Source organism: Microbacterium sp. RG1, assembly GCF_005347485.1.
Taxonomy (GTDB): domain Bacteria; phylum Actinomycetota; class Actinomycetes; order Actinomycetales; family Microbacteriaceae; genus Microbacterium; species Microbacterium binotii_A.
On the sequence record NZ_CP034121.1, the window covers coordinates 1,472,903 to 1,530,573 of the forward strand.

At 70.3% G+C, this 57,671-nt stretch carries 41 protein-coding genes (1 of these 41 cut by a window edge); 20 read left to right on the forward strand and 21 right to left on the reverse strand.

Going from position 1 to position 57,671, the window contains the following annotated elements; genetic code table 11:
- The 8 genes from EHF32_RS07125 to EHF32_RS07160 form a co-directional block, all read right to left on the reverse strand.
- A protein-coding gene (locus tag EHF32_RS07125; RefSeq protein WP_137417531.1) for an ABC transporter substrate-binding protein crosses the window boundary here: on the reverse strand, positions 1 to 307 show its start. 608 nt of this gene lie to the left of the window's left edge; the window shows 307 of its 915 coding nt (coding positions 1–307); it begins with the start codon at positions 305 to 307; its stop codon lies beyond the left edge, outside the window.
- A gap of 40 nt (positions 308 to 347) precedes the next feature.
- Positions 348 to 1,070, reverse strand: a complete 723-nt coding sequence (locus EHF32_RS07130) for an ABC transporter permease (protein ID WP_137417532.1) — start codon at positions 1,068 to 1,070, stop codon at positions 348 to 350.
- Complete coding sequence (locus EHF32_RS07135) at positions 1,067 to 1,747, reverse strand: ABC transporter permease (protein ID WP_137417533.1); 681 nt, start codon at positions 1,745 to 1,747, stop codon at positions 1,067 to 1,069. Before EHF32_RS07135 ends, EHF32_RS07130 begins: the two co-directional genes overlap by 4 nt.
- A 1-nt stretch (position 1,748) precedes the next feature.
- Entirely contained in the window at positions 1,749 to 2,570 is an 822-nt protein-coding gene (locus tag EHF32_RS07140) for an ABC transporter ATP-binding protein (protein WP_137417534.1), read from the reverse strand.
- Positions 2,571 to 2,589: 19 nt separating this feature from the next.
- The gene (locus EHF32_RS07145; protein ID WP_137417535.1) at positions 2,590 to 2,892 is read right to left on the reverse strand and encodes a DUF427 domain-containing protein; all 303 of its coding nucleotides are present in this window, start codon (positions 2,890 to 2,892) and stop codon (positions 2,590 to 2,592) included.
- Between the two features lie 118 nt (positions 2,893 to 3,010).
- Positions 3,011 to 4,318, reverse strand: a complete 1,308-nt coding sequence (locus EHF32_RS07150) for a GNAT family N-acetyltransferase (protein WP_137417536.1) — start codon at positions 4,316 to 4,318, stop codon at positions 3,011 to 3,013.
- A 28-nt stretch (positions 4,319 to 4,346) separates the two neighbouring features.
- The gene (locus EHF32_RS07155; protein WP_443189862.1) at positions 4,347 to 5,279 is read right to left on the reverse strand and encodes a 4-(cytidine 5'-diphospho)-2-C-methyl-D-erythritol kinase; all 933 of its coding nucleotides are present in this window, start codon (positions 5,277 to 5,279) and stop codon (positions 4,347 to 4,349) included.
- Positions 5,276 to 6,262: an aldo/keto reductase gene (locus EHF32_RS07160; protein ID WP_137419160.1), complete on the reverse strand. Its 987-nt coding sequence runs from the start codon at positions 6,260 to 6,262 to the stop codon at positions 5,276 to 5,278. Before EHF32_RS07160 ends, EHF32_RS07155 begins: the two co-directional genes overlap by 4 nt.
- A 159-nt stretch (positions 6,263 to 6,421) precedes the next feature.
- Between EHF32_RS07160 and EHF32_RS07165 the strand changes: the two genes are divergently transcribed.
- On the forward strand, positions 6,422 to 7,999 hold the full coding sequence (locus EHF32_RS07165; protein ID WP_137417538.1) for a stealth conserved region 3 domain-containing protein: 1,578 nt from the start codon (positions 6,422 to 6,424) through the stop codon (positions 7,997 to 7,999).
- Here EHF32_RS07165 and EHF32_RS07170 read toward each other — a convergent pair.
- The 3 genes from EHF32_RS07170 to rsmA all read right to left on the reverse strand — a co-directional run bounded on the left by EHF32_RS07170 (position 7,950) and on the right by rsmA (position 10,250).
- Complete coding sequence (locus EHF32_RS07170) at positions 7,950 to 8,867, reverse strand: phosphodiesterase (protein ID WP_137417539.1); 918 nt, start codon at positions 8,865 to 8,867, stop codon at positions 7,950 to 7,952. The genes EHF32_RS07165 and EHF32_RS07170 overlap by 50 nt on opposite strands.
- Positions 8,868 to 9,000: 133 nt before the next feature.
- Positions 9,001 to 9,408 carry an arsenate reductase ArsC gene (locus tag EHF32_RS07175; RefSeq protein WP_137417540.1) on the reverse strand — a complete coding sequence of 136 codons (408 nt, stop codon included), beginning with the start codon at positions 9,406 to 9,408 and terminating at the stop codon, positions 9,001 to 9,003.
- Positions 9,405 to 10,250 carry a 16S rRNA (adenine(1518)-N(6)/adenine(1519)-N(6))-dimethyltransferase RsmA gene (gene rsmA / locus EHF32_RS07180; protein WP_137417541.1) on the reverse strand — a complete coding sequence of 282 codons (846 nt, stop codon included), beginning with the start codon at positions 10,248 to 10,250 and terminating at the stop codon, positions 9,405 to 9,407. Before rsmA ends, EHF32_RS07175 begins: the two co-directional genes overlap by 4 nt.
- Before the next feature lie 71 nt (positions 10,251 to 10,321).
- On the opposite strand from rsmA, the gene EHF32_RS07185 reads away from it, so the two are divergent.
- The gene (locus tag EHF32_RS07185; protein WP_137417542.1) at positions 10,322 to 11,773 is read left to right on the forward strand and encodes a sugar porter family MFS transporter; all 1,452 of its coding nucleotides are present in this window, start codon (positions 10,322 to 10,324) and stop codon (positions 11,771 to 11,773) included.
- A gap of 227 nt (positions 11,774 to 12,000) precedes the next feature.
- On the opposite strand, the gene EHF32_RS07190 is transcribed toward EHF32_RS07185, so the two are convergent.
- From EHF32_RS07190 to EHF32_RS07200, 3 genes are read right to left on the reverse strand one after another with little or no spacing between them, the layout of a single operon-like run.
- A complete protein-coding gene (locus EHF32_RS07190) occupies positions 12,001 to 12,879 on the reverse strand; it encodes a TatD family hydrolase (protein WP_137417543.1) in 879 nt (292 codons plus the stop codon).
- A 4-nt stretch (positions 12,880 to 12,883) separates the two neighbouring features.
- Positions 12,884 to 14,455, reverse strand: a complete 1,572-nt coding sequence (gene metG / locus EHF32_RS07195; RefSeq protein ID WP_137417544.1) for a methionine--tRNA ligase — start codon at positions 14,453 to 14,455, stop codon at positions 12,884 to 12,886.
- Positions 14,456 to 14,507: 52 nt separating this feature from the next.
- On the reverse strand, positions 14,508 to 15,524 hold the full coding sequence (locus tag EHF32_RS07200; protein WP_137417545.1) for a LacI family DNA-binding transcriptional regulator: 1,017 nt from the start codon (positions 15,522 to 15,524) through the stop codon (positions 14,508 to 14,510).
- 181 nt (positions 15,525 to 15,705) lie between these two features.
- Between EHF32_RS07200 and EHF32_RS07205 the strand changes: the two genes are divergently transcribed.
- From EHF32_RS07205 to EHF32_RS16145, 5 genes are all read left to right on the forward strand, one after another.
- Positions 15,706 to 17,727, forward strand: a complete 2,022-nt coding sequence (locus tag EHF32_RS07205) for a beta-galactosidase (protein WP_137417546.1) — start codon at positions 15,706 to 15,708, stop codon at positions 17,725 to 17,727.
- A 121-nt stretch (positions 17,728 to 17,848) separates the two neighbouring features.
- Positions 17,849 to 19,066 carry a sugar ABC transporter substrate-binding protein gene (locus EHF32_RS07210; protein WP_137417547.1) on the forward strand — a complete coding sequence of 406 codons (1,218 nt, stop codon included), beginning with the start codon at positions 17,849 to 17,851 and terminating at the stop codon, positions 19,064 to 19,066.
- Between the two features lie 61 nt (positions 19,067 to 19,127).
- Positions 19,128 to 20,732, forward strand: coding sequence for an ABC transporter permease subunit (locus EHF32_RS07215; RefSeq protein ID WP_137417548.1), 1,605 nt, complete (start codon positions 19,128 to 19,130; stop codon positions 20,730 to 20,732).
- Positions 20,732 to 21,601, forward strand: a complete 870-nt coding sequence (locus EHF32_RS07220; protein WP_137417549.1) for a sugar ABC transporter permease — start codon at positions 20,732 to 20,734, stop codon at positions 21,599 to 21,601. The genes EHF32_RS07215 and EHF32_RS07220 overlap by 1 nt, the downstream gene beginning before the upstream one ends.
- 23 nt (positions 21,602 to 21,624) lie before the next feature.
- Entirely contained in the window at positions 21,625 to 23,970 is a 2,346-nt protein-coding gene (locus EHF32_RS16145; protein WP_137417550.1) for a glycosyl hydrolase 53 family protein, read from the forward strand.
- Positions 23,971 to 24,027: 57 nt separating this feature from the next.
- Here the strand turns inward: EHF32_RS16145 and rsmI are convergent, their stop codons facing one another.
- On the reverse strand, positions 24,028 to 24,846 hold the full coding sequence (rsmI, locus tag EHF32_RS07230) for a 16S rRNA (cytidine(1402)-2'-O)-methyltransferase (protein WP_137417551.1): 819 nt from the start codon (positions 24,844 to 24,846) through the stop codon (positions 24,028 to 24,030).
- A gap of 23 nt (positions 24,847 to 24,869) precedes the next feature.
- On the opposite strand from rsmI, the gene EHF32_RS07235 reads away from it, so the two are divergent.
- Entirely contained in the window at positions 24,870 to 26,399 is a 1,530-nt protein-coding gene (locus tag EHF32_RS07235; protein ID WP_192900705.1) for a dolichyl-phosphate-mannose--protein mannosyltransferase, read from the forward strand.
- Between the two features lies 1 nt (position 26,400).
- Here EHF32_RS07235 and EHF32_RS07240 read toward each other — a convergent pair whose 3' ends face one another.
- The 3 genes from EHF32_RS07240 to EHF32_RS07250 all read right to left on the reverse strand — a co-directional run bounded on the left by EHF32_RS07240 (position 26,401) and on the right by EHF32_RS07250 (position 29,136).
- On the reverse strand, positions 26,401 to 26,655 hold the full coding sequence (locus EHF32_RS07240) for a three-helix bundle dimerization domain-containing protein (protein WP_137417553.1): 255 nt from the start codon (positions 26,653 to 26,655) through the stop codon (positions 26,401 to 26,403).
- Positions 26,656 to 26,748: 93 nt separating this feature from the next.
- Positions 26,749 to 27,267 (reverse strand): MarR family winged helix-turn-helix transcriptional regulator, encoded by a 519-nt coding sequence (locus EHF32_RS07245; RefSeq protein ID WP_137417554.1) that lies wholly within the window; start codon positions 27,265 to 27,267, stop codon positions 26,749 to 26,751.
- Between the two features lie 21 nt (positions 27,268 to 27,288).
- Positions 27,289 to 29,136 (reverse strand): thioredoxin domain-containing protein, encoded by a 1,848-nt coding sequence (locus tag EHF32_RS07250; RefSeq protein WP_137417555.1) that lies wholly within the window; start codon positions 29,134 to 29,136, stop codon positions 27,289 to 27,291.
- Positions 29,137 to 29,249: 113 nt separating this feature from the next.
- On the opposite strand from EHF32_RS07250, the gene EHF32_RS07255 reads away from it, so the two are divergent.
- The 12 genes from EHF32_RS07255 to EHF32_RS07310 all read left to right on the forward strand — a co-directional run bounded on the left by EHF32_RS07255 (position 29,250) and on the right by EHF32_RS07310 (position 53,589).
- Positions 29,250 to 30,389, forward strand: a complete 1,140-nt coding sequence (locus tag EHF32_RS07255) for a serine/threonine-protein kinase (protein WP_238343823.1) — start codon at positions 29,250 to 29,252, stop codon at positions 30,387 to 30,389.
- 1 nt (position 30,390) lies between these two features.
- Entirely contained in the window at positions 30,391 to 36,402 is a 6,012-nt protein-coding gene (locus tag EHF32_RS07260; protein WP_137417557.1) for an Ig-like domain-containing protein, read from the forward strand.
- Between the two features lie 4 nt (positions 36,403 to 36,406).
- Positions 36,407 to 37,372, forward strand: coding sequence for an AAA family ATPase (locus EHF32_RS07265; RefSeq protein WP_137417558.1), 966 nt, complete (start codon positions 36,407 to 36,409; stop codon positions 37,370 to 37,372).
- Positions 37,369 to 38,733 carry a DUF58 domain-containing protein gene (locus EHF32_RS07270; RefSeq protein ID WP_137417559.1) on the forward strand — a complete coding sequence of 455 codons (1,365 nt, stop codon included), beginning with the start codon at positions 37,369 to 37,371 and terminating at the stop codon, positions 38,731 to 38,733. Before EHF32_RS07265 ends, EHF32_RS07270 begins: the two co-directional genes overlap by 4 nt.
- Positions 38,730 to 41,231: a transglutaminase domain-containing protein gene (locus tag EHF32_RS07275; protein ID WP_137417560.1), complete on the forward strand. Its 2,502-nt coding sequence runs from the start codon at positions 38,730 to 38,732 to the stop codon at positions 41,229 to 41,231. The genes EHF32_RS07270 and EHF32_RS07275 overlap by 4 nt, the downstream gene beginning before the upstream one ends.
- Complete coding sequence (locus EHF32_RS07280; RefSeq protein ID WP_137417561.1) at positions 41,228 to 42,067, forward strand: PP2C family protein-serine/threonine phosphatase; 840 nt, start codon at positions 41,228 to 41,230, stop codon at positions 42,065 to 42,067. Before EHF32_RS07275 ends, EHF32_RS07280 begins: the two co-directional genes overlap by 4 nt.
- Positions 42,060 to 43,007: a hypothetical protein gene (locus EHF32_RS07285; protein WP_137417562.1), complete on the forward strand. Its 948-nt coding sequence runs from the start codon at positions 42,060 to 42,062 to the stop codon at positions 43,005 to 43,007. Before EHF32_RS07280 ends, EHF32_RS07285 begins: the two co-directional genes overlap by 8 nt.
- Positions 43,004 to 43,945 carry a hypothetical protein gene (locus EHF32_RS07290; protein WP_137417563.1) on the forward strand — a complete coding sequence of 314 codons (942 nt, stop codon included), beginning with the start codon at positions 43,004 to 43,006 and terminating at the stop codon, positions 43,943 to 43,945. Before EHF32_RS07285 ends, EHF32_RS07290 begins: the two co-directional genes overlap by 4 nt.
- A 28-nt stretch (positions 43,946 to 43,973) precedes the next feature.
- Positions 43,974 to 47,879, forward strand: a complete 3,906-nt coding sequence (gene hrpA, locus EHF32_RS07295) for an ATP-dependent RNA helicase HrpA (RefSeq protein ID WP_137417564.1) — start codon at positions 43,974 to 43,976, stop codon at positions 47,877 to 47,879.
- A gap of 265 nt (positions 47,880 to 48,144) precedes the next feature.
- Positions 48,145 to 51,042, forward strand: a complete 2,898-nt coding sequence (locus tag EHF32_RS07300; RefSeq protein ID WP_161594069.1) for an immunoglobulin-like domain-containing protein — start codon at positions 48,145 to 48,147, stop codon at positions 51,040 to 51,042.
- 98 nt (positions 51,043 to 51,140) lie between these two features.
- Positions 51,141 to 52,082, forward strand: coding sequence for a quinone oxidoreductase family protein (locus EHF32_RS07305; RefSeq protein WP_137417566.1), 942 nt, complete (start codon positions 51,141 to 51,143; stop codon positions 52,080 to 52,082).
- 70 nt (positions 52,083 to 52,152) lie between these two features.
- Positions 52,153 to 53,589: an LLM class flavin-dependent oxidoreductase gene (locus tag EHF32_RS07310; protein ID WP_137417567.1), complete on the forward strand. Its 1,437-nt coding sequence runs from the start codon at positions 52,153 to 52,155 to the stop codon at positions 53,587 to 53,589.
- A 58-nt stretch (positions 53,590 to 53,647) separates the two neighbouring features.
- Here the strand turns inward: EHF32_RS07310 and mmsB are convergent, their stop codons facing one another.
- The 3 genes from mmsB to chvE form a co-directional block, all read right to left on the reverse strand.
- Complete coding sequence (gene mmsB / locus EHF32_RS07315) at positions 53,648 to 54,865, reverse strand: multiple monosaccharide ABC transporter permease (protein ID WP_137417568.1); 1,218 nt, start codon at positions 54,863 to 54,865, stop codon at positions 53,648 to 53,650.
- 23 nt (positions 54,866 to 54,888) lie between these two features.
- Positions 54,889 to 56,418 carry a multiple monosaccharide ABC transporter ATP-binding protein gene (mmsA, locus tag EHF32_RS07320; protein WP_137417569.1) on the reverse strand — a complete coding sequence of 510 codons (1,530 nt, stop codon included), beginning with the start codon at positions 56,416 to 56,418 and terminating at the stop codon, positions 54,889 to 54,891.
- Positions 56,419 to 56,492: 74 nt separating this feature from the next.
- Entirely contained in the window at positions 56,493 to 57,620 is a 1,128-nt protein-coding gene (gene chvE / locus EHF32_RS07325; RefSeq protein WP_396653338.1) for a multiple monosaccharide ABC transporter substrate-binding protein, read from the reverse strand.
- Positions 57,621 to 57,671 lie beyond the last annotated feature (51 nt).

The window sequence follows — 57,671 nt, forward strand, 5'->3', positions numbered from 1 at the left end:
CGGTGTACTCCGGGAACAGCGTGATGGCGCCGCTCTCGAGTTCCGGCAGGTACGCGTCGCGCTGACCGATCGTGAAGTCGCGCTGCACCGTGAAGCCGGCGCCCTCGAGCGCCTGGGCGTAGATCTCCGCGATGATCTCGTTGGAGTAGTAGTCCTGCGAGCCGACGACGATCGTGTCGGACGGCGCCTTCGTCTGGTCGCCGTCCGAGAGCGGGTCGGAAGAGGACGCGCAGCCGGCGAGAGCCAGCGCCGAAGTGAGTGCGACGGCGCCGACGAGGGCGACGCGGCGACGGAATGCTGTGGACATGGTGTTCCTTCCTGGTGGATTCGGGACGTGTGCGGCAGGCTCAGACGGCCTGCACGGGTCGGGAGCGGAGCCGCCGCGGCGTGCGCGACGACGCCTGGACACGGATGCCGGCGGGCACGGCGGCACGCTGGGCGAGAGCGAGCAGCGCATCGAGCACGAGCGCGAGGAGGGCGACGACGATCGCCCCGCCCAGCACCTGGTCGATCCGCCGCAGAGGAATGCCCTGGATGATCGGCAGGCCGAGTCCGCCGAGGCCGACGTAGGCGGCGATCGTCACGGTGGCGACGACCTGCAGGACGGCCGAGCGGATGCCGCCGACGAGCAGCGGGAGGCCGAGCGGAATCTCCACGCGCCACAGGATCTGCCACTCGGTCATGCCCATCGCGCGGGCGGCGTCGATGACGCGCCGGTCGATCGCCTCGAGCCCGGTGTAGGCGCCGGCGAGCAGGGCAGGGATGGCGAGGACGACGAAGGTCACGACCGCCGCTTCCGGCTTGTGCAGCACTCCCATGAGCAGCACCAGCAGCACCAGCAGGCCGAAGGACGGCACAGCGCGGGCGGCGCCCGAGATGGCCACCGCGATCTCACGGCCGCGGCCGGTGTGGCCAATGGCGAGGCCCGCGGGAATCGCGATCACCCCTGCGATCGCGACGGCGACCGCCGTGTAGCCGAGCTGCTGGAGCAGCAGCACCTGCAGCGCGCTCGGACCGCTGTACTGCTCGGGCGAGAACAGCCAGACGATCGCATCCCAGAACACGTTCATGCCGCGGCCTCCGCTCGCGCGGCCACACGACGACGGGTCGGGCGGACGGTGCGGGTCCACGGCATCAGCAGGCGCCCGAGCAGTACGAGCAGGAGGTCGATGAGGAGCGCCAGGATGACGACGGCGACGACACCCGCGAAGACCTCCTCGAGGATGCGGCGCTGCAGTCCGTTCGTGAAGAGATAGCCGAGGTTGGTGACGCCGACGAGGATGCCGACCGTCGCCAGCGAGATAGTCGAGACCGCCGCGACGCGCAGGCCCGCGAGGATCACCGGCCCCGCCAACGGGAGATCGACGGCGAAGAACCGCCGGAAGCCGCCGTAGCCCATGGCCGTCGCCGCCTGGCGGATGCCCGCATCCACCGAGTCCAGGCCGTCCGTCACGGCGCGCGTGAGGATCGCGATCGCGTAGATCGTGAGTCCGACGATGAGGTTGAACTCGGTCGGGATGCGGTAGCCGAGAGCCGTCGGCAACAGGATCAGCAGCGCGAGGGACGGGATGGTGTAGAGCAGGCCTGTGACGGTGATGACCCAGCCGCGCAGCAGGCGGTACCGCCACGCCACCCACCCCAGCGGGATCGACAGGACGAACCCGACGACGATGGCGATGAGGCTCTGGCGCAGGTGGTCGAGAGCCAGCTCCGCGATCATCCCGAGGTTCGCGAGGACCCAGGTCATCTCACCCGCCGTCCTCGACGAGGGCGCCCTGCGTGCGGCCCTCGGCGTCGACGACCACCGTGCGTCCGCCCACGTCCCTCAGCCGGAGCGCGCGCTTGCCCTTGTCGGCGCCGATGAAGGCGGAGACGAAGTCGTCGGCGGGAGCCTGCATGATCTCGCTCGGGCTGCCGACCTGGAGCTTCTGCGCCCCCTTCGCGAGGATCACGACCTGGTCGCCCAGCAGGAATGCCTCGTCGATGTCGTGGGTGACGAACACCACGGTCTTGCCGAGGTCGCGCTGCAGTCGGATCAGCTCCTGCTGGAGTTCCGCGCGCACGATCGGGTCGACCGCGCCGAACGGCTCGTCCATCAAGAGGATGTTGGGGTCGGCCGCGAGTCCGCGCGCCACGCCCACCCGCTGCTGCTGCCCGCCGGAGAGCTGGCTCGGATAGCGGTCGGCGAGGGCCGTGTCGAGCCCGACGGTCTCCATGAGCTCGAGCGCCCGCCGCCGCGCATCACGGCGAGAGGTGCCGCCCAGGACCGGCACGGTGGCGATGTTGTCGGCGACGGTGAAGTGCGGCAGCAGACCGGAGTTCTGCATGACGTAGCCGATCCGCCGGCGCAGCGACACGGGCGAACCCGCCGAGACGTCCTCGCCGTCGATCTCGATGACACCTGCGGTCGGCTCGACCATGCGGTTGATCATGCGCAGCAACGTCGTCTTGCCGCATCCGGACGAGCCGACGAGCACGGTCGTCTGGCGCGACGGGATGACCAGGGAGAAGTCGTTGACCGCGCGCGTGCCGTCGGGGAACTGCTTGTCGACGCCGCGGAACTCGATCATGCCCGGTCCCGCGCCGCGGTCACTCGGTGACCTCGACTTCTTTCCAGAAGGCCACGTATCCCGAGAAGTCCGCGCCGACTTTCTCGATCGCGCCCGGATAGGGCTCGGGATACGACCATGCGCGGTCGGCGAGCTCGCGGCCGTCCGCCGTGACCGTGAAGTAGTGCGCCGCGCCCTTCCACGGACAGGTGTAGGGCGTCGGGCTGTCCACGAGCACGCCCTCGGCGATGCTCGCCGGCGGGAAGTACCAGTTGCCCTCGATGCGGATCAGATCTTCCTCCGGAGCCTCCGCGAGCACCGTGTCACCCAAAACAGCCTTCATCGCCGCCTCCCAGCCGGGCCGGATCCCCGCAGAACAGCGGAGGTGCACCTACGTTACCGACCCCCGACGACACGGGCTCCGGCGGTTGCGTCACGCGGCGTCATGTGCTGGCGTCACGTCAGTACCAGTAGCTCAGCCGCACCGGGAGGTGCCATCCGAACAGACGGGCGAGCGCCACGGGGTCCTGGGCGTCGATACGACCCGCCGCGGCCAGCGTCACCGCCGAGACCTGACCCAGGAAGATCGCGGCGAGCTCCGCGACGCCCAGGTGCGCGTCGGCGGGATCGCCGGTCTCTGTCACGGAGGCAGCTCCCCCCTCGTCGACACTCAGGCGGAACCGGCCGCCCGCGAGACCCAAGGGGTCGTGCACGTCGAGCACGACCGACCCCGCGCCCTCGTAGCGCCGCCCGCTCAGCAGCGCGGGCGTATCGAGCACGCGCAGGTAGTGGTGGTCACGGAGGGTGAGCGTGGCGGCCCGGCGGTCGGAGATCATCCACAGCAGCGGCTCGTCCACGGCCAGCTCGCTCGCGCGTACCGTGCCGATCAGATCCATCTCGATGAAGAAACGCCACAGACCCGCGTAGGCGTCCGCATCCGCCGCGGCGAGGTAGGCGATCGTGACGGTCGATCGCGTGAAGTCGTCGTGGTTCTCGTCGACGGAGTAGAGGGCGAGACCGGTGATCTCGCCGGATGCGGCCGTGTACTGCACCGCGCGGGTGTGCCCGGGCTTCTCCGCATCGGCGCGGGTGCCCGCGAAGCGGTCCCAGTGCCCGCGCGGCATCTCGACCTCACCGGGCGCGTGCGCGCGGATGCGATCGAAGAGGTCCGGGGCGAGTTCGCGCCAACGCTCCCGGGCGATGAAGTCCACGCGACCCGACGGGGAGGGTCCCGCCCACGCGGCGCGCTTGACGTCGATCTCGATGCTCGCGGCGGCCACGGCCTGCGCGAACCCGAATCGGCCGTAGAGCGTCGACTCGCTCACCGTCAGGCTCGCGACCGGCAGCCCCAGCGCCGCGGCCGTGCGCAGCTCGCCCTCCATCATCGCGCGCCAGATGCCGCGCCGGCGATGCGTGGGCGCCACGGTGACGGAGCTGATCGCGCAGGAGTCGACGACGCCGCCGGGCACGGTGAGCTCCCCCACCCACGAGGCGAGGGTCCCCACGGGCACCTCGGGCTGGGGAGCGGACTCGTCGAGCACCGCGATCATGCGGCGATGCCCGCGGAACCCGCGACCGGTCTCGCGCTGCGCATCCGTGGGCTCGTCTCCCAGGAAACCGCGGGTGACCGCGGCCTGCCAGCCGTCGAAGGCGCGATCGTCGTCGTCGGCGAGACGCACGAGCTGCAGGCCGTCGCCCGCCAGACGCGCAGCGGATGCGGCGTCGACGGGCCCCTCGTGCTGACGGGTGATGAGGTCGTGGGCAGACATGCGTGTCCTCCTGATGAGCGGCGCGCGCTCAGTCGATGATTCGGGCGCCGGGCACCGGCCCGTGCACGTGGTGGGCGACGTACCCGCTCGCGCTGAGCACGATCTGGAGCTCGATCGCGGACTCGGCGTCGGCGGCGAGGAACGCGAGCGTGGGCCCTGATCCCGAGACGAGACCCACCAGCGCCCCCTCACGCTCCCCCGCCTCCAGGACCTCGCCGAGACGGGGACGCAGGCTCAACGCCGCGACCTGCAGGTCGTTGCGGGCCGACGAGGCCAGCATGGCCGCATCTCCCGCTCGAAGCGCGTGCAGCACGTCGTTGTCGACGCGGGGTCGCCGTGCGGCCGGCGAGATGTCGAGCGCGTGCCGGGCACGATGCTCGTCCAGCGCGCGGTACACCTCGGGCGTGGACAGGCCGTCCTGGCTCGTGACGATGACCCAGTCGAACCGGCCGCGGGCGAGCGCGGGGCTGAGTTCGTCGCCCCGGCCCACGCCGACCGCGGTGCCGCCCATGAGCGCGAAGGGCACGTCGGCCCCCAGCCGCGCGGCGAGCGCCTGCAGCTGCGGCGTTCCCAGCCGGGTGTCCCAGAGGGCATCGCAGGCCAGGAGCGTCGCCGCCGCATCCGCGGATCCGCCACCCATGCCTCCCGCGACGGGGACGCCCTTGTGGATCTCGAGATGCACACCGCCGCGGTAGCCGGTCTCGGCCGCCAGGAGCCGTGCCGCGCGGACGGCGAGGTTGCGGTCGTCGAGCGGCACCCCCGCCACGTCGACGGAGCCGGTCACCTCGACGCTGATCGTGTCGGCCGGCGTCGCCCAGACGTCCTCGAACGCCGACACGGCCTGGTACGCGCTCGCGACATCGTGATAACCGTCGTCCTGCACCTGACCGACCTCGAGGAAGACGTTGATCTTCCCCGGGGCGCGCACATGGACGCGCGACGACACTCGCGAAACGCTCACAGTTTCGAGGACACCGCCCACAGGTCGACGTCGATGCCCTCCGCCAGCGCGTCGATGCGCTCCAGCTCCTCCGTGTCGAACGCGGGTCCGGCGAGAGCCGCGAGGTTCTCGTCGATCTGCTCGACGCTCGACGCTCCGATGAGCGCCGAGGCAACCGTCGGCTCGCGCAGCACCCACTGGATCGCCACCTGGGCGAGGGTCTGGCCCCGCTCCTTCGCCACCACGTTGAGGCCGCGCAGCGCCGCGATCGTCGCGTGCGAGAGGGGCTTGTCGGGCAACGAGTTGCGGGTCTGCGAGCGTTGGCCGCGGCCGTCGCCGAGGTACTTGCCGGTCAGCAGACCCTGCGCCAGCGGAGTGAACGCGATGGCCGACATCTCCTCCTGGCGCAGAACGCCGGTCAGGCCGTCCTCGACCCAGCGGTTGAGGATCGAGTACGCCGGCTGGTGGATCACGAGCGGGGTTCCGAGGCTGCGCGCGACCGCGCTGGCGACGGCGGTGCGCTCGGCGCTGTACGACGAGATGCCGACGTAGAGCGCCTTGCCCTGGCGCACCAGGGTGTCGAGTGCGCCGATGGTCTCCTCGATCGGCGTCACCGGGTCCACCCGGTGCGAGTAGAAGATGTCGACGTAGTCGAGGTTCATGCGCTTCAGGGACTGCTCCGCACCCGCGAGGATGTGCTTGCGGGAGGCGTAATCGCCGTAGGGGCCGGGCCACATGTCCCAGCCCGCCTTGGACGAGATGATCAGCTCGTCGCGGTAGCGGCCGAAGTCCTCGCGCATTATGCGTCCGAAGTTCGTCTCCGCGGCGCCGTAGGGCGGGCCGTAGTTGTCGGCGAGGTCGAAGTGCGTGATGCCGCTGTCGAAGGAGTGACGGAGGATCTCGCGCTGCTTGTCGAACGCGACGTTGTCACCGAAGTTCCACCACAGTCCGAGCGAGATCGGCGGCAGATACAGACCCGATCGCCCGACCTGGCGGTACTCCATCGCACCGTAGCGCTCGTCGGCGGCGGTGTAGGGACGGTGGATCTCGGGGACGTTCGGACGGAAACGCGGCGCAGTCACCCCTGCAGCCTATCCACGGCGGCCTCGGATCGCGGACCCTTGCGAAACTCGCCCGAAATGCGCGCGCTCTACGCTGACGAGATGGTCTCTCTGTCTGCTCTTCCCGCCGACCCCCACCCCTGGGCGGCGCTTCTGACGCGTGAGGACATCGTGCTCGAATCGGGCATGCTCCACCTCCGCCACGACGATCTCTCACCGCTCGACGCGCACCTCGCGGATCTCGCGATGATCGCGGACGCGCTGACGGATGCCGGCATCGAGCCGCTGCTGATCCGCCACGGGCTGCGCGACGAGGCGATCGTCGTGGACGTGGCCGATCAGGACCGCGCGTGGGAGGCCGTGACGCGGCTGTGCGTCGGCGAACCGGTGTACGTCAAGCCCAAGGGCTTGAGCGCGGTGCCCGCTCCCGATCACACCCCGCGACGCGGCGCACCGAGCGCCCTGCGCGTCTTCCGCCCGCGGCTGGCGGGATCGCTCCGTTACGGCGCAGCGCACGGCGTGCGCCTCGAGTTCTGGCGCTTCGGCGCCGAGACGGTCGAAGCACCGCATGCCAACGCGCTGACCCGGCGCACCATCGCCGCAGCCGACATCGAGCGTGTCAGCATCCAGCGACACGGGCGCACCTGGCAGAGCCTGCGCGGCATGTTCGACCCGCATCCGAACGAGATGGTCGACGACATCGACATGGTCTTCTCGTGGGTCGACGGCTCGTCGAGCGAGTTCCAGCGTCAGCGCGCGGCGCAGATGGCCGGTTACGTGGTGGGCGAAGGGGACGACGGACCGGCCCGCTACCGGCACGTCGACGAGCTGCGCTACGCGCTGCGCAGCGTCTACATGTACGCGCCGTGGGTGCGTCGCATCTTCATCGCCACGGACTCGCCCACACCCGCTTGGCTCGCCGACCACCCGCGGGTGACGGTCGTGCGCAGCGAGGAGTTCTTCGCCGACACCTCGGTGCTGCCGATCCACAACTCCCACGCCGTCGAGGCGCAGCTGCACCGCATCGACGGGCTCGCCGAGCACTTCCTCTACTCGAACGACGACATGTTCTTCGGCCGGAGCGTCGCGCCGGAGCTGTTCTTCTCCCCCGCCGGCATCTCGCAGTTCGTGGAGTGCGACGTGCGCATCGGGACAGGGCCGAACGCCCCGCACCGCAGCGGCCACGACAACGCACTGCGGGTGAACCGGGAGCTTCTGCGCGAGCGCTTCGGCCGCACCATCACGCACGACCTCGAGCACTGCGCGACGCCCCTTCGCCGCAGCGTGATGGCCGAGCTGGAGCAGACGTTCGCCGAGGACTTCGCGCGCACCGCCGCATCCCGGTTCCGCTCGGCCACCGACATCTCCGTGACCAACAGCCTGTACCACTATTACGCCGCCTTCACCGGGCGCGCGGTGGCGACGACGGCCCCGCGCACCCGCTACTACCAGACGACCATGGCAGAGTCGTTGCGACGCATGAGCAGGCTTGCCGAGCGCCGCGACGTCGACATGTTCTGCCTCAACGACGGCGGTTCGGCCGAGGTTCCCGAAGAGGTGCGCGTGCGCGTGGTGACCGAGCTCCTGGAGCGCATGTTCCCGGTACGCGCGCCGTGGGAGCTCCCCGCGGTCAGCGCAGGATCGGGATGGGAGCGGTCGGAGGCGTCCGCCCTGCGCTGACGTCCTGCGCGATGCCCGCCGAGTGCAGGCGGCGCTGCGCCTCGACCGGGTCGATGTACTCGAGCGGATGCGGCGCGTCGACCGTGACGACGGAGTGCACGACGGTCTCGGCGAACACGTGCACGAGGTTGTACGACTGCGCGCCGTCCTGCGGGCGCGTTCCGCCGACCGGGACCGTGAGGTCCTGGGCGTAGCAGGTCGAGGACGCGACCGAGACCGGGATGCCGGCGAACGTCGCGAAGGTCGAGTAATGCAGGTGGCCGGCGATGATCGCCCGCACGTCGCTGCCGCGCAGCACGTCGGCGAGCGCGCGCTGATCGCGCAGCTCGACGCTCGCCGCGAGCGGGAGCACACTCGGCACGGGCGGATGGTGCATGGCGAGGATCGTGCCGAGCGGTGCCGGCTGGGCCAACTGCTCCCGCAGCCAGGCGAGCTGTGCGGGGCGCAGCTCGCCATGGTGAGCACCGGGGACGGTCGTGTCGAGCGTGATCAGGCGGAGTCCGTCGATCTCGTCGACGCGGTCGAACGGGGTGGTGGCGGGGGCCGCATCCAGCAGGCGCGCGCGGAACGCTCCGCGCTCGTCGTGGTTGCCCATCACCCAGAACACCGGAGCGTCCAGGTGTCGGGCGAAGGGCTCGACGAGGTCGCGCAGGGCCGTGTACGCATCCGCCTCGCCCAGGTCGACGAGGTCGCCCGTGAACACGATGCCGTCGGGACGGATGCCGCTCGTCTCGATGCGCTCGAGCGCGCGCTCGAGCAGGCGGAGCCCGTCCACGCGGTCGAACAGCTTCGGCCCCGGCGCTCGCAGGTGGGTGTCGCTCAGGTGCAGCAGTACGCGTTCGGCCGCCGGATACTCCCCAGCACGCATGGGTCCGTCCCTTTCACGGGCCGCTCGGGCGCGGCCTTCGTTCCCGCGAATGTTACCGGCATGTTTCGTACCGGCGGCTGAACACACGGTGAATCCCTCAGTTGCAGCCGGTGACGATCCGGGGCGGGAGCGATCAGTCGGTGAGGACGCCGAGCTCGACGAGCAGTCGGCGAACGCGCGCCTCGATGTCGTCGCGTACCCCGCGGACCATGTCCGGCCCCTGTCCGGCGGGGTCGCGCAGCTCCCAGTCCTCGTAGCGCTTGCCGGGGAAGATCGGACAGGCGTCCCCGCATCCCATCGTGATCACCGCATCCGCCTGGCGGACGTCCTCGGTGGCCAAGAGCTGCGGGACGTTGCGGGTGATGTCGATTCCCCGCTCGGCCATGACCTCCACGGCGACGGGGTTGATCGCGGATGCGGGCTCGGAGCCGCCCGAGCGCACCTCGACGCCGTCGCCGCCGAGCGCGCGGGCGAAGCCGGCGGCCATCTGCGAGCGGCCGGCGTTGTGGACGCAGACGAAGAGGACGACGGGGACGCTCATGGCCGGACGCGGGCGATCCGCTGGAAGTCGTCGATCGTCAGCTGCTCGCCCCGGAGGGTCGGATCCACGCCGGCCGCCTCGAGCACGGCGCTCGCGGATGCGGCCGAGCCGCCGAACAGTCCCGACAGCGCCTGGCGCAGCATCTTGCGGCGCTGCTGGAACGCGGCGTCCACGACACGGAACGTCGCGACGCGCTCCGCCTCGTCACCGCGCGCCTGGGGGTCGCGTCGGAATCCGACGAGCACGCTGTCGACGTTCGGGACCGGCCAGAAGACCTGGCGCGACACGGTCCCCGCCAGCCGCCACGAGCCGTACCAGGCGGCCTTGACGCTCGGGGCGCCGTAGACCTTGGACCCGGGAGGGGCGGCGAGGCGCTCGCCGACCTCGGCCTGCACCATGACGACGCCGCGCTGGAGGTGATCGAAGTGCTCGAGGAAGTGCAGGAGCACCGGCACCGAGACGTTGTAGGGCAGGTTGGCCACGAGCACCGTGGGCTCGCCGGGCAGGTCCCGGATGGTGAGCGCATCCGCATCCACGACGCGCAGCATCCCGTCGCGCACCCCGTGGGCGCGTGCGGTGGCCGGCAGTCGCTCGGCGAGCCGGTGATCGATCTCCACCGCCACCACGCTCGCGCCCGTCTCGAGGATCGCGAGGGTGAGGGAGCCGAGCCCGGGCCCGACCTCCACGACGTGCTCACCGGCCGCGACGCCGGCGACCTGCACGATCTTTCGCACCGTGTTGGCATCGACGACGAAGTTCTGCCCCAGTTTCTTCGTCGGAGTGACATCGAGCTCGGCGGCCAGCGCGCGGATCTCGGCCGCGCCGAGCAGGTGCACGGTCATGTGTATAACCCTAGACAACCGTCGAGCCAAGTCCGACCCTGAGAGAACGCTGGCAGGGTTAGGGTGACGAAATGACCACCGAAGCACTCCCCACGGGGACGTTCTCGATGCGCAGTCCGTTCGGACGCCGGGCGATCGGACTCTCCGTCGCCGCGGCCGTGGGCGGGTTCCTCTTCGGGTTCGACTCCTCCGTCATCAACGGCGCCGTGAAATCCATCGAGGCGGACTACACGAAGGAGCCGATCCTCACCGGCTTCGTCGTGGCGGTCGCGCTCCTCGGCTGCGCCGTCGGTGCGATCCTCGCCGGCGCCCTCTCCGACCGTTTCGGGCGCCTGCGCGTGATGCTGCTGGGCTCGGTGCTGTTCCTCATCAGCTCGGTCGGCTCCGCGCTGACCTTCAGCGTCCCCGACCTGATCGTGTGGCGCGTGCTGGGCGGTCTCGGCATCGGCATCGCCTCGGTGGTCGCGCCGGCCTACATCGCGGAAGTCGCCCCGCGGCAGATCCGCGGGTCGCTGGCGTCGCTGCAGCAGCTGGCCATCACGCTCGGCATCTTCGCCGCGCTCCTGAGCAACGCGGTCCTGGCAGGCGCGGCGGGCGGTGCCGACGACACGCTCTGGTGGGGGCTGGAGGCCTGGCGCTGGATGTTCCTCATCGGCGTGATCCCCGCCGCCGTCTACGGCATCCTCTCGTTCACGATGCCCGAGTCCCCCCGCTACCTGCTCGCGCGGGGCCGCACCCAGGAGGCGAAGGAGATCTTCGCCCGCCTCGTTCCCGCCGCCGACCTCGACAAGACCGTCAACGAGCTGACGACCGCCATCGAGACGGACCGCAAGAACGCGAAGGCCAGCCTCGCCGGCCCCGCGCTCGGGCTGAATCCCATCGTGTGGATCGGCATCATCCTGTCGGTGTTCCAGCAGTTCGTGGGCATCAACGTGATCTTCTACTACTCGACGACGCTCTGGCAGGCGGTCGGTTTCGACGAGAGCAACGCGCTGCTGGTCAGTGTCATCACGAGCGTCACCAACGTGCTCGTGACCCTCATCGCGATCTTCCTCGTGGACCGGGTCGGACGTAAGCCCATCCTGCTGACCGGCTCCGTCCTGATGGCGCTGTCGCTGGGGGCCATGGCGCTGTCGTTCTCGTTCGCCACCGGAGAGGGCACCGACATCTCCCTGCCCGGTCCCTGGGGGCCGGTCGCCCTGGTCGCGGCGAACCTGTTCGTCGTCGGCTTCGGCGCCTCGTGGGGGCCGCTCGTCTGGGTCCTGCTCGGCGAGATCTTCCCCAGCCGCATCCGCGGCAAGGCCCTCGGCGTGGCCGCCGGCGCCCAGTGGATCGCGAACTTCCTCGTGTCGTGGACCTTCCCGGAGCTCTCGGCCTGGTCGCTGCCCCTGACCTACCTCATGTACGCGATCTTCGCGGCTCTGTCGTTCGTCTTCGTGCTCTGGAAGATCCCCGAGACCAAGGGCATGGAGCTCGAACAGACCGAGACGCTGTTCGTCAAGAAACCCCGTCAGAAGAAGTGAGAGGAGCCGACATGACCAACAACTCCAAGTCGCACGAGGAGATCCGCGAAGAGCGGGAGAAGGCGCAGAAGGAGAAGGACCGCCTCGAGGCGCAGGAGGAGAAGCGCCTCGACGACGAGGACCGCTGAGCCGCATCCCTCCATCAGGAGAAATCCCCCCTGCAGGACGATCAGAGACAGATCATCCTGCAGGGGGGATTTTTCCTGCGATGCGGATGCGGCGCGCCGTCAGTCGAAGGAGCCGTAGACGGCGAGTGTGTTGGCAGCCAGCTGCGCGGCCAGCTCGTCGGCGTCCATGTGCAGCTCCGCGGCCATGAACCGCACCGTCACCGGCACGAGGTAGGGCGCGTTGGGACGCCCTCGGTAGGGAGTGGGGGTGAGAAACGGCGCGTCGGTCTCGACGAGGATGTGCTCCAACGGCGTCACGGCGAGCGCATCGCGCAGGTTCTGCGCGTTCTTGAAGGTGATGTTGCCCGCGAAGGACAGGTGGTAGCCGCGCTCCGCCGCGATCCGCGCCATGTCGGCGTCGCCGGAGAAGCAGTGGAACACCGTGCGCTCGGGCGCACCCACGCGCTCAAGCGTCTCGAGCACCGCCTCGTGCGCGTCGCGGTCGTGGATCTGCATCGCGACGCCGTGCTTCTTCGCGAGCGCGATGTGCGCCTCGAAGCTCTCGTGCTGCGCTGCCAGCCCCTCGGACTCGGTTCGGAAGAAGTCCAGACCCGTCTCCCCGATCGCGCGCACGCGAGGCTGGGCCGCGAGCTCGTCGATCACGGCGATGGCCTCTCCGAGCCGCCCCGCCGCCGCGTAGGCGGGTGCCTCGTTCGGGTGGATCGCGACAGCGGCCAGCACCCGCGGATGCGAGGCGGCCGCCCACGCCGACCAGCGGCTCGACTCGATGTCGCCGCCGGCCTGCACCACCCCGGCGATGCCGACGGATGCGGCGCGCTCGAGCTGTTCGTCCAGCGACATCGCCTCGTCGCCGTCCTGGATCTCCAGGTGGCAGTGGTTGTCGTAGAGCGCGACGCCCAGGGGCTCCGGCGACGGCGGGTAGCTGACGTCGCGGCTGCCCTTCTCGCGCTGGCGCACGTACTGGCTGGGATCGCTCATCGGGTCACTGCTCGACGCGCGGGAACAGCGGCGAGAGGCCGTTGACGCTCGTCCCGGGTCGCAGCGCGCCCCAGACCCCGGCCTCGCGCAGCGGCTGGTCCTGCAGCCGGCCGAGCGACTCGGCCGCCCCGAGGGCGATCCACAGCTTCTCGGTCGCGACGGGCATGACCGGCGACAGCAGCACGGCGAGCGCGCGCAGTCCTTCGGCCGCCGTGTAGAGCACGGTGCCGAGGCGCCCGGCCTGCTCCGGATCCTTTGCGAGCGCCCACGGCTCGTTCTCGGTGATGTACCCGTTGAGTGCGTCGACGATCGTCCAGATGGACGTGATCGCCTCGTCGATGCGGAAGCGTTCCATCGCCGCGTCGGCGGATGCGGCCGCATCCGCCACGGTCTGCTGGATGGCCAGATCCGCGTCGGTGTACGTCGCGGCGGGCGGCACGATCGCCTCGAAGTAGCGCTCGATCATCGCGACCGTACGGGAGGCGAGGTTGCCGAAGCCGTTCGCGAGCTCGGCCTGGTAGCGCGCCGACAGGTCCTCCCAGGAAAACGAGCCGTCCTGCCCGAAGGCGATCGCGGAGAGGAAGTAGAAGCGGTAGGCGTCCGACCCGAACACGTCGGTGATCTCGGTGGGCGCGATACCGGTGAGCTTCGACTTCGACATCTTCTCGCCGCCCACGAGCAGCCAGCCGTGGGCGAAGACGCCACGCGGCACCTCGAGACCCGCGGCCATCAGCATCGCCGGCCAGATGACGGCGTGGAAGCGCAGGATGTCCTTGCCGACCACGTGGTACGCGGGCCAGCGGCGTTCGAAGTCCTCCTCGTCGACGCCGTAGCCGATGGCCGTCGCGTAGTTGAGCAGCGCGTCGACCCAGACGTAGATCACGTGCTGCGGGTCCCAGGGCACCTGGATGCCCCAGTCGAACGCCGACCGGGAGATCGAGAGGTCCTTCAGGCCCGAGCGCACGAAGGAGACGACCTCGTTGCGCGCCGACTCGGGACGGATGAAGTCGGGGTTCTCCTTGTAGAGCTTCAGCAGAGGCTCCGCGAACTCGCTCAGCTTGAAGAAGTAGTTCTTCTCCTGCAGCAGTTCGAGCGGCTTCGAGTGGATCGCGCAGACCTTGAGACCCTCGAACGCCCCCGTGCCGTCGAGGATCTCGGACTCCGGCTTGAACTCCTCGCAGCCCACGCAGTACAGCGCCTCGTACTCGCCCGCGTAGATGTACCCGCGGTCGTAGATGGCCTGCACGAAACGCTTGACGCCCTCTTCGTGGCGCTCCTGGGTCGTGCGGATGAAGTCGTCGTTCGCGACGTCGAGGCTCTCCAGCAGCGGGAACCAGGCTTCGCTCACGAGCTTGTCGACCCACTCCTGCGGCGTGACGCCGTTGGCCGCTGCCGCGCGGAGCATCTTCTGCCCGTGCTCGTCGGTGCCCGTCAGCATCCAGGTGTCGTCCCCCGACTGGCGGTGCCAGCGCGCGAGCGTGTCCACGGCGACCGTCGTGTACCCGTGACCGATGTGCGGGACATCGCTCGGGTAGTAGATCGGCGTCGTGATGTAGAAGGAACGGCCGTTGCTCACCCGTAGATTCTAGGCGGCGCCCGAGGGGCCCGCCGCCCTGTGACGGGTCTGCTCAGGCGCTGTCTCGAACGACCAGCTCGGTCGGCAGGGTGATGCTGCGCCGCGGCTCACCCTCGATCACCTCGAGCAGCAGCGTGACCATCTCGGCGCTGATGCGGTCCCAGGGCTGGCGCATCGTGGTCAGCGGGGGCTCGTGCGCGGCGGCGAGTCCGGAGTCGTCGAAGCCCGCCACCGCGACGTCCTCGGGCACGCGAAGACCGGCGCGACGCAGCGCCACGACAGCGCCGGCGGCCATCATGTCGGATGCGGCGAACACGGCGTCGATGTCGCGGGTGCGCTCGAGCAGTCGCGACATGGCGAGGGCGCCCGATTCGCGGCTGTAGTCGCCGTGCTCGACGAGGTCGGGGTCGAATGCCTCACCCAGCTCCTCCCGGAAGCCCACGAGCCGGTAGCGTCCGCCCGGGGTGTCGTCGGGACCGGCGATCATCGCGATGCGCCGGTGTCCCCGATCGAGGAGGTGGCGGGTCATCACGCGCGCGGAGCCCTCCTCGTCGACCGCGACCGCGGCGAGGTCGCCCTGGTGCCCGAGTGGGAGCCCGCACGAAACGGTGGGGACGCCCGCATCCAGGAGGGAGTCGAGCAGCGGGTCGGCCTCGTGCGAGGAGATGAGCAGGACGCCGTCGACATGCCCCGCGCTGACGAAGTGCGCCACGTTGGCACGCTCCTCCGGAGTGCCGGCGACCAGCAGCACGAGCGTCATCGACCGCTGGGAGAGGGCCTCGGCGGCGCCGCGCAGCAGCAGCGAGAAGTTGGGGTCGGCGAACAGCAGATGCTGCGGCTCGGTCAGCAGGAACGCCAGGGAGCCGGCGCGTCCGGTCGCGAGCGAGCGAGCGGCGTGGTTGGCCGTGTATCCGGTGCGCCGGATCGCCTCCTCGACGGCCGTGCGGGCGTCGGGCGACACCCAGTGCCCGCCGTTGATCACGCGGGAGACCGTGCCGCGCGAGACGCCGGCGGCGGCGGCGACGTCCCGGATGGTGGGGCGGCGCCGGGCGATGGTCGTGTCTTCCACGCGAGGACTCTATCGCCTGCTCTGCGCGTCGGTGATGCGACGTGCCGAGGAAACTGGGACCGGTCACAGTTTGATAACGAACGGGTCACGGGCTTGATCGCCCCGATCGTCGCTGCGCAGACTGTGACCGGTCCCAGTCGCACCTGACGGGGACCGACCACCCTCGACCCGACGGAGCGTCATGACCCAGAGCTCACCCTGGCCGCAGCTGGACGGAATCGCGTACGGCGGCGATTACAACCCGGAGCAATGGCCCGTCGAGATCTGGCACGAGGACGTCGCGCTCATGCGCGAGGCGGGGGTCAACCTCGTCAGCGTCGGCATCTTCTCGTGGGGTCTGATCGAGACCGCGGAGGGCGTCCTCGACTTCTCCTGGATGGACGAGCTCCTCGACCTCCTGCACGCGAACGGGATCCGCGTCGATCTGGGCACTCCCACCGCCTCCCCGCCGGCATGGTTCTTCGCGAACCACCCGGACGCGCGCGTCGTGACCCGCGAGGGCACCACGATGGGCTTCGGCTCGCGCGGGATGGCGTCGCACTCCGCCCCCGCCTACCGCGAGGCCTCGGTGCGCATCGCGACCGAGCTCGCCCGCCGGTACGCCGCACACCCCGCCGTGGTCATGTGGCACGTCCACAACGAGTACGGCGTGCCCGTCGGCGAGGACTACTCGGATCACGCGGTCGCCGCCTGGCGACTCTGGCTGCGTGAACGCTACGGCAGCCTCGACGCGCTGAACGCCGCGTGGGGAACCGCCTTCTGGGGTCAGCACTACGGCGAGTGGGAGCACGTGGGGGCGCCCGCCGCGGCGCCCTCCGTGGTGAACCCCGCGCAGCGGCTCGACTTCGCGCGCTTCACCGACCACCAGCTCCGCGCCTGCTTCATCGCCGAGCGCGACGCCATCCGCGAGTACGCCGACCAGCCGATCACGACGAACTTCATGGCGAACCAGAGCCAGACGACGGACCTGTGGGCGTGGGGGCGCGAGGTCGACATCGTCTCGGACGACCACTACCTCTGGGCGCCCGACCGCGAGGGCGAGATCGGCCTGGCGATCGCGGCGGATCTCAGCCGCTCCGTCGGCGGCGGCAAGCCGTGGATCCTCATGGAGCACTCGACGTCCGCCGTCAACTGGCAGCCGCAGAACGTCGCGAAGCGCCCGGGCGAGATGGCGCGCAACTCCCTCACCCACCTCGGACGCGGGGCGGACGCGATCCTCTTCTTCCAGTGGCGCGCCTCGCGCTCCGGCGCCGAGAAGTTCCACTCCGCGATGCTGCCGCACGCCGGCACCGACTCCCGCGTGTTCCGCGAGGTCACCGCCCTCGGCTCCGACCTCGCGGCCCTCGCCGAGGTACGCGGCTCCCGCGTGAGCGCCGATGTCGCCATCCTCTGGGACTTCGAGTCGTTCTGGGCGCAGGATCTCGAATGGCGTCCGTCGGATCTCCTCGACCACGACGAGCGGGTGCGCGCGTACTACACGCAGCTCTGGCGCGACGGCATCACGGTGGACTTCGCCCTGCCCGGCCAGGATCTCTCCTCGTACGCGCTCGTCCTCGCCCCCGCGCAGTACCTGCTCACGACGAAGGATGCAGCCAACCTCACCGCGTATGTCGCCGCCGGCGGCACGCTGCTCGTCTCCTACTTCTCCGCGGTCGTCGACGAGAACGACGCGGTCCACGAGGGCGGATACCTCGCGCCGCTGTCCGAGGCACTCGGCGTGCGAGTCGAGGAGTTCCTCCCCCTGCGCGAGGGCGACACCGCCGCGATCGATCTCGACGGCGACCGTCTGACGATCGACCAGTGGAGCGAAGACCTCCGCGTCGACGGCGCCGAGGTGCGCGCACGCTACGTCGGCGGACCCGCCGACGACGCCCCCGCCGTCACGCGGAACCCGCACGGCGCGGGCGTCGGCTGGTACGTCAGCACGAGGCCGGACGCGGCGGGGCTCGCCGCGATCCTCACGCAGGTGTACGCCGATGCCGGGCTCACCCCCGCCGTTCTCCCGGCAGGCCTGGAGACCGTGGCCCGTCACGGCGACGACGCCGACTACGTCGTGCTCGTCAACCACTCGGACAAAGCCCTCGCCGCCCCCGTCGCCGGCACGGACCTGCTCACCGGGAACGCCTCCGACCACGAGACGGTCGTCGCCGCCGGCGGCGTCGCCGTCGTTCGCACCCCTCCGACCCGCGGGGGTGGTCGCTGACCCGCGACTCCCCCGAACCTCGGCGTCCGTCAACGGACGGACGCTTCCCCATCCGGTCGTGACGATGCGACGTCGACGAAGGCGCGCATCCTCGACCACCGTTCTGAAAGGAACACGTCACATGCGCAAGATCATCGGAATCGGCGTCGCTGCCGCCGCATCCGCGCTGCTGCTGGCCGGCTGCTCCGGCGGCGGAGCCGCCGAGCAGACCGCGGACTCATCGGCGGAGCTCGTCATCTGGACCGACCAGGAGCGCGAGGCCGCCATCACGGCGGCAGCGAAGGCGTTCGAGGACGAGACCGGCGCGAAGGTCACCCTCGTGCAGAAGAACTTCGAGGACCTCCGCAACGACTTCATCTCGCAGGTGCCCACCGGCGAGGGCCCCGACATCACCGTCGGCTCCCACGACTGGCTCGGCGCGCTCGTCGCGGCGGGCGTCGTCGACACGATCGACCTCGGCGAGAAGGCGTCGGAGTTCGAGCCGGTCGCGATCGAGGCGATGACCTACGACGGTCAGCTCTACGCGCTGCCCTACTCGCTCGAGACGGTCGCGCTGGTACAGAACGTCGACCTCGTCGGCGCCGATGCCCCTGCCTCGTGGGACGAGATGATCCAGAAGGGCCTGGCCGCGGGCACCGAGCGTCCGTTCGTCATCAACACGGCCGGTGAGACCGGTGACGGCTACACGATGTACGGGTTCCAGACCTCGTTCGGCGCGCCTGTCTTCGTGCAGGACTCGAGCGGCTCGTACACGAACGAGGTCGGCATGGGCGGTGCGGCCGGCGAGGCGTTCGCCCAGTGGCTGCACGCCAACGGCTCCGCAGGCACCGGCTACCTGTCGACCACGATCGACTACGACATCAACAACGAGCTGTTCGCCTCCGGCAAGGCGCCGTACACGGTGCAGGGCCCCTGGGCGATCAGCTCCTTCCCCGACGTCAACGTCGCCGTGAACCCCATCCCCTCCGCGGGCGGCCAACCGGCAGCGCCCTTCGTGGGCGTGCAGGGCTTCTACCTGAGCTCGCAGAGCAAGAACGCGCTGCTCGCCCAGGAGTTCCTGGTCAACTACCTCGGAACCGAGGACGCGCAGCGCGCGCTCTATGAGGCCGACCCCCGCATCCCGGCGTGGAGCAGCCTCGCCGAGGAGGTCGCGAGCGACCCGATCATCGCGGGCTTCCTCGCCTCGTCGCAGAACGGCGTGCCGATGCCCTCGATCCCCGAGATGGGCTCCGTCTGGGACTTCTGGAACGCGGCCGAGTCGCAGATCATCAGCGGCGCCGACCCGTCCGGCACCTGGAACAAGATGATCACCGACCTTCAGGGCACCCTCGCGGGTTGACCGCGACGGGGCGGGCCCTGTGGCCCGCCCCGCTCGTGGCCGTCGACAGGAGACGACACACATGGCGCAGTCGCAGGTTCTCACCCCGCCCTCGAGGCCCCCGAGGGAGTCGCACGCCCGCTCGTGGCGCGGCATCGGGTGGGGGTTCATCGTCAAGCTCATCGTGATGGGCCTGATCAACGCCCTCGGGATCATGGCGATCCTCTCGGCCTTCTCGGCCCAGTCGTGGATCCTGCTCGGCGTCACGGCGGCGCTCGTGATCGCCGCCGACATCGTGTACTTCACCAAGCGCGCCCTGCCGCTGAAGTACCTCATGCCGGGACTCGTCTTCCTGCTCGTCTTCCAGGTGTTCGTCTTCGGCTACACGGCCTACATCGCCTTCACCAACTACGGCACCGGTCACGCAGGGTCGCAGGAGCAAGCCGTGGACGCCGCGCTCATCCAGGGCGAGCGGCGCATCGAGGGCTCGGAGACCTATCCGCTGTCGGTCGTCGAGCGCTTCGGCGAATACGGCCTGGCGATCAACGACGGCGGCGACGTCCGGGTCGGCAGCGCCGAGTCGCCGCTGACGGATGCCGGGACCGCCCCCGCGGGCCAGGCGCCCGCATCCGTGGACGGGTGGACGGTGATCCCCCGCACCCAGGTCATCACCGATCAGGAGCTTCAGAGCGCGATCGAGGCGCTGCGGGTCCCGTTCTCCGACGACCCCAACGACGGCTCGATCCGCACCCGCGACGGTTTCACCGGGGTGCTCTACACACCGACGATGGTGTGGGACGCGGATGCGGGCACCATCACCGACACCGTGAACGGCACGGTCTACACCGCCGACGACACGATCGGGAGCTTCATCGCCGACGACGGCACACGGCTCCCCGCGGGCTGGTACGTCAACGTGGGTTTCGACAACTTCCTGCGGGTGTTCACCGATCCCTCGCTCGCCGGCCCGCTGCTGTCGGTGACCGGCTGGACGTTCGCCTTCGCGGCCGGCTCGGTCGTCATCAGCTTCGGCCTCGGACTCGTCTTCGCCCTCGTCTTCAACGACCCGCGCGTGCGCGCCCGCAAGTACCTGCGCACGCTCATCATCCTCCCCTACGCCTTCCCCGCCTTCATGTCCGCGTTGCTGTTCCGCGGCATGTTCAACGCCGAGTTCGGCGTCATCAACGACCTGTTCTTCTTCGGAAGCCAGATCAACTGGCTGGGAGACCCCTGGCTGGCGAAAGCGGCCGTGCTGTGGGTGAACGTGTGGCTCAGCTTCCCGTACTGGTTCCTCGTGTGCACCGGCGCGCTCCAGGCGCTCCCCTCCGACACCCTCGAGGCCGCCTCGATCGACGGCGCCGGCCGGTGGCGCCAGTTCCGCTCGATCGTGCTGCCGCTGCTGCTCGTGTCGACTGCGCCGCTCGCGATCTCCTCCTTCGCGTTCAGCTTCAACAACTTCACCGTCATCTACATGTTCAACGCGGGCGGACCCGCGATACCCGGCGCGCCGTACACGCTCGGATCGACCGACATCCTGATCTCGGCGATCTACCGCGTCTCCGGTGTCGCCGGCGGCGCCGCCGACTACGGCCTGGCCAGCGCCCTCTCGATCATCGTCTTCATCGTCGTGGGCATCATCTCCGCCATCGCCTTCCGCCAGACCCGCAAGCTCGAGGAGTTCCAGTGATGTCCACGGCACGCACCCGCATCCGTCGCCGCCGCTGGTGGCTCGAGGTCGGCTGGAAGTACTTCTTCGCCGCGATCGTCGTCTTCTACGCCGTCTTCCCGCTGGTGTATGTGCTGTCTGCGGCGCTGAACCCGCGCGGGACGCTCTCCGGCTCCAACAACCTCTTCAGCGCCTTCGACCTGTCGAACTTCGCGGCTCTGGGCACGACCAGCTACTGGACCTGGGTCGGCAACACGCTGCTCGTGGGCGGCGTGTCGGCCGTGGGCGCCGTGATCATGGGGGCGTCGGCCGCCTATGCGTTCTCGCGGTTCCGTTTCCGCGGCCGGCGTGTGACTCTCACGTCGCTGCTGATCGTGCAGATGTTCCCGCAGGCCCTCGCGTTCGTCGCGATCTTCCTGATGCTCCTCGCGATCGGCGAGATCGTGCCGGCGCTCGGGCTGAACTCGAAGCTCGCACTGATCTGCGTCTACCTCGGAGGCGCGCTGGGAGCGAACACGTTCCTCATGTACGGCTTCTTCAACACGATCCCGATCGAGATCGACGAATCGGCGAAGATCGACGGCGCGACACACGCCCAGATCTTCTGGCGGCTCATCATCCCGCTCGTCACCCCGATCCTGGCGGTCGTCGCGCTCCTCGCCTTCATCACCGCTTTCGGCGACTACATCCTCGCGAAGATCGTGCTCACCAGCGAAGACAACTGGACGCTCGCCGTGGGCATGTACCAGTGGGTCTCGAACCAGCTGGCCTCCCGATGGGGCCTGTTCGCCGCCGGCGCCGTCATCGCCGCGATCCCCGTGCTCGCCCTGTTCCTCTCCCTGCAGCGCTTCATCGTGGGCGGACTCACCCAGGGCTCCGTCAAGGGCTGAGCCGCCCGAAAGAAAGGAAACCCATGCAGCGTCGCATCCGTCGTTCCCTCCTCCGACCCGCCGCCGCCGCGACCGCACTCGGCGTCGCCGTGGCGGGCGTCTTCGTCGCGACCCCCGCCGTCGCGGCGGACGAGCCGGTCGCGGCCGGCATCACGGTGCCCAGAGTCGACGACCTCTCACCCGACTTCATCAACGGCGTCGACGTGTCCTCCGTCATCGCCCTGGAGGACTCGGGCGTCGTCTTCCGCGACACCGCGGGTCAGCCCGCCGATCTGTTCGGCGTGCTCGCCGACGCCGGTGTCACCGACGTGCGCGTGCGCGTGTGGAACGACCCGTTCGACGCCGCCGGCAACGGCTACGGCGGCGGCACCGTCGACGTCGCGCGGGCCATCGAGATCGGTGAACGCGCGACGGATGCGGGACTGCGGGTGCTCGTGGACTTCCACTACTCCGACTTCTGGGCGGACCCCGCGAAGCAGAAGGCCCCGAAGGCGTGGGCGGCGTTGAGCGTCGCCGACAAGGCGGCGGCGACCCATGCATTCACCGCTGAGGCGCTCACGGCTTTCGAAGCGGCCGGAGTGGACGTGCGGATGGTGCAGATCGGCAATGAGACCACGAGCGGCGTCGCGGGCGTCAGCGGATGGGATGACATGGCGCAGATTTTCTCCGCGGGCTCCGCGGCCGTGCGCGAGGTCCTTCCGGACGCCCTCGTCGCACTGCACTTCACCAATCCTGAGAGACCCGGCAGCTACGCGAACATCGCGAAACAGCTCGACGACCGCGACGTCGACTACGACGTCTTCGCGTCGTCCTACTACCCGTTCTGGCACGGCACGCTGCAGAACCTGACGAGTGTGCTGACACAGGTCGCCGACACCTACGGCAAAGACGTGATCGTGGCGGAGACCAGCTGGGCGTACACGCTGGAGGACGGCGACGGGCACACGAATGTGATCGATCTTCCCGGCGAGGCGACGAACTACCCGGTGAGCGTGCAGGGGCAGGCGCTCGCGGTGCGCGACGTCATCCAGGCCGTCTCGGACGTCGGGGCGGCGGGCCTCGGTGTGTACTACTGGGAGCCCGCATGGCTGCCGGTGGGTCCGCCGGAGGCTGCGGCGCAGAACGCCGCTCTCTGGGAACGGGACGGCTCCGGCTGGGCGGCGAGCTACGCCGGCGAGTACGACCCGAACGATGCCGGGGTCCACTTCGGCGGCTCCGCCTGGGACAACCAGGCGTTGTTCGCCCACGACGGAACCCCGCTGGAGTCGCTGAAGGTGTTCTCGTACGCCCGCACCGGCGCCGTCGCCCAGCGCGGGGTCACCGACATCGCGTCCGTCGAGCTGACGGTGCCCGATGGCGCGGCGATCGCGTTGCCCAGCACCGTCGCGGTCTCGTACAACGACCTGACCACCGAGGAGCAGACGGTCACGTGGACGCCCGGCCCCGAGTGGGTCTCGGGCCCGGGCACCTATGTGTTCCACGGCACGACCTCGGCCGGCTTGTCGACCCGGGCGACCGTCACCGTGACCTCGGCGAACTTGCTCGCAAACCCCGGTTTCGAGGATGACGACACCTCGATGTGGCGCACATCGGGGACGGTCCTGACGGTGGGTGCGTGGGATGACCCACGGACCGGATCGCGCTCCGCGCACTTCTACTCGGCGGATCGGTTCTCCTTCGCCCTCGAGCAGTCCGTGGCGCCCGTTCCCGCCGGGACCTATCGCGCCACCGCCGCCCTCCAGGGCGGCGGCCAGCTCAGCGACACGGTGCGCCTCACGGTCTCGTCCGGGGCTCAGGAGGCATCGGTTCCGTTCGTCCTCGGCGGGTGGCGCAACTGGTCGACCCCCACGACGGACACCGTCACGGTCCCCGACGGCGCGACGATCACCGTGCGGGTCGCCGGAGACCTCGCCCCGGGGTCCTGGGGAACCATCGACGACCTGCAGCTGGAACGCGTGCTCGACGCGGCGGCAGATCTCACGCCGCTCACGGCGTTGATCGCCCGCGCCGAGGCGCTGGAGCGCTCCCTCTACACGCCCTCGACCCTCGCCGCGGTCGACGACGCCATGGAGATCGCGCGATTCCTCGGCGGCGCGCAGTCCCCCTCCCAGGAGCGCGTCGATGCGGCGACTGCGCTGCTCTCCGCGGCGCTCGACGCCTTGATGCTGCTCGAGACACCGGGGACGAACCCCTCACCCGGCGCCGCCGACCCGACGACCGCCGACCCGCAGAGCGATACGACCTCCGCTCCCGCCGCACTCGCCCGCACCGGCCGGGAGGCGCCGGTCGCGCTCTTCGTCGCGGCGACGCTCGTGTTCGCGGTCGGCCTCGCGCTGCTCACCCGGCATCGGCGCCTGCGGCGACGGTGAGCCGAGGCGCCGGCTCCCACCCGCGGTGCGGAGTCGGCGTCCGGCCGGGCGGGCGCGTCAGCCGCGAACGGCGAGCGCGGCCTGGTAGAGCTCGCGCGAGGAGTGACCCGTCGCCTCGGCGACCTCACCGGCCGCATCCTTGAGACGGACTCCGGTGCGGACGATCTCCAGCACCTGCGTGACGGCGTCGGGGAAGGCGACGCGGGCGCGCTCGGCCCCGCCTACGACGATGACGAGCTCGCCGCGCATGCCGTCTGCGGCCCAGGTCACGAGCTCGGACAGCGGGCCGCGCACGGTCTGCTCGTAGAGCTTGGTCAGCTCTCGCGAGACGGATGCGGGCCGGTCCGCACCGAACGCGTCCGCGAGATCCGCGAGGGTGTCCGCGAGGCGGGTGGGCGCTTCGAAGAACACCTGTGTGCGCTCCTCGGCCGCCAGCCGGGCGAACATCGCCCTGCGCTCCCCCTGTTTGCGCGGCACGAAGCCCTCGAAGGCGAACCGGTCGGTGGGAAGACCGGAGACCGCGAGGGCCGTCAGCACAGCGGAAGGCCCGGGCAGCGCGATCACCTCGACTCCTTGCGCCACGGCTTCCGCCACGAGCCCGTAGCCCGGGTCACTGACGGTGGGCATACCGGCGTCACTGAGCACGAGCACGTCCTCGGTCGCCGCGCGGCGCGCCAGCTCCGCGGCGCGCTGCTTCTCGTTGTGGTCGTGCAGCGCGATCAGCTGCGGGCGGTTCGCGACACCGAGCCCCGCAAGCAGCCGCTGCGTCGTGCGGGTGTCCTCCGCGGCGATCACGGTCGCCGCTTCCAGCGCCTCGACGAGCCGGCGGGTGGCGTCCCCGAGGTTTCCGATCGGAGTCGCCGCAAGGATGATCACGGCCCCAGCATAAGGTGGAGGGCGTGACCTCGAGCGCCCCGCCGATTGCGCCCCCGCCGCGCCGCTCGGCGTTCGACGCGTTCTCCGACCGCGTCCGCGGCTCCCGCGTCCTCGACCGGCGCGTACAGGTCTGGACACCCGTTCTGCTGACGCTGTTCGCCGGAATCCTGCGCTTCGCGAACCTCGGTACGCCGTCGTCGTTGGTCTTCGACGAGACGTACTACGTGAAGGACGCGTGGTCGCAGTGGCTGCTGGGCTACACGGCCAACTGGCCCGAGGGAGCCGACGCCCTGTTCGCCCAGGGCGACGTCCCCGCCCCGCTGATCACGGGGAGCTTCTCCGTGCATCCGCCGTTGGGCAAGTGGCTCATCGGGCTGGGGATGTGGCTGCTCGGCCCCGGTGATTCGGTGGGGTGGCGGGTGGCGGTGGCGACCGCGGGCACTCTCACCGTGCTCGTCGTGTATCTCATCGCCCGCACCCTGACCGGTTCGACGGCCGTCGCCGCCATCGCCGGCGGCCTGATGGCCATCGACGGTCTTGCCATCGTGCTCAGCCGGATCGCGCTCCTGGACGGCATCCTCGCGCTGTTCGTCGCACTCGGGTCCTGGTTCGTCCTTCTCGATCGCCGCACGCATCTGGAACGCCTGCGCCGGGCGCTCCCGGCGCCGGGCGAGGAGGTATCCGGGCCCGCATGGGGGCCGGTGTTCTGGAACCGGCCGTGGCTCATCGCCGCCGGAGCGGCCCTCGGCGCCGCGACGGCCGTGAAGTGGTCGGGGCTGTACGTGCTCGCGGCCCTCGGCCTGTACGTCGTGGTCACCGATGCCCTCGCCCGGCGCCGACTCGGCATCGTGCAGTGGCCGGTGGATGCGGTGCGCCAGGGCGCGGCGGCGTTCGTGCTGCTCGTGCCGGTCTCGGCGATCGTGTACCTGGCGTCGTGGACCGGTTGGCTGGCCAGCGCGGGCGGATACGGACGCGCCGCCACATCCGAGGGTCTCGGCGGTGCGCTGGCGAGTCTCTGGCGCTACCACGAGTCGATCTACGCGTTCCACGTGGGACTCACGACGCCCCACGGCTATCAGAGCCCCGCGTGGCAGTGGCCGCTGCTCGTGCGCCCGACGTCGATGTACTGGCACCAGAGCGACGACACCGTCCAAGCCGTCTCGAGCATCCCGAACCCGCTGATCTGGTGGGCGGGGATCGCTGCAGCGCTCTACCTGCTCTACCGGTTCGTCCGTACCCGCGACGCGCAGTCGGCTTTTGTACTCGTGGCCCTCGCTGCGACCTACGTGCCGTGGCTGCTGTACCCCGAGCGCACGATCTTCCAGTTTTACACGGTCGTGATGCTGCCGTTCCTCGTGATCGCCATCGCTCTCGCGGCCCGACGCATCGCGGGATCGGCGGACGCGGACCGGCGCATCGCCGGCCAGCGGGTGGTCACCGTGTTCCTCGTGGTCTGCATCGTGCTGTCCGCGTTCTGGTACCCGGTGTGGACGGCGATGCCGGTGCCCTACGAGTTCTGGCGGCTGCACAACTGGCTGCCGAGCTGGATCTAGCTCACACGCTCTGTTCGTCGGCGTGCATCTGCAGGATCTCCTCGGCACCGGATTCCACGTCGACGGGCACCGCGATCGGCCGCCCTCCCGTGAAGGCGTCGTACTCCCTCGCGACGATCGCTTCGATCTCCGCCAGGCGCAGCAGCGGATGACGGGCCTGGAGGCGCGCGACCACACCGGCGTACGACGTGAGCAGCCAACCGTCGACCATGTGGGTCGCGTCGTGCTCACCGACGGCGTCGGGCGAAAGGGTCATGCTGCCCATGGTGTCACCGCGACCTCGGTTCCGGGCCGTCAGGGCGGGTAGCTAGCCAGACGAGCAAGACTCGCGGCGAGCCATATGCGTCGCTCAGCCGACGGCGGTGTGGGCGTCGACCTGGTCCACCGCGGCCTGCAGACGCCCCAGGCACTCCATGACCACGCGCATCTCATCCGGAGACATCTCGATGACGGCATCCATCATCCGCTCGTGCATGTCGCCGAGAGTGCGGCGCACTTCCTCGTCGCTGTCGACCGTGGGAACGACCCAGATGCTGCGCCGGTCGGTCTCGTGTCGCTCGCGCCGGACGTGCCCGGACTTCTCGAGTCTGTCGACCATCGCCGTCATCGAGGCGGTGGACACGCCGAGGTAGCGGGCGAGCTCGCCCGGGGAGACCCGCTCGTCTCGCTGTCGGGCGCGCAGCAGATAACGCAGCACGAGGAGGTCGTTCTCCCCCATGGACATCGCCTCGCGCGTGCGGCGCCGCATCGCGACCTCCGCTGCGCGATACACCCGGAACGCCTGCAGCAGATCGACGGCGCGGCGCTTGCGCGACTCCTCGTCGTCGGCGTACCAGTAGCCGCTGTGCGGCGCCTCCAGCTCGGGCATGCTCTCGATGATAGGGCGAGTTCAGGCCTCCGGCTCGGAGAACCCGCTCGCGTCGTGGATAGGCAGGCGGCACACGAACTCCCGGCAGTCGTACGCCGTGGGCCTTCCGCCCGTCGCCGTGCGGTCGGTGAACAGCGAGAAGCCCGCCTCCGACCAGACCACCGCATCCGCCTCGCTCACCCGCACGACGACATCGGCGCCCGTCGCGTGGGCCGCACGGGCGAGCGGATCGTCGTCACTGTCGGCGACCACCACGATCTGGCGCCCGGCGCTCTCCAGCAGCGCCGCGACACGCAGCACCGCAGCGTGCGAGAACGGGTCCTCGACGGCGCGTGTCGCACGATGCGCGACGATCGTGCGGGCTCGCCGTCGATACCGCTCCCCCGCGCCCAGACGCCACAGGGTGAGAGAGGCTTCGGCAAGGGATGCCGCGCCGGACGGGCGGTCGGTGTCGGCGTCGTCGACCTCGGGCGCCCCCAGAGCCGCCAGCACCCGGTCGCGCCCGCCAGGCACGAGCGCCGTCTGCTCGGTCGGCCAGCACAGGTCGACGAGACGGCGCGCCTGGACGGCATAGGCCGCGCATCCCGTGGCCGTCGCGAGCACCGCGAGACCCTGGGCGAGAGCGCCGTAGTCCTCGAGCGTCGCCGGCGCGGCCGAGAGGATCTCATCGAGCGACGCCCGGCGCAGGGTCCCGTCGTCGGCGACGTTGGACTCCTCGACGGCGAGGGCGGCACGCACGGCTGCGTCCACGAGGTCGGCGCGCCCGAGGCGTGCCCCCGTCGCGGCGAGCGCCGCGACGGCCAGACCGTTCCATCCGCTGACGAGCTTGCCGTCGATGCGCGGCGGCTCCAGGGCGCTCCGCTCGTCGAGGGCGCGCTGATAGAAACCGCCCTCGCTGCGCTCGCCGTCGATCCAGGACTCGGAGTCCTGGGCGGCGGCGAATCCGCCGGAGGGGAGCTGCAGCGAGTCGACGAGGAAGCCCGCAGCCGCGGACGCGATGTCGGCGCGGCCCGCGGCGAGGGCGACCTGGATGAGACCGGCGTTGTCGGTGAGCATGCGCTCGTAGTGGGGCACGCTCCAGTCGCGTCGGGTGGCATACCGGAAGAACCCGCCGTCCGCGTCGCGCAGGGGCGAGCGGGCCATGCGGTCGAGCGTGCGCTCGGCCAGCGCTCGCGACGTCTCGTCGGGCTCGGTCTGCAAGAAGCGGAGTACCGGCCACACCGGGAACTTGGGGGTGGCCGCGTCCGCTCCCGCCGGAGCGAAGCCGCCGAAATCGGGGTCTTCACGCGCCGCGATGCGCGCGGCGAGCTGCGCGCGGACCTCGAGGGTGGGCCATGCCGGGGCGAGCGCCTCATCGCCCCTCTCGCGCGCCGCCTCCTCGAGCGCGCGTTGGAGCGCACCGGAGGTCTCGGTCACCGCCTCCCGGCGTTCACGCCACGCCTGATCGACGGCGTCGATGACATCGGCGAACCCGGGGAGCCGGCCCCGCGCCGTCGGCGGCCAGTACGTCCCGGCGAAGAAGGGCTTGCCCTCCGGGGTCGTGAAGACCGTCAACGGCCAGCCGAGGTGCGGGGTGAAGGCCGCGGCGGCGGCGAGGAACACCGCGTCGACCTCGGGATGCTCCTCGCGGTCCACCTTGACCGAGACCATGGTCCGGTTCAGGTGCGCCGCGATGTGGGGGTCGGAGAAGGACTCCGCGGCCATGACGTGGCACCAGTGGCACGTGGCGTAGCCGATCGAGACCATGACCGGCACGTCGCGCCGTCGCGCCTCGGCGAAGGCGGCCTCACCCCATGCGTGCCACGCCACCGGCTGCTCCGCGTGCTGACGGAGGTAGGGGCTCGCCGCTCGGGACAGTTCGGAGGACATGTGTCAAGCGTAGGTTTCCGAATCGGATGCTCTCGCGACGCTGTGATAGGAAGGTTCGGCAGAGTCCCGCGCGTACGTCGGGTGTGCACGTCGTACGCGGAAGGGGGACGCCGGTGGCGCAGAGACTGCCCGCGGCACCGCCCGTTCTTCCCGGCTTCACCTACGTCCGTCCTCTCGGCACGGGCGGTTTCGCCGACGTCTTCCTGTTCGAGCAGGACATGCCGCGCCGCCCGGTCGCCGTCAAGGTCCTCCTCGAGGACATCGTCGACGACGGGCTGCTGCGTATGTTCAACGCGGAGGCCGACGTGATGGCACGCTTGAGCGCGCATCCGTCCATCCTCACGATCTACCAGGCGAGCATCTCCTCCGACGGGCGGCCCTACCTGGTGATGGAGTACTGCCCCGGATCCCTCGGCTCGCGCTATCGGCGCGAGGAGATCCCGCTGGCGGAGGTGCTCCAGGCGGGCATCCGGATCGGCTCCGCGCTGGAGACGGCGCACCGCTCGGGTCTGCTCCACCGCGACATCAAACCCTCCAACCTGTTGGTGACCGCCTTCGGTGCTCCCGTCCTCGCCGACTTCGGCATCGCCACCGCCGTGGGCGGGCGCGGCGATGACGAGGTGTTCGCCATGTCCGTGCCGTGGAGCGCGCCCGAGATCATCGACGAGCGCATCGCCGGCTCCGTCCCCGCCGAGGTCTGGGCACTGGGGGCCACCGTTTACTCGCTGCTGGCGGGCCGCAGCCCCTTCGAGCGCCCCGGCAGCGGCCAGAACGGCCGCGATCAGCTGAAGGCCCGCATCCGTCGCGCCGCCTACACCCCCATCGGCCGGGCCGACGTCCCCGCGAGCCTCGAGGCTGTGCTGTCGCGCTCGATGAACCGCGACCCCGCCGGCCGCCATCCCTCGGCCGCCCAGTTCGCGTACGAGCTGCAGCTCATCCAGCACGAGCTCGGCCTGCCGCACACGCCGATGGAGGTCGCCGTGGACGAGTGGGCCTCCGCCGGCACCCCGGTGAACTTCGCCGATGATCGGGCTCGCGGCCCGGTGCGCCCGAACGTCCAGTACGAGTCGCGCCGGCCGGTGCGCTCACGCGACCGCGGCGGTCGCCGTCCGGACGAGGGCACGGTCCTCGCCGGCGCATCGCCGCGCGGGCGAGGGTTGTCCGGCGGGATGATCGCTCTGCTCGTGGGTGGCGCCGCCCTCGTCGCGGCGGCAGCCGTCCTGGTGACCGTCCTCGTCCTCGGAGGAGCCTGAGATGGCCGAGGCCCCCCGCACCCCGCTCGCCGATCGCCGCGGCTGGATCATCGGCGGCTCCGTCGCGGCCGTGCTCGCCATCGTGACGACGCTCGCCGTGGTGTGGCCCGGTTTCGACGCCCAGCAGACGCCGCCCGACGACGGCACGATCTGGGCGATGCAGTCCGGCGAAGGTCGGCGATACGCCCGCGTGAACACGACCGTCGGCGAGATCGACACCGTCAAGCAGGTGGAGAACCCCAGCGCGCTCGTGCAGAACGCTGACCGCCTGCTGGTCTATGCCGAGGGCGACACCCGCTTCGCGGACGTGGACATGGCCATGCCGGCCGATCTCAACGCCGACGCGGAGGACGCGTTCCAGAACACTCCTCCGGGCACGGTCGACGTCGTCTCCACGGGCGACACGATCGCCTATCGCACCGACAACGGGGCTGTCTTCGCCGGCTCGCTCGCCTCTCCGAGCAGCACCGTACCCGTCGACCCGTACGCCGGGACGCAGGTCGCAGAGGGCGAGGAACGACCCGTCTTCGTCGCCGACAGCGTCGCGGTCGGGGTGGACGGCATCGTCTACGCCTACTCCTCCGCCGAGGAGCGCGTGGTGCGCGCCGACGCCCGTACCGGCAAGATCGAGGGCTCGGACACGGTGTCCGACGCCCCGGCATCCGCGACGCTGAGCGCCGTGGGTACGACCTGGGCGCTCCTCGAGCCCGACTCGGGTCTGCTCTGGATGCGCGGGCGGGATCAGCCCCTCGAGACCGGGACGATCGGCGGAGTCCTGCAGAAGTCGGGCACGGCGCGCGACCAGGTCTACATCGCCGACACGACCGGGCTCGTCTCCGTTCCCATCGACGGCTCGGGTCCCGAGCGCGTCGTCGACGCCGCGCAGGGCACCCCCGCAGCCCCGGCCGAGGCGAAGGGCGTGATGTACGCGGCCTGGCTGCCCAACAGCCAGGCGCAGGGAACGCTGTGGTCATCGGATGCGGGACCGAGCGATCTGGACTACGCCGGAGGCTCGCTCGGCGACGAGGTCGCGCCGGAGTTCCTCAGCAACGGCTCGCGCATGATCTTGAACGAGACCCGCTCCGGCTGGGTCTGGACGCTTCCGAACGGCGCCCTCGTGCCGTCCTCGCAGCAGTGGGATTCCGATCAGGACGTTCCGACGCAGCAGCAGGAGGACATCCAGGCCGAGCGTGTGATCGATCCGAAGCCGCCCGTCGCCGTCGACGACGCGTTCGGGGTGCGCGCCGGGCGCAGCGCCGTGCTGCCCGTTCTGCTCAACGACCACGATCCGAACGAGGACGTGCTGAGCATCGTGGCCGCATCCGTCGAGGGACTCGATCCCGCGTTCGGAACGGTCTCCGTTTCCAACGAGCAGCAGGAGCTCGTCGTGCGCCTGTCCCCGGAGGCGAGCGGATCGGCGACGTTCCGGTACCGCATCACCGACGGCACGACCACAGACGGGCTCACGTCGCAACCGGCGACCGTGACACTGACCGTGTCTCCGCCCGGGGCGAACAGCGCGCCGGTGTGGTGCGGTGTGGAAGCCTGTCTCGCGACCTGGCCGTCGCCGCAGGTCGTGCCCGGCGGCACCGTCTCGGTGAACGTGCTCGAGGGCTGGGTCGACCCTGACGGCGATCCGCTCTACATCTCTTCGGCGGTGAACCAGAGCGGCATCGGCTCGGTCGCCCTCGACCCGCAGGGAACCATCACCTTCCAGCACCCGAACCCGAACCAGGCCGACGCCCAGTCGGTGACGATCCTCGTCACGGTCACCGACGCGCAGGGGCTGTCGACGGAGAAGCCTCTCGAGATCGCGATCACCCCGAGCCCCCAGCTGACGGCCGCCTCGTTCGCCGCCGTGGGCACGATCGGCGCTCCCACCACGATCGATGTGCGACCGCACGTGACCGGGGTGAACGGTGCCATCACGATGCGCAGCGCCAACTCGATCACGGACGCCGCGGCTCAGATCACCGTCAACAGTGTCGCCGGCACCTTCGTCTTCTCCGCCACCGCCCCCGGCTCCTATCTGGTGCAGTACACCGTCGCCGACGCGCTCGCCGAGGCGACCGGGACCGTCAGGGTGACCGTCGTCGATCCCGCCGCCACGCAGATCTCCACGCCGCCGCTCACGGCCTTCGTGCGCCCCGGCGAGGACTCGACCATCGACGTGATCTCGCCGGTCTCGAATCCTGCAGGTCTCGTGCTTCTGGCCAGCGACGTCGTCGTCACCCCCGACGCCAGCGCGTCGCTGAGCGTGGACCTCGTCGGCCAGAGCATGCTGCGTGTCGCGGGCTCCACCGATAACGCGCAGCCGGGAACGCTCGGCGTGGTCACGTACACGGTGTCGGACGGTACGGGCAACGGCTACACGACCACGACCGGTGAGACCACGGTCGTGCTGCTGCCCGCGCCGACGGCTGAGCCCCCGATCGCCGTCGACGACGCGGCCACCGTGCGCGCCGGCGCGCAGATCGACATTCCGGTCCTCGACAACGACACGGCCCCGGCCGGCGCGCAGTTCGCCATCGACCCCTCGACCATCACGAACGAGTCGAACACCGGCCTCGCCTTCGCCACGGGCCGCCTGCTGCGCTATCTCGCGCCCAGCGAGCCCGGCACCTACACGCTCGGCTACACGATCTACCGCATGGGCTTCCCGGACATGACCGACACCGCCAAGGTGACCGTCACCGTCCTGCCCGAGGACTCGAACTCCGCCCCGGTGCCCCACACACTCGTCGGGCGCGTGCTGAGCGGCGCCACCGTGTCGATCCCGTTCGACCGCTTCGCCGTCGATCCCGACGGGGATGCCGTGACACTGGACCGCATCTCGGCGCAGCCCGACCGCGGCTCGGCGACGATCTCCGCCGAGGGCGACGCCATCCTCTACACGAGCTCGCCCGGCGACAAGGGCCAGGTCTCCTTCACGTACCAGGTGCGAGACACCCTCGGCGCCGTCGGCGTCGGCGAGGTGCGCGTCGGCGTGCTGGACGCGGAGTCGAGCCCCGCACCGGTGACCTACAGCGACTACGTGCAGGTGCAGGCGGGCGCGGACTCCGAGGCCGTCGTGCGTCCCGCGGACAACGACCTCGACCCTTCGGGCACGACGCTCGAGGTCATCGATGTGCGACCCAACGCGGATGTGGGCTCCGAGGAGTACCGCGCGATGGACGCCATGATGCAGGGCGTCCAGGACAACCAGGTGCGCCTGAAGGCCGGCACGCAGCTCGGCACCTACTCGTTCGCGTACACGGTGCGAAACGCGCAGGGCGATACCGCCATCGGCCTCATCGTGCTGAAGGTCGTGCGCGACCCCGTGCCCGACTACCCCGCCGTGCGCGACACCACGCTGACCGTCGAGACGCGCGAGGACTTCCCCGACGGCGTCGACGTGCTCACGGGCAAGGTCTCCTGGAACGCCGGCGACGTCTCCTCGCTGAAGCTCTCGCTCTGGGGCGACCCCGACGGGATCTCGGTCGACGGCCGCAAGATCTCGGGCCGCCTGCCCGACAAGACCGAGCTCATCCCGTTCCAGGTGACCGGCACCGCCTTCGACGGCAGCGAAGTGACCTCCTACGGCTTCCTCAAGGTGCCGGGGACGAACGATCTGCAGCTGACCCTGCGCGCGTCGGCCGCCTCTGTGCAGGTCGATGAGCGCGGCACAGTGGATGTGGACCTCGCGCGCGCCGTGGCGCTGCCCCCGGGCGCCGACATCGAGATCGACGCGTCCCGCGTCGCCGCGGGCGGTGGCCGAGCACAGGCCACCTGCGCGCTCACCTCCGGGACGACCGTCCGCTACTCCGCGGGGGCCGGGGCGCCGTGGACCGACAGCTGCACGGTGCCGGTGCGCTTGGTCGGTCAGGACACCTACACGTACCTGACGATCCGCGTCGACGTCATCGCCGAAGACCCGCAGCCCGAGCTGCGCGCGGCGTCGCTCACGGTCAGCCCGGGTTCCTCCGCGACGTTCGAGCTGCGCGACATGACCTCGTGGGCGGGCACGGAGGACTGGGGCGCGCTGCAGTACGCCACCTCGTACGCGGGCGATCAGTTCACGGTGCAGACCTCTGGATCGCAGGTGACCGTGACCGCGCGGGATGCGGCACGCCCGGGTCGGCAGGAGCCGGTCACCGTCACCCTGCCGAGCCACCGCGACGTGCGCCCCGCTACCCTGGCGCTCCAGGTGGGTCCTGCCCCCTCGACGCTGCCGAAGGGCGCGACGCTCACCCAGTCGTGCTCGCAGTCCTCCGGCAACGGCTGCACGATCAACGTCATCGGTCAGGGCGGCGAGATCAACCCACTCCCCGGCACGCCCCTCAAGCTCGTCGCCGTCGGCGGCGCCTCCGGCGGAAGCTGCGCCGGCGTCTCCTTCGGCGTCGCCAGCTCCACCGCGATCCAGGCGAACTGGTCGCCGGATGCCGACGGCACGCGCTGCACGGTCGGCTTCACCGTCGAGGACGCCCAGGGGCGCCAGTCGGCGGGCGACCGCAACGGTCAGGTCACACTGGATCTCCAGGGGTATCCGAAGGCTCCCAACAACGTCACCCAGATCGGCTTCGGCGACCGCACGATCACCCTGCGGGTCGAGCCGGGGGCCGCGGGCAACGCCTACCCCGCGCTGCAGGGCTTCCACATCCTGCAGGGCGGCCAGCAGGTCACCACGTGCTCCGCCGCCGGAGTGTGCGAGCCCTTCCAGGTCGCCAGCAACGGCGATCGCCGCACCTACGAGGCCCGCGCGTTCAACTCCGTCGGCGAGTCCCGGACCGGGGTCACCGTCCAGGCGTGGGCCTACCGTCAGCCGGCGGTCGGCAACGTCACCGCCGATCCGATCTACGACCGACAGCGCACGACGGGCGACGCGGGCGCGGTGAAGATCCGCATCCAGAACGTCGATCCCGAGGTGCGCACGTACTCCGTCACGGGAGCGAACGGGGATGTGCCGCGCTCGGGCGGCGACACGACCGAACTGACCGTCACGCTGCCGGTCGGGCAGGCGACCATCACCGTCACGGCCAACAGTGCGAACTCGGCCCCGGACGGCAGCGGATCTGTGGGTCAGACCAAGAACGTGGGCGTGCAGGTGGCGGGTCTGCCCCGCACGGACGGCGTCGGGATCGCGGCGGAGCAGAAGAACGCGCTCGTCGTGACCGGGCCCAACGTCGACATGAACGGGAGCAACCGCGGCCGCGAGATCATCTACGTCGCCTATCGTGCGGGCTTCGGCGACTTCTCCTGCGACGTGGACAACAACGGCCAGAACCTGCAGGCCAGGGTCAATGGCCAGACGTCCACCTCGACCACGATCAGCGGCCTGCAACAGAACCAGCAGTACACGGTCGGAGCCTGCGTCAGCAACGGGTTCGGAGCCGCGAAGAGCGCCACCGCCACGGGCTGGGCCTGGGAGCAGCCGAGCTCCGGTCCGGAATCAGTGACGTACTCGATCACCAAGGACAGCTCCTCGAGCGGAGTGCGCTACTTCATCCCGCAGAACGGCCTGTCGGTCTCGCCGCGTCCCAGCAACGACTATGACTCGTCGCCGGTCATCTCCGGCTTCCCGGCTGCTGCAGGGCAGGAAAGCGACATCACGGCGAAGTACTGCCTGCGCGGCTCCAACAACGAGCGCTGCACGCCGGCCACGGCCGCGAAACCGGCGGACGCGACGCGTGCGGTGCAGACCGAGGTCAGCGGGCCCGCCGTCACGTCCTGCAAGGTCGGGTCGCAGCTGGGCTTCGGTTTCAACCAGTCCCCCACCTCGCTGGGGTCGGCAACGATCGACAACATCAAGTACAGCAAGCGCGGTGCACTCGGGATCGGCTGGACGACGGTGGATTCCGACCCCGACAACCCCCGCCTCGTTCCCGCGGGCGCCGAGCGCGTCGAAGCGAGAATTAACTTCGTCTGGAACACGTCGGGCGGTGCGCAGTACGGCACCGACTCGTTCTCGGTGACCGCAGACTGCACCGATCCGAACCCCGCCCCCAATCCCACCAACACCGGCTCCGGAGGCTGAATCGATGACCGTCACCCCAGAACAGACCGCTTGGTTCCAGGAGACGTTCTCCGCCCTCGTGGAGAACGTCGAGCAGGTGGTGCTCGGCAAGCGCCACGTCATCGAGCTCGCCTTCACCGCGCTCGTCTCGCAGGGGCACCTGCTGCTGGAGGACTTCCCCGGCACCGGAAAGACCTCGCTGGCGCGCGCGATGGGCGAGAGCGTGCAGGGCACGAGCTCCCGCATCCAGTTCACGCCCGACCTGCTTCCCGGCGACGTCACCGGCATCACGGTGTACGACCAGAAGCGCGGCGAGTTCGAGTTCCACTCGGGCCCGATCTTCGCCAACATCGTCCTTGCCGACGAGATCAACCGCGCCAGCCCCAAGACCCAGTCGGCGCTGCTGGAGGTCATGGAGGAGGGCCAGGTCACCGTCGACGGCGTCTCGCGGCGCGTGGGAAGCCCGTTCCTCGTGGTCGCGACCCAGAACCCCGTCGAGCAGGCCGGGACCTACCGCCTGCCCGAGGCGCAGCTCGACCGGTTCCTGATGAAGACGTCGCTGGGCTACCCCGACCACGCCGCCACCGTGCGGATCCTGGAGGGCAGCGCCGCCGGCAAGCGCGAGGTGGGCCCCGTCATCACGCCCGAGGCCGTGCAGACGCTCAGCCAGATCGCGCAGGACGCCTACCTGAACCCGCTCGTGCTGGACTACATCGCGCGCGTCGTCGAAGCTACCCGCCAAGCCGCGCAGGTGCGCCTGGGCGTCAGCGTGCGCGGTGCACTGGCACTCACCCGCGCCGCGCGCACCTGGGCTCTGGCGCACGGCCGCGGCTATGTGACCCCCGACGACGTCAAGGCTCTGGCCGAGCCGGTGCTGGCCCACCGTCTCATCCTCGACCCCGAGGCGGAGTTCGACGGCGTAACCGCCGGCGCGGTGATCGGTCAGGTCATGCTCGACGTCGCTCCCCCGACGCAGCGCGAGTCCGCGTGACCGATTCCTCCTCCCGCATCACCCGGATCGGCTCGACGTCCACCTCGACGTCGACCGCCGGGAGCACGCGCACGCGCTACGACACGTCGCGTTCCACGACCGTCATCGTCGTGGGCGGCATCCGCTTCTGGCGGCGCGTACGACGAGCCGTGGCCCGCAGCGCCCGCGCTGTCGGCGACACGGTCACCGCGGGAGGGTGGCTGCTCATCGGAGCCGCCGCGCTCGGTCTGAGCCTGGGCATCGTGTTCGGGTGGATCGAGTTCGTCCTGGCCGGCGCCGTCGCCGCCGTTCTCGTCCTGTGCGCGGCACCGTTCCTGTTCGGTGCGCGCGCCTACCGCGTGAGCCTCGGCCTCGCGCACGATCGGGTGGTCGCCGGCAGCGAGGTCGCGCTCTCCCTGCGCGTCGTCAACGTCGGCAAGGGCGTCGCCCTGCCCGGTCGGGTCGACGTGCCCGTCGGCGAGGGCCTCGTCGACGTCGCGATCCCGCTGCTGCGCCACGAGGCCGCGCATGACGAGGTGCTGACGATCCCGGGGCTGCGCCGCGGTGTGCTCGACATCGGACCCGCCCGCGCCGTCCGCGGCGACCCGCTCGGCATCCTGCGCCGCGAGGTCGTGTGGGAGGACATCCACACGCTCTACGTCCACCCCGTGACGACCGCGATCCCGAGCACCGCGACCGGGTTCATCAAGGACCTCGAAGGCAACCCCTCCTCCCTCGTCGTGGACGCCGACATCTCGTTCCACGCGATCCGGGAGTACGCCCCCGGCGACTCGCAGCGCCAGATCCACTGGAAGTCCACGGCGAAGACCGGGACCCTCATGGTGCGCCAGTACGAGGAGTCCCGCCGCTCACGGATGGTGATCGTGCTGGCGACGGGCGAAGAGGACTACGCCGACGACGAGGAGTTCGAGCTCGCCGTCAGCGCCGCCGCCTCGCTGGGTGTGCGCGGCATCCGCGACGGACGCGACGTCTCCGTCGTCGTCGGCGGCGAGGTGCCGGAGTTCGCCCGCCGGGCCGTGCGCTCCTCCCGGGACCTCGCCACCATCACGGCGCGCACCCTGCTCGACGAGCTCGCCGGTGTGGAGAAGGCCGAGCGCATCACCGGACTCCGCGATGTCGCGAGCCTGGCGGTGGAGGCGCACCGCGACGTCTCCATCGGGTTCCTGATCTGCGGATCCACCCCGACGCTGCGGATGCTGCAGCACGCCGCCCTCGCCTTCCCCGCCGACACGGGCGTGGCCGCCATCGTCTGCGACCCCTCGGCGGAGCCCGGCTTCCGCACCATCGGCGGCGCCTCGATCGTGACGATGGGTCTGCTCGAGGACCTCCGTCACATCCTCGCTCGGAGTGCCCAGTCATGAGCGCCCCCGACGCGCGCGCCCGCGCACGCCGCCCCCGCCGCACCGAACGCGACACCGCGTTCCTGATCGGCAACATCGCCTTCGTCGACGCCCTTCTGGCGATCGGCGCCGCATCCGCGTGGGCGATCTACCGCAGCGGCTGGTTCGTGCTCGCCGCCGCGGTGGCGATCGTGCTCTCCACCGGGATCGCCCTGCTCGCCGTCTGGCGCCCGTTGCGCTGGTGGCAGCTCGCCCTCATCACCGCGGGCGCGTACGTCGTCGTCGGCGTTCCGGTCGCCGCGCCGACGATGATCACCGACCCGGCGACGATCCTGCCGGGCGTCTGGGGCGTCGTGAGCGCACCCGTCACGGGGTGGAAGAACCTGTTGACGCTCGAGTTGCCGCTCGGGGTGTACCAAGCGACCCTCGCGCTCCCCTTCTTCCTGATGCTCGCTCTCGGCACCCTGGCTCTGCTGCTGGCGCTGCGCGCCGGCAGGCTCTGGGTGCTCGCGGCGCCGCTCGCGCTGTTGATCACCGCGTTCGGCGTGCTGTTCGGATCGAGCGCCGTAGACGGCTCGTGGCGCATCGGGCCGTGGGAACTGGATGGCGTCTGGGAGGCGACGGTCGGGCTCGGCGCGCTGCTCACGGGCTTCGCCTGGTACGTGTGGCGCAACGTCCACACGCGTCGGGTCGCCCTGCGCGTCGCGCGCTCGGCGAGCGGCGTGCGCTCCTCCGTCCGTGTCGCGCGCACCCTCGGCAGTCGCATCGCCCTCGCCGCCGGAATGCTCGTCATCGCCCTCACCCTGGGACTCGCGCTCGCGCCCTGGGCAGTGGCGGGTTCCTCCCGCGACGTGCTGCGCACGGCGGTCGACCCGGTGTTGAAGGTGCGTCAGACGCTGAGCCCCCTCGCCGACTACCGCGCCGCCTTCTCCGACGAACGGTTCGACGATGTGCTGTTCACGGTCGCCGCCGACTCGGGCGTGGATCGCGTACGTCTGGCGACTCTCAGCTACTACGACGGCCGGGTCATGCGGGCCACCGACCCCCAGACCGGCGACCGTTCCGACAGCACGGAGTTCCGACGGGTTCCCGCTTCCCTGCCCGCCGACACGGGCGACCGCGCCTCCGCCACGTTCACGATCGGCGACTACACGGGCATCTGGGTGCCCGCCGTGGGCGATCTCACCTCGATCGACTTCTCGGGATCGACGCGGGCCGCGCTCTCTGACGGCTTCTTCTACAACCCGGACTCCGCCACGGGCGTGGAGCTGTCGGACCCGGGGCTCGCCTCCGGCGTCAGCTACACGCAGACCGGGGTGGTCGCAGACGCTCCTCGCGACCCCGGGACGCTGACCCCTTCCCGTTCCGGTACGTTCGACCCGGCTTTCGTCCCCGAGTCGCTCGAGGAATGGGTGAGCGCGCAGGACGCGCCCTCGGGCGGCGCGGGCCTGGTCGAGCTGATCTCGCGCCTGCGGGCGCGCGGGCTCCTCTCGCACGCGCTGGCGTTCGATCCCGGCGCCGTCCCGGCATGGGCGCAGAAGCTCGGCGACTACACGTTCGAACCCAGCCGCAGCGGGCACTCCACCGACCGCATCGGCGATCTGTTCACCCAGCTGCTCAAGAAGCAGAACGAGACCGGCGGTACCGATGACTCCCTGCTGGTCGCCGCCGCGGGAGACGACGAGCAGTTCGCCGTGGCTGGGGCCCTGATCGCGGATCACCTCGGCTTCCCTGCCCGGGTCGTGCTCGGCACCCGCCTGAGCAGCGACGACGCGGATCTGGCGGTGTGCGAAGACGGCACGTGCACGAGCGGCGACCTGGCGGCGTGGATCGAGGTGCGCGACGCGGACGGCTCCTGGACGGCCATCGACACGACACCGCAGCACCGCGTGCCGCTCTCGCCCGACGTCCAGCAGCGTCGCGACCCGCAGAACATGACCCCGGTCGAGCCGGAGCAGGCCGACACCGTCCTTCCTCCCGAGGCGGACCCCGCCGACGCCTCACCGCCGCAGAGCGACGAGCCGACGGATCCGGTGGACCTCGCGTGGCTGTGGGCCACTCTGCGCATCTCCGGCATCGCGATCTTCGCGCTGCTGATCCTGCTGATGCCCGCCATCGCGGTGCTCGCGGCGAAGATCATGCGTCGACGGGCCCGGCGCTCGTCTGCGGACCCGGTCGACCGGGTCGTCGGGGGCTGGGAGGAGTACCTCGACACCGCCGTGGACCACGGCCACCGCATCCCTCCCGCCGCGACCCGGTCGGAGACCGCGACCGCCGTCGGCGACGCGGAAACCGCTGATCCTGCGACTCTCGCGGCGCTCGCCGACCGGGCGGTGTTCGCTCCGGGAACCACCACCGAAGAGGAATCCGCACGGTTCTGGGAGCTCATCGACCAGGAACGACAGCGTTTCGCGTCCACAGGCGGCCTGTGGGCGCGCTGGAAGGCTCGGCTGTCGCTACGCTCATTCGCACGCGGATTGCGCGAGGCTGCGTCGCGAGATGGAAGGGGACGACCATGACCGGGATCGTCGTCATGGCCGGAGCGCGCTCCGACGTCGGCCGCGTACGCAAGCTGAACGAGGATGCGGTGCTCGCGCAGTACCCCGTGTTCCTCGTCGCCGACGGCATGGGAGGCCACGAGGCGGGTGATCTGGCCAGTGCCGCGGTCGTGGATGCGTTCCGCCACCTCGTCGGTCGCGACGACGTGCAGCCGGAGGAAGTGGTCACCGCCGTCGAGTCCGCCCACGCCGCGGTGTCTCAGGTCGCGGGGCGCCACGCACGCGGCGCCGGCTCCACCCTCGCCGCCCTGGTCGCCGTGGTGCAGAACGGATCGCACGCGTGGCTCGTCGTGAACATCGGCGACTCGCGGGTGTACCGGCTGGTCGGCAGCTCCCTCGAGCAGCTCACGGTCGATCACTCTGTCGTGCAGGAGCTGGTGGATGCGGGAAAGATCAGCCGCTCCGAGATGTCCACGTATCCGGGACGCAACGTCATCACCCGCGCCGTGGGCGACAGCCAGAGCCCCGCCGACTACTGGCTCTCCCCCATCGTGACCGGTGAGCGCATGCTGCTGTGCTCGGACGGTCTGTCCAACGATCTGAGCGACGAGGCCGTGCTGGCCGGGCTCAGCCTCGGCGGCTCCGCCGAGCAGACCGCCTACGCGCTCGTGGACCAGGCACTCGCCCGCGGCGGACGCGACAACATCAGCGCCGTCGTGGTGGATGTGCGCTCAGGAGGGCTCGCTCCCCGCGCCGACGAGGTGACGGGCGGCTTCGCGACGAGCGAGCAGGCGGCGGTGCAGTCGATCGAGGTGGACACCATCACCTCGCGACGAGAACGGCCGATCCGTGGCTGAGCGGACCTGGTTCGAAGGGCCTCTGCCCGCGATCGCCACGGACACGCTCGCGGTGATCGTCGGGGGCGACGCCGCGGTCGCCGCTGCGCGACGCGTCCTGTCGACGGGCACGATGCCCGGAACACCCGAGATCCTGGACGCCCTGCTCGCCGACGGCATCGCCGCGGTGCCGGCCTTCGCCGTGGTCGCGCTGGACGACGACCGACTGACCGCTTTCGTTCGCGGCGAGTTCGTGCTCCGTTTCGAAGACCGTTCCCGCCGGGTGTGGCGCGTGGACGGCGTCGGTGCCCACACCTGGCGCGAGGTGGAGGCGGCATCCGTCGTGCGCGCCTGGGCCGGCGCCCCGGACGCGGAACCGAAGCTGTTCGATCTGGGGCCGACGCCGGAGCGTCCCGTGCGGGTCGGGCCGACGACGGCTGCGGGCGTCATGCTCCGCGGGCGTCCCGCCGTGGCGCGCCCTCCGGTCCCTCCCGCCGCCAGACCTCCCGCCGCCGCACCCCGTGCACCGCGACCTGCCGCATCCGATCCCGCCGACGACGAGACCGTCGTGACGAGTTCGAGCGCGCTCGCTCCGAAACCCGCTCCGCGCACCCCGCGGGCCCCGCGCGCCATCGAGCTGCCCGGCGGGGACATCGTGCCGATCCACGGCACGATGCTGGTCGGCCGCGGGCCGCGCAGCTCCCGCGTCGAAGGCGATGACCTCCCGACCCTGGTGGCGCTCGGCGACGTCTCACGCGACGTCTCCCGTGCGCATGTGAAGATCTGGACCGACGGTACCCGCGTGCAGATCGAGGATCTCGCGACGCCCGGCGGGACGGCCGTCATCGACGCGGACGGCGTCGCGCGGTTGCTCGTGCCGGACCGCGCGATCGAAGTACGCGAGGGCGCCAGTGCGGAGCTCGCCGGCGGTGCCCGCATCCGCTTCGTGGGGGACGCATGACCGAGCCAGACGACAGCACCCGCCTCTCACGACGCGAGCCCGGTGCGACCGACCAGCCCGAAGACAGCACCCAGCTCGTGAGCCGACGCGACCGACGCGCCGCGTCCGCTGCCGCGGAGGCGGCCGACGCCACCGCCATCGTGTCGCGCGAGACGCCGGCTCCGCCCGTCGACGAGACCGTGATCGTCGACCGTTCGCCGACCGCAGCGACGGTCACGGCGGCGGACGTGGACGACCGCACCGCGCTGGTGCGGCGTCCGGCCGAGGACCAGGCTCCGTCGCCCGAAGAAGCGCCCCCCTCCGATGAGCCTGAGGACGGCACCCTTCTGGTGCGCCGGCCCACTCCGCCGACGGATGCGACCGTGGTGGTCGCCCGTTCGCTGCCGACCCCAGCCCCTCATGCGGAGGACGAGGACGAGGACGAGCACACGATCCTCACCCCCCGCTCACCCGCGTCCGTTGACCCGCTCGACGAGGACGACACGGTCCTGCGTCCCCGCGACGAGCCGCAGGACGCGACGTTGCTGCGCCGCCGCGACCGCCCGACGGATGCGGACGCGGACGACACCGTGCTACGTGCGCGCGACGCCGTAGCGGACGACGCGACGAGCCTGTCGCCGCGCGGGACGACGGCGGGCGCCTCGCCGCGTCTCACGCGCGCACGCCGGGGTGCCGCGAGGCAGACCACCTCGTTCGCGCCCGATGCCGAAACCGATCGCACGCCCGCACGCGAGCGGTATGCGATCCGCACGCCGACGATCACGTCCGCGCCGGCGACCGCCGCCGCATCCCCGGTCGTCGACATCGGCGACGGTGGGCTCGCGGCCCGGATCGCCCGGCGCCGCGCCACCCGCACCCGTCTCACGGTGCTCGCGGGTGTCTCGGCGTTCGTGTTCGTGGGCTCGATCGTCGGCCTCGCGACGCTGCTGAGCATCTGAGCCCCGGCTCGGGTTAGCATCGAAGGCTGTGTCAACGCCGGAACCCGTCATCTCCTTCCCTCCCGAGCTGCCCGTCAGCGCGGCCCGGGAGGAGATCGCGCGCGCCATCGAGGACCACCAGGTCGTGATCGTCGCCGGCGCGACGGGCTCCGGCAAGACGACGCAGCTGCCGAAGATCTGCCTGGAACTCGGGCGCACCCGTATCGCGCACACGCAGCCGCGACGCATCGCGGCGCGGACGATCGCCGAGCGCATCGCCGAAGAACTGCAGGTCCCGCTCGGCTCCACGGTCGGCTACAAGGTGCGCTTCACCGACAAGGTCTCCGCCGACACGCGCGTCGCCCTGGTCACCGACGGCATCCTGCTCAACGAGATCCACCGCGACCGGCTTCTGCGCCGCTACGACACGATCATCATCGACGAGGCCCACGAGCGCTCCCTCAACATCGACTTCCTGCTGGGGTACCTCCGCCGCATCCTGCCCGAGCGACCGGATCTGAAGGTCATCGTGACCTCCGCCACGATCGATCCCGAGAGCTTCGCGCGCCACTTCGCCGACGCCGACGGTGTTCCCGCTCCCGTCGTGGAGGTGTCGGGCCGCACCTACCCCGTCGAGATCCGGTATCGGCCGCTCGTCCCGGAGGCCGACGACGAGACCGAGGAGGCCGTCGTCCCCGCTCCCGAGACCGAGGACGAGGTGAGCGCCATCGTCCAGGCGCTCCGCGAGCTGGACACCGAGGCACCGGGCGACGTCCTCGTCTTCCTTCCCGGCGAGGCGGAGATCCGCGACGCGGCGGATGCGGTGCGCGCCGCCTACGCCTCGGCCACGGCGCCCACCGAGGTGCTGCCCCTCTACGGCCGGCTGTCCGCGGCCGAGCAGCATCGCGTGTTCGAGCGATCTCGCGTCGCGGGAGTGCGACGTCGGGTGATCCTCGCCACGAACGTCGCCGAGACGAGCCTGACGGTTCCCGGCATCCGCTACGTGATCGACACCGGAACCGCCCGCATCTCCCGCTACAGCAACCGATCGAAGGTGCAGCGGCTGCCGATCGAGGCCATCTCGCAGGCCTCCGCGCAGCAGCGGTCCGGCCGTGCCGGAAGAACGGCGCCGGGCATCGCGATCCGCCTGTACGGGGAGGGCGATTTCGAGCGCCGCCCCGTCTTCACCGAGCCGGAGATCCTGCGCACCTCTCTCGCCGCCGTCATCCTGCAGATGCTCGCTCTCGGATTCGGCGACATCTCCGCCTTCCCCTTCCTCACCCCTCCCGACTCCCGGGGCGTCCAGTCGGCGTTCGACCTGCTCGTCGAGCTGCAGGCCGTCCGCCAGAGTCGGCAGGGGTCCGCGCTCACGCAGCTCGGGCGGGAGATCTCCCGGCTGCCGATCGACCCGCGCTTCGCGCGCATGCTCGTCGAGGCGCGGCGCACCGACGTGCTGCCGGACGTGCTCGCGATCGTTGCCGGCATGTCGATCCAGGACGTCCGCGAGCGTCCCGAGGAGCGCCGCGAGGAAGCCGATCGACTGCACGCGCGATTCGTCGATCCCACGAGCGACTTCCTGACTCTCCTGAACCTCTGGAACCACCTGCGTGAGCAGCAGGACGAGCTCGGTTCGAGCGCCTTCCGCCGGCTGTGCCGGGCGGAGATGCTCAACTACGTGCGCGTGCGGGAGTGGTTCGACGTGCACCGCCAGCTCTCGCAGCTACTGGGCCTTCGTCGCGATGCCGAGCGGGCGCCCGGCGCTGCGGACCCCGCCGCGGTGCATCGCGCTCTGCTGTCCGGGCTGCTCTCGCACATCGGCATCCTCGACGAGCGCGAGAAGGGCCGAGAGGGCAAGGGGACGCGCGCGGAGTATCGCGGGGCCCGCGGCACGCGCTTCTCGCTGTTTCCCGGATCCGGCCTGCGAAAGAAGCGGCCGACCGCCGTCATGGCCGCGGAGCTCGTCGAGACGAGCCGCCTCTTCGCCCGCACGGTCGCGGCGATCGATCCGGCCTGGGCCGAGCCCCTCGCGGGCGATCTCGCCAAACGGCAGCTCAGCGAGCCGCACTGGTCGAAGGATGCCGGCGCCGCCACGGCGTACGAGAAGGTCACCCTGTTCGGCGTCGAGATCATCCCGCGACGGCGCGTGCAGCTCGCCCGCTTCGACCGGCCGCTGGCGCGGGAGATGTTCGTGCGCCATGCGCTCGTCGACGAGGAGTGGGATCCCTCGCGCCTGGGCAAGCCCCTCACAGCCTTCGCGCGCCGCAACCTCGAGCTGCGCCGACGCCTGGAGAAGGTCGAGGAGCGCGAGCGCCGCCGCGACATCCTGGCCGGAGACGAGGCGGTCTACGCGTTCTACGACGCCCGTATCCCCGCCGACGTGTTCGACGCCCGCTCGTTCGAGTCCTGGTGGAAGGACGCCGTCGGTCGCACCCCCCGCCTGCTCGATCTGAGCGAGGCCGACCTGCTGGAGGGCGCGGAGCGCGCGGACGAACGCGCCTTCCCGACCCGATGGGCTCAGGGCGACCAAGTGCTCTCGCTCGCGTACCGGTTCGAACCGGGGGCCGCCGACGACGGCGTGACCGCGGTCGTGCCGCTCGCGCTGCTGGCCCAGCTGTCGCCGCGCGGGTTCGACTGGCAGGTGCCGGGCATGCGCGACGAACTCATCACGGCGCTCCTGCGGGCGCTGCCGAAGGCCATCCGGCGCCACGTCGTTCCGGCGGCGGATTGGGCGGCGCGCTTCGCCGAGGAGCTGAACGGCTCGGGTCCCGAGGATCACGCGGGTCTTCCGCCGCTCCCTCTTCGCGACGCCCTCGCCACCCGCATCCAGCGGGTCGCCAACCAGCCGGTGAGCGCGTCCGACTTCGAGATGGACCGCGTGCCCGACCACCTGCTGATCTCGTTCCGCGCGGTCGACGAGCGTGGCCGTGCGGCCGGCTCCGGCCGCGACCTGGTCGCCCTGCAGGAGCGTTTCGCCGATCGCGCCCGTTCCTCCGTCGCACGCTCGCTGCGCCGCGGCCCCGCCGCCCCCGGTGTCGTCGCCGCACCCGGCACACCCGGTGCGCGCGTCACCGCGACCGCCGCCGGTTTCGCGGAACGCACGGGGCTGACCGACTGGGACTTCGGCACGCTCGCCGCGCAGGTCGACACGCGCGTGGCGGGCGGTGTCGTCCGCGGCTACCCCGCGATCATCGATGACGGCGCGAGTGTGTCGCTGCGCATCGAGGCCACCCCGGAGTCTGCAGCCCGGGCGACGCGCGCAGGCATCCGCCGTCTCGTCCTCCAGGCGGTGCCCTCCCCCGTCTCGTATGTGCTCGACCACCTCACCGCCAACGAGAAGCTCGCGCTCGCCGCCTCGCCCTACCCCTCCGCCAAGGGCCTCGTCGAGGACGCGCGCGTCGCGGTCGCGGATGCGGTCATCACCCGCATCGCCCCGGACGGAATCGTGCGCGATCGCGCCGGCTTCGAGGGCCTCAGGGACGCGTTCAGCGCCGCGGTCACGGATGAGCTGTTCCGGGCGACGAGCCTCGTCGCCCGGATCCTGCTGTCCCTGCGGGAGATCGAGCGCGCCATGAAGCGGCAGAACTCGCTGACGCTGCTCGGAGCCCTCGGGGACATCCGCGCCCAGCTGGATGGCCTCGTCTACCCCGGTTTCGTCTCGCGGACAGGGACGGAGCGCCTTGCTCACCTGCCTCGCTACCTGGCGGCGGTCGCCGAACGACTGACGCAGCTGGCCGACCAGCCGGGACGGGATCGGCAACGGCTCACCGAGTACGAGCGCTCCGCCGCCGCGTACACGGAGGCCGGCGGCACGATCCCGCCCGCCGACACCGCGCCCGCGTCCCTCGTGCATGCCCGGTGGCTGCTCGAGGAGTACCGCGTCAGTCTGTTCGCGCAACGGTGGGGAACAGCCGAGCCCGTGTCCGCTCAGCGCATCCTCAAGACCCTGCGCGGCTGATCTCGCCTCGAGCGCCCCGCCGCGTGAGCGATGCCCCCGACACGCAGCACGACGTTGACAACGTCTCCGCGCAGCCAATACGGTGATCCCTGACCGAGAATGTTCTCGGTAACAATGACTGCCCGCCGCATCCGCGGCACACGATTGCGCGACGACGCTCAACCGATCGCCGCGGGGACCGTGACGTCCCCGCGCACGCTCCGCCGCGTCTCGCCCTTCGATGAGAGCGAGGAGCCTCCGCGTGAGCACGCGCCACAGATCCCGAATGCTGACCAGAGGCGGAGCGGTGTGGACCGCGCTCGCGCTCGCCGTCGCCGGCGCGGTCGTCCCGACCGCCGCCCAGGCCGCGACGCCCGCGCCGCTGCTGCACTACACCTTCGACAGCGCCACGGGCACGACGATCCCGGATGCGAGCGGCAACGGGTTCGACGCGACCCTGCAGCAGAGCGGGGGTGCCGTCGCCGACGGCAGCCTCTCGCTGCCCGGTGGGTCCCGCGGCACCGCCGCCTACCTCGACATCCCCACGGCCGGTCTCGTCGGCAAGAAGGACCTGACGATCTCGACCTGGCTCTCGCCGCGCTCGGGCGCCGGCAACACCGCGGCCGCCTTCATCGGCGCCCCCGTCGCATCCGGGAACTCCTACTCGTCGGGATACTGGCTGCTCAATCCCGCCAATCCGAACGGCTACGTCAAGTCGGTCGTCACCAACGCGGTCTCCCCCGGGTCGCCGTGGACCACCGAGGTCGGCCCCGGTGCCACCAATGCCGCGACGTCCGGCATCCGCACGCCCGCCGGCCTCAGCCTGTACACGACGGTCATCGACGGCACCACGGGTCAGCTGCGCGTCTACGTGAACGGAACGCGCATCTCGCAGACCGCGATCGCCCGCGACGTCGCCGCGTTCGGCTCGAGCCTCGTCGCGGTCCTCGGCCGCTCGACCTACAACGACGCGAGCTGGAGCGGGCTGGTCGACGACTTCGCGATCTACGGGCAGGCGCTCAGCGACGCCGACGTCCTGGCGCTCTACAGCGGCGAGGCTCTCGACCGCGCGGTCGCCGCCGTCACGGTCCCCGCGACCGCGGAAGCCGACTTCGCCGTCCCCACCACGAGCGCCGGCGTCACCGTGAGCTGGGGATCGAACAACCCGGCCATCGCCGTCACCGGCGGCACCGCGGCCGTCACCCGCCCCGCCGCGGGCTCGGGCGACGCCGATGTCACACTGACCGCCACCTTCGCCGTCGGCGGCGCCACCCGCATCCAGACCTATCCGGTGCGGGTGCCGCAGCTGCTCTCCGACGCCGAACGCGTGGCGGCAGACCTGGCGGCGATCCAGATCGCGAACCTCGACGACGTCCGCACCAACTTCTCCGTCCCCGCCATCGGCGCACAAGGGTCCACGATCACGTGGACGGTGGACGCGGCGCACGCGGCGTCCGCCGCGCTGCGGGCGGGCGTGCGCGACGACTCGCGCACGGTGGACGTGACACGACCCGCGGCCGGCTCCCCCGAGATCGTCGTCGAGCTGACCGCGGTGGCCGCCCACGGAACGTCGACCGCCAGTCGCACCTTCTCCGCCCGTATCCAACCGCTGCCCGCAGGCGACGAGGAGACCGAGGCGTACTTCTGGACCTTCTTCACGGGTGAGGGCCAGGGCGCCGAGCGGGTGAGCATCGCCGCATCCAAGGGCAACGACGCGCTCAGCTGGAACACCCTGAACGACGGACAGCCGGTGTTCACCTCCACCGTCGGCACCGAGGGACTGCGCGATCCCTTCATCATCCGCGCGCCCGAGGGCGACAAGTTCTACATGATCGCGACGGATCTGAAGATCGACGGCCTGGCCGGCGGATTCACGACGGCGCAGATCTCCGGCTCGCGCTACATCGAGGTCTGGGAGTCCGACGACCTGGTGAACTGGTCCGAGCAGCGTCATGTGAAGGTCTCGAGCGACTACGCCGGAAACACCTGGGCGCCGGAGGCATATTGGGACGAGGAGCTGGACACGTTCGTCGTCTTCTGGGCGTCGAACCTCTACCCGACCACGAACGCCGCCGATCGCACGGCCGTCACCTACAACCGGATGATGTACGCGACGACGGATGACTTCGTGACCTTCTCCGAACCGCGGATCTGGAGCGACGTGCGCCGGGGTTCGGGTCTCGGCCTCATCGACTCCACCGTCGCGAAGGTCGACGGCGTCTACCACCGCTTCACCAAGGACGAGGCGAGTATGACGATCCGCCACGAGAAGTCGACCGACCTGCTGGCGACGATCACGGGCACCCTGCCGGGCACCTCAGGTCCGGCGGACGAGTGGACGCTCGTGAAGGAGCGGGTCGCCAGCGGCCTGCCCAACGGGGAGCCCGGCGGCACGTTCACCAGCGGCGAGGGCGCCAACATCTTCCCCGCCAACGCGGATGATGTGAACGGCCTGGACTGGTTCCTGTTCATCGATCAGCCCAACTACCACGGCGGCCCCAACCACTACGTCCCGTTCGGGACCACGAACCTCGAGGACGGGAACGCCTGGCAGCCGCTCGGCGCGAAACTGCGCCAGTCGCTCCCCCAGAACGCGGACGGCGGCAAACCGCGCCACGGCACGGTCATCCCGATCACGCGCTCCGAGTATCAGCGCGTGCTCGAGGCCTACGCGAGCGACATCGCGGTCGCTTCGGTCGACGAGATCGCGGTGACGACGCGGGCGGGGGTCGCGCCCACGCTGCCGCAGGCGCACCTGACGAAGGCGGACGGCTCGCGGCAGAGTGTCGACGTCGTCTGGGATGCCGTCGCTCCCGCCGCCTACGCCGCCGCGGGCACGTTCACCGTCGCCGGCATCGCACAGGACGACTCGCGCATGCCGGTGCAGGCCACCGTCACCGTCACCCCCGCGGTGTCCGTGCAGGCCACGACCAGCGCGCGATGCCTGGCGGGCAAGGCCGTGATCTCGGTCGCCGTCAGCAACACCGGTGACAGCTCGGCTGTGGCCACCATCACAAGCGTGTACGGCGCGAAGACCGTCACGGTGGCGGCGGGCCAGAGCGCGTCGACCGCCTTCACGACACGGCTCGGGGCGATGCCCGCGGGAACGGCCACGGTCTCCGTGACCCAGGCGGGTGCGACCGCGAACCTCACGGCACCGTACCCGTCGCTCGCCTGCGGCTGAGTCCCGGTGCCCCGCCCCGTGGGGACCGGCGAGTCGATCGCCGGTCCCCACGGGGCGCATTGCGTCCAGGCTCGACACAGGGCAGAGTGGCGAGCACCATGACACACGCGATCGTCTACTCCGAGCACGGCGGCCCCGACGTCCTCGCCCTCACCGAAGTCGAGATCCCCTCCCCGGACGCCGGCCAGGTGGCGGTGCGGATCGAAGCCGCGGGCGTCAACCCGATCGATGCGAAGCTGCGAGCGGGCCTGCGCGGCCCCGTCCCGATGACCCATCCCCGCCGCATCGGCAGCGACGGCGCCGGCGTGGTGACGGCTGTGGGCGAAGGCGTGGAAGGCTTCCGCGTCGGGGATGCGGTCGTGATCTTCTCCGCCGGCGGCCTCTACGCGGAAGAGGCGATCGTCAAGGTCGGGTCGGTCCAGCCGAGGCCTCCCCAGGTGGACGCCGCGACCGGCGCCGCCCTCGGCATCCCCGTCGGCACCGCCTACCAGTCGCTGCGCTCGCTCGACGTGCGCAGCGGCGACACCCTCGTCGTCCACGCGGGCTCGGGCGCCGTCGGTCAGGCCGCCGTGCAGTTCGCCGTGCTCTGGGGCGCGACGGTCGTCGCCACCTCGTCCCCCTCGCGTTTCGACCGGCTCCGTGAACTCGGCGCGATCCCGGTCGCGTACGGCGACGGACTCGAACAGCGCCTGCGCGAGGCCGCACCCCAGGGCTACACCGCGGCGTTCGACGCGGCGGGAACGGACGAGGCCATCGCCGCCTCACTCGCCCTGGTCGAGGATCGTTCGCGCATCGCAACGATCGTGCGCGGCGCGGATGCGGCGGGATTCGGCATCCGCGGATTCTCCGGCGGATCCCCCGAACCGCTCACCGACCAGCAACTCTCGTGGCGGGCCGAGGCCATTCCCGTCGTTCTGGCGCTCCTCTCGGCGGGCCACTTCTCGGTCGAGCTCGGCGAGCAGCTTCCGCTCGCGGACGCACCGCAGGCGCACCGTCTCATCGAGGCGCATGCGCCGGGCAAGATCACGCTCGTGCCCTGACGTCCACACGTCGATGACGCCGCGTGTCGGCGCGGTGGCCTCCCGCGTGCGCCGGTGTGAGACTCGCCGCATGGCAAAGCGCATCATCCTGAACGCCTTCGACATGACGTGCGTCAGTCACCAGTCCGCGGGCACCTGGCGCCACCCCGACAGCAGGGCCACGACGTACAAGGACCTCGAGTACTGGACCGAGCTCGCGAAGCTCCTCGAACGGGGTCGGTTCGACTCGCTGTTCATCGCGGACGTTCTGGGTACGTACGACGTGTACCGGGGCTCCGCGGCCACGGCGCTCGGCGACGCCGACCAGGTGCCGGTGAACGATCCATTCCTCCAGGTTCCGGCGATGGCGCTCGTCACCGAGCACCTCGGCTTCGGCGTCACAGCGGCACTGACGTACGAGCAGCCGTATGCGCTCGCGCGCAAGTTCTCGACGCTCGACCATCTGACGAAGGGCCGCGTCGCGTGGAACGTGGTGACGAGCTACCTGAACAGCGCCGCGATCAACCTCGGCCTGAGCAAGCAGATCGCGCACGACGACCGCTACGAGATCGCGGAGGAGTTCGTCGACGTCACCTACAAGCTCTGGGAAGGCTCGTGGGAGGAGGACGCCGTCATCGCCGACCGCGAACGCGGGGTGTACACCGACGCGGCGAAGGTGCATCCGATCGGCCACCAGGGCACGTACTACTCCGTCCCCGGCATCCACCTGAGCGAGCCGTCGCCGCAGCGCACCCCGGTGATCTTCCAGGCCGGCGCCTCCCCGCGCGGTCGCGCCTTCGCCGCCCGCCACGGCGAGGGCGTCTTCATCAGTCCCGCGAACCCCGCCCAGGCACGCGAGATCGTGCGCGACATCCGCTCGCGCGCGGCGGCGGAGGGGCGCGACCCCGACGACGTGAAGACCTTCGCGCTGGTCACCGTCATCACCGCCGAGTCGGATGCGGCGGCTCAGGCCAAATACGAGGACTATCTGTCCTACGCCTCGGGCGAGGGGATGCTCGCGTTCTACGGCGGCTGGACCGGCATCGACTTCGGGCAGTGGGATCCCGACCAGCCACTGGAAGAGGTGGAGAACGACAGCCTTCGCTCGGTGCTCTCCTCTCTCGCGAAGATCGACCCCGAACGCCGATGGACCCCCGCCGACATCGTCGCGCAGCGCTCCATCGGCGGGATGGGGCCGGTCATCGTGGGCGGCCCCGAGACCGTCGCCGACGAGCTGGAGCGGTGGGTCGACGAGGGCGAGATCGACGGCTTCAACTTCGCGTACGCGATCACACCGGGATCCTTCGAGGATCTCGTGGAGTTCGTCGTGCCCGAGCTCCAGCGCCGCGGACGGGCACAGACCGAGTACGCGGGCTCGACGCTGCGCGAGTCGCTCTACGGCGCCGGCCACGCGCGGGTCGCCGACACGCATCCGGCCGCGCGCTACCGCGGGGCCTTCACCGACGGCGCGAGCGCGGCGGACGGCACCCTGCCCTCACGCATCGCCGAGCGGCTCGCCGTGCTCTGACACACGCATGACGAGGGGCCCCGCCGATCGGCGGGGCCCTTCGTCATGGTGACGGTGCTCAGTTGCCGGAGCGCCGCTTGTTGTACACGTCGAAGGCGACGGCGAGAAGGAGCACGAGGCCCTTCACGGCCTGCTGCCACTCGATGCCGATGCCCATGATCGACATACCGTTGTTCAGCACACCGATGATCAGACCACCGATGATCGCACCGCCGATCGTTCCGACGCCGCCCTGCACCGCCGCGCCGCCGATGAAGGCCGCCGAGATGGCCTCGAGCTCGAAGCCGTCACCGGCCTTGGGGCCGGCGAGGTTCAAACGAGCGGTGAAGATGAGGCCGGCCAGCGCTGCCAGCAGTCCCATGTTGACGAACAGCCAGAAGTCGACCCGGCGGGTCTTGATACCCGACAGCTCCGCCGCGTGGCGGTTGCCGCCGATCGCGTAGATGTGGCGGCCGAAGACCGAGCGGTTCATGACGACGCCGTAGACGAGCACGAGAACGGCCAACACGATGAGCGTGACCGGGATGCCCTTGTACGCGGCGAGCGAGTACGTGAAGAACGCGATCGCTGCGGAGATGAGCACGAGCTTGGCGATGAACCAGACGATCGGCTCGACATCCTGTCCGTACTTGCGCCGTCCCGCACGGGTGCGCCACTGCTGCACGACCAGGGCGATGATGCCGACGGCACCGATCAGCAACGTGAACACATCCGGGTCGCCGCCGAAGATGCCGTCGAGGAAGCCGTTGCCGAGCGCCCGGTACTCGTCGGGGAAGGAGCCGATGTTCGCGTTGCCGAGCACCACGAGCGCGAGCCCGCGGAAGATGAGCATGCCCGCGAGGGTCACGATGAAGGCGGGGATGCCGACGAAGGCGACCCAGAAGCCCTGCCACGCGCCCACGAGCGCGCCGATGGCGAGCGACAGGATGATCGCGAGCCACCAGGGCAGGCCCCACTGCACCGCGAAGACGCCCGAGACCGCTCCGATGAAGGCGGCGACGGATCCGACCGACAGGTCGATGTGGCCGGCGATGATGACCATCACCATGCCGATCGCGAGCACGAGGATGTAGCCGTTCTGCACGACCAGGTTCGAGATGTTCTGCGGACGCAGCAGGATGCCGTCGGTCAGGACGGCGAACAGCACCACGACCGCGAGCAGCGCGATGAAGATGCCGTTCTTGCCCAGGTCCGTGAGCACGTGCGTGATCCAGCGGGTGGCCTTGTTGTCGACCGGGTTGATCGTCGCCCCGGCGGCGGTGTCGTTGTTCGACATGTCGTTGTCTCCTGCGAGCCCCGTCAGCGGGGCTTCTCCATGGTCATGAGCTTGAGAACGGATTCGGGGCTCGCCTCTGCGATCGGCAGCTCTCCCGTGATGCGACCCTCGGACAGCGCGTAGACGCGGTCCGAGATGCCGAGCAGTTCGGGCAGCTCGGATGAGATGACGATGATGCCCTTCCCGGATGCGGCGAGCTTGTTGATGATCGTGTAGATCTCGTACTTCGCACCCACGTCGATGCCGCGGGTCGGCTCGTCGAGGATCAGCACATCGGGATCCGAGTAGATCCACTTCGAGAGCACGACCTTCTGCTGATTGCCGCCGGAGAGCTTTCCCGTCTTGACCAGCACGCTGGGCGCCTTGATGTTCATGTCGCGGCGGTACTCGTTCGCGACGCGGTACTCCTCGTTGTCGTTGACCAGGCCCGCCTTCTCGAGCTTCTTGAGCGAAGCCATGGAGACGTTGCGCTTGATGTCCTCGATGAGGTTCAGCCCGTACGTCTTGCGGTCCTCGGTCGCGTAGGCGAGTCCGTTGTCGATGGCCTCCGAGACGGTGCGCGTCTTGATCTCCTTGCCACGCATGAACACCCGACCGGAGATCCGCGTCCCGTAGCTGTGGCCGAACAGGCTCATGGCGAACTCGGTGCGACCGGCGCCCATGAGGCCCGCGATCCCGACGATCTCTCCCGCCCGCACCGTGATGGACACGTCGTCGACGACGACGCGCGAGGTGTCGACGGGATGGTGAGCCGTCCAGTTCTCGACCCGCAGCAGCTCTTCGCCGATGTGGGGCTCGTGATCCGGGTAACGGTGCTCGAGGTCGCGACCCACCATGTCCTTGATGATGCGGTCCTCGGTGACGTCGTTCTTCGCGATCGTCTCGATCGTCTTGCCGTCGCGGATGACGGTGACCGTGTCGGCGACCTTCTTGATCTCGTTGAGCTTGTGGCTGATGATGATCGACGTGATCCCCTGACCCTTCAGGTGCAGGATCAGATCCAGGAGGTGGGCGGAGTCCTCGTCGTTCAGCGCGGCGGTCGGCTCGTCGAGGATCAGCAGCTTGACCTCCTTCGAGAGCGCCTTCGCGATCTCGACGAGCTGCTGCTTGCCGACGCCGATCTGGTTGATCTTCGTCGTGGGGTTCTCCCGCAGACCGACCCGGGCGAGGAGCTTGCCCGCCTCGAAGTTCGTCGCGTTCCAGTCGATGAGACCGAGCGGGCCGCGCTGCTCGTTGTTGAGGAAGATGTTCTCGGCGATCGACAGGTACGGGCTGAGCGCCAGCTCCTGGTGGATGATCACGATGCCCTTGGCCTCGCTGTCGCGGAGGTTGCGGAACGCGACCTCCTCGCCGTTGTAGACGATCTGTCCGTCATACGTGCCGTGGGGGTACACACCCGACAGCACCTTCATGAGCGTCGACTTACCGGCGCCGTTCTCACCGCAGATGGCGTGCACCTCGCCGCGCTGGACGGCGAGATTCACGTTCGAGAGTGCTTTGACTCCCGGGAATGTCTTGGTGATCCCACGCATCTCGAGGATGTTCTGGGACATCGTTGCTCCTCTTTCCTGTCGCCGACGGGAGTGTGCCGGGCGGCACGGGGCCGCCCGGCACGGATCCTCGGTTGTCAGCCGTTGATCTCGTCTTCGGTCCAGTAGCCGCTGTCGACCAGGACCTCCTTGATGTTGTCCTTGACCACGATCTGCGACTCGAGCAGGTAGGACGGGACGACCTTCTTGCCGTTGTCGTAGTCCTCGGTGTTGTTCACCTCGGGCTCCTCGCCCTTCAGCAGAGCGGAGGCCATCTTGACGGCGACCTCGGCCAGCTTGCGAGTGTCCTTGAAGATGGTCGCGTACTGCTCACCGGCGACGATGGCCTTCACGGAGTCGATCTCGGCGTCCTGACCCGAGATGATCGGCCACTCGGCACCGACCGAGTAGCCGGCGTCGGTGAGAGCCGAGATGATGCCGCGCGAGATGCCGTCGTAGGGCGAGAGCACCGCGTTGACCTTCGAGCCGTCGGAGTACGTCGAGGTGAGGATGTTCTCCATGCGCTTCTGCGCCGTCTCGCCGTCCCAGCGCAGCGTCGCCGCCTGCTGGAAGTCGGTCTGACCGCTCTTGACGACCAGGACCTTCTTGTCGATGTAGGGCTGGAGCGTGTCGATCGCGCCATTCCAGAAGAACGTGGCGTTGTTGTCGTCGGGCGAACCGGCGAACAGCTCGATGTTGAACGGGCCGGCCGGAGCGGATGCCGCGGCCTTGCCGTCGAGGTCGGTGAGCCCCAGGCCGTTGAGCAGCGAGTTGGCCTGCTGCACGCCGACCTTGTAGTTGTCGAACGACGCGTAGTAGTTGACGTTCTCGCTGTCGCGGATGAGGCGGTCGTAGGCGATGACGGGGATGTCGCCGTCGGCGGCCTCCTGCAGGACGCTGGTGAGCGTCGTGCCGTCGATCGAGGCGATGATCAGGGCCTTGGCACCCTTGGTGATCATGTTCTCGATCTGCGAGACCTGCGTGGGGATGTCGTCCTCTGCGTACTGCAGGTCGACGGTGTAGCCCTGGTCCTCGAGCTGCTTCTTGACGGCGTTGCCGTCCTGAATCCAGCGCTCGGAGCTCTTGGTGGGCATGGCGACGCCGATGAGTCCGCCGTCTCCGCCGCTGTCCCCGCCGCTGCCGCCCGCGCTGCTGCCGCAGCCCGAGAGCATGAGCGCGCCGGCGGCGACGGTTGCCGCGGCGAACAGGAACTTGGTGCTCTTCACAGTGTGTCCTTTCGTAAGACGTCTCTGTCTGCTGTGTTCAGTTGTACGTAG

Coding starts and splice junctions, on each gene's coding strand:
- mmsA (WP_137417569.1), bottom strand. CDS start 56,418: ATGTCCCAGAACATCCTCGAGATGCGTGGGATCACCAAGACATTCCCG.
- EHF32_RS07170 (WP_137417539.1), bottom strand. CDS start 8,867: ATGCGTGCTGGGGAGTATCCGGCGGCCGAACGCGTACTGCTGCACCTG.
- EHF32_RS07160 (WP_137419160.1), bottom strand. CDS start 6,262: ATGGAGTACCGCCAGGTCGGGCGATCGGGTCTGTATCTGCCGCCGATC.
- EHF32_RS07185 (WP_137417542.1), top strand. CDS start 10,322: ATGACCACCGAAGCACTCCCCACGGGGACGTTCTCGATGCGCAGTCCG.
- EHF32_RS07240 (WP_137417553.1), bottom strand. CDS start 26,655: ATGACCCTTTCGCCCGACGCCGTCGGTGAGCACGACGCGACCCACATG.
- EHF32_RS07310 (WP_137417567.1), top strand. CDS start 52,153: ATGGCAAAGCGCATCATCCTGAACGCCTTCGACATGACGTGCGTCAGT.
- EHF32_RS07220 (WP_137417549.1), top strand. CDS start 20,732: ATGTCCACGGCACGCACCCGCATCCGTCGCCGCCGCTGGTGGCTCGAG.
- EHF32_RS07190 (WP_137417543.1), bottom strand. CDS start 12,879: ATGAGCGATCCCAGCCAGTACGTGCGCCAGCGCGAGAAGGGCAGCCGC.
- EHF32_RS07210 (WP_137417547.1), top strand. CDS start 17,849: ATGCGCAAGATCATCGGAATCGGCGTCGCTGCCGCCGCATCCGCGCTG.
- mmsB (WP_137417568.1), bottom strand. CDS start 54,865: ATGTCGAACAACGACACCGCCGCCGGGGCGACGATCAACCCGGTCGAC.
- EHF32_RS07245 (WP_137417554.1), bottom strand. CDS start 27,267: ATGCCCGAGCTGGAGGCGCCGCACAGCGGCTACTGGTACGCCGACGAC.
- rsmA (WP_137417541.1), bottom strand. CDS start 10,250: ATGACCGTGCACCTGCTCGGCGCGGCCGAGATCCGCGCGCTGGCCGCC.
- EHF32_RS07205 (WP_137417546.1), top strand. CDS start 15,706: ATGACCCAGAGCTCACCCTGGCCGCAGCTGGACGGAATCGCGTACGGC.
- EHF32_RS07300 (WP_161594069.1), top strand. CDS start 48,145: ATGCTGACCAGAGGCGGAGCGGTGTGGACCGCGCTCGCGCTCGCCGTC.
- EHF32_RS07260 (WP_137417557.1), top strand. CDS start 30,391: ATGGCCGAGGCCCCCCGCACCCCGCTCGCCGATCGCCGCGGCTGGATC.
- EHF32_RS07150 (WP_137417536.1), bottom strand. CDS start 4,318: ATGTCTGCCCACGACCTCATCACCCGTCAGCACGAGGGGCCCGTCGAC.
- EHF32_RS07130 (WP_137417532.1), bottom strand. CDS start 1,070: ATGAACGTGTTCTGGGATGCGATCGTCTGGCTGTTCTCGCCCGAGCAG.
- EHF32_RS16145 (WP_137417550.1), top strand. CDS start 21,625: ATGCAGCGTCGCATCCGTCGTTCCCTCCTCCGACCCGCCGCCGCCGCG.
- EHF32_RS07145 (WP_137417535.1), bottom strand. CDS start 2,892: ATGAAGGCTGTTTTGGGTGACACGGTGCTCGCGGAGGCTCCGGAGGAA.
- EHF32_RS07280 (WP_137417561.1), top strand. CDS start 41,228: ATGACCGGGATCGTCGTCATGGCCGGAGCGCGCTCCGACGTCGGCCGC.
- EHF32_RS07250 (WP_137417555.1), bottom strand. CDS start 29,136: ATGTCCTCCGAACTGTCCCGAGCGGCGAGCCCCTACCTCCGTCAGCAC.
- EHF32_RS07135 (WP_137417533.1), bottom strand. CDS start 1,747: ATGACCTGGGTCCTCGCGAACCTCGGGATGATCGCGGAGCTGGCTCTC.
- EHF32_RS07305 (WP_137417566.1), top strand. CDS start 51,141: ATGACACACGCGATCGTCTACTCCGAGCACGGCGGCCCCGACGTCCTC.
- EHF32_RS07165 (WP_137417538.1), top strand. CDS start 6,422: ATGGTCTCTCTGTCTGCTCTTCCCGCCGACCCCCACCCCTGGGCGGCG.
- EHF32_RS07275 (WP_137417560.1), top strand. CDS start 38,730: ATGAGCGCCCCCGACGCGCGCGCCCGCGCACGCCGCCCCCGCCGCACC.
- EHF32_RS07140 (WP_137417534.1), bottom strand. CDS start 2,570: ATGATCGAGTTCCGCGGCGTCGACAAGCAGTTCCCCGACGGCACGCGC.
- EHF32_RS07215 (WP_137417548.1), top strand. CDS start 19,128: ATGGCGCAGTCGCAGGTTCTCACCCCGCCCTCGAGGCCCCCGAGGGAG.
- EHF32_RS07290 (WP_137417563.1), top strand. CDS start 43,004: ATGACCGAGCCAGACGACAGCACCCGCCTCTCACGACGCGAGCCCGGT.
- EHF32_RS07175 (WP_137417540.1), bottom strand. CDS start 9,408: ATGAGCGTCCCCGTCGTCCTCTTCGTCTGCGTCCACAACGCCGGCCGC.
- EHF32_RS07265 (WP_137417558.1), top strand. CDS start 36,407: ATGACCGTCACCCCAGAACAGACCGCTTGGTTCCAGGAGACGTTCTCC.